Origin of the sequence: Alkalihalobacterium sp. APHAB7 (assembly GCF_048323755.1) — a bacterium.
Classification (GTDB): Bacteria; Bacillota; Bacilli; order Bacillales; family Bacillaceae_F; genus Alkalihalobacterium.
The window spans coordinates 1-49008 of sequence record NZ_JBLWFS010000029.1; the positions used below are offsets into that span (position 1 = coordinate 1).

General features: G+C 38.5%; 48 protein-coding genes, 21 tRNA genes and 3 rRNA genes. 8 read left to right on the forward strand and 64 right to left on the reverse strand.

Translation table 11 applies throughout. The features are described from left to right. The 13 genes from ACNSTQ_RS19635 to ACNSTQ_RS19695 form a co-directional block, all read right to left on the reverse strand. Positions 1 to 222: ribosomal RNA gene (locus ACNSTQ_RS19635) — 16S ribosomal RNA — on the reverse strand; the annotation flags it as partial. A gap of 188 nt (positions 223 to 410) precedes the next feature. Beyond that, a tRNA-Ile gene (locus ACNSTQ_RS19640) sits at positions 411 to 487 on the reverse strand. Between the two features lie 11 nt (positions 488 to 498). Then, a tRNA-Gly gene (locus tag ACNSTQ_RS19645) sits at positions 499 to 572 on the reverse strand. A gap of 6 nt (positions 573 to 578) precedes the next feature. Continuing rightward, positions 579 to 655: transfer RNA gene (locus ACNSTQ_RS19650), tRNA-Pro, on the reverse strand. Positions 656 to 662: 7 nt separating this feature from the next. Next, positions 663 to 739: transfer RNA gene (locus ACNSTQ_RS19655), tRNA-Arg, on the reverse strand. Positions 740 to 766: 27 nt separating this feature from the next. Next, positions 767 to 852 (reverse strand) — tRNA-Leu (locus ACNSTQ_RS19660). 16 nt (positions 853 to 868) lie between these two features. Further along, positions 869 to 952, reverse strand: a tRNA-Leu gene (locus ACNSTQ_RS19665). Between the two features lie 26 nt (positions 953 to 978). After that, a tRNA-Asp gene (locus tag ACNSTQ_RS19670) sits at positions 979 to 1054 on the reverse strand. A 61-nt stretch (positions 1055 to 1115) separates the two neighbouring features. Next, positions 1116 to 1191, reverse strand: a tRNA-Val gene (locus tag ACNSTQ_RS19675). Between the two features lie 31 nt (positions 1192 to 1222). Beyond that, a tRNA-Glu gene (locus ACNSTQ_RS19680) sits at positions 1223 to 1297 on the reverse strand. Positions 1298 to 1305: 8 nt separating this feature from the next. Then, a tRNA-Ser gene (locus tag ACNSTQ_RS19685) sits at positions 1306 to 1396 on the reverse strand. A gap of 2 nt (positions 1397 to 1398) precedes the next feature. Beyond that, a tRNA-Asn gene (locus ACNSTQ_RS19690) sits at positions 1399 to 1474 on the reverse strand. A 124-nt stretch (positions 1475 to 1598) separates the two neighbouring features. Continuing rightward, the gene (locus ACNSTQ_RS19695; RefSeq protein ID WP_418201480.1) at positions 1599 to 2066 is read right to left on the reverse strand and encodes a SprT family protein; all 468 of its coding nucleotides are present in this window, start codon (positions 2064 to 2066) and stop codon (positions 1599 to 1601) included. A gap of 109 nt (positions 2067 to 2175) precedes the next feature. Here ACNSTQ_RS19695 and cmpA point away from each other — a divergent pair, with 109 nt between their 5' ends. Next, a complete protein-coding gene (cmpA, locus tag ACNSTQ_RS19700; RefSeq protein WP_418201481.1) occupies positions 2176 to 2316 on the forward strand; it encodes a cortex morphogenetic protein CmpA in 141 nt (46 codons plus the stop codon). A 36-nt stretch (positions 2317 to 2352) separates the two neighbouring features. On the opposite strand, the gene ACNSTQ_RS19705 is transcribed toward cmpA, so the two are convergent. The 14 genes from ACNSTQ_RS19705 to acpS all read right to left on the reverse strand — a co-directional run bounded on the left by ACNSTQ_RS19705 (position 2353) and on the right by acpS (position 14574). Further along, positions 2353 to 4509 carry a Tex family protein gene (locus ACNSTQ_RS19705; RefSeq protein ID WP_418201520.1) on the reverse strand — a complete coding sequence of 719 codons (2157 nt, stop codon included), beginning with the start codon at positions 4507 to 4509 and terminating at the stop codon, positions 2353 to 2355. A 353-nt stretch (positions 4510 to 4862) separates the two neighbouring features. Beyond that, positions 4863 to 5465, reverse strand: a complete 603-nt coding sequence (locus ACNSTQ_RS19710; RefSeq protein ID WP_418201482.1) for a PP2C family serine/threonine-protein phosphatase — start codon at positions 5463 to 5465, stop codon at positions 4863 to 4865. Beyond that, on the reverse strand, positions 5462 to 6250 hold the full coding sequence (gene sigB, locus ACNSTQ_RS19715) for an RNA polymerase sigma factor SigB (protein ID WP_418201483.1): 789 nt from the start codon (positions 6248 to 6250) through the stop codon (positions 5462 to 5464). Before sigB ends, ACNSTQ_RS19710 begins: the two co-directional genes overlap by 4 nt. After that, a complete protein-coding gene (gene rsbW / locus ACNSTQ_RS19720; protein WP_418201484.1) occupies positions 6219 to 6695 on the reverse strand; it encodes an anti-sigma B factor RsbW in 477 nt (158 codons plus the stop codon). The genes sigB and rsbW overlap by 32 nt, the downstream gene beginning before the upstream one ends. Next, positions 6692 to 7024 (reverse strand): STAS domain-containing protein, encoded by a 333-nt coding sequence (locus tag ACNSTQ_RS19725; protein ID WP_418201485.1) that lies wholly within the window; start codon positions 7022 to 7024, stop codon positions 6692 to 6694. The genes rsbW and ACNSTQ_RS19725 overlap by 4 nt, the downstream gene beginning before the upstream one ends. A gap of 53 nt (positions 7025 to 7077) precedes the next feature. Further along, the gene (locus ACNSTQ_RS19730; RefSeq protein WP_418201486.1) at positions 7078 to 8100 is read right to left on the reverse strand and encodes a PP2C family protein-serine/threonine phosphatase; all 1023 of its coding nucleotides are present in this window, start codon (positions 8098 to 8100) and stop codon (positions 7078 to 7080) included. Between the two features lie 12 nt (positions 8101 to 8112). Beyond that, a complete protein-coding gene (locus ACNSTQ_RS19735) occupies positions 8113 to 8523 on the reverse strand; it encodes an anti-sigma regulatory factor (RefSeq protein ID WP_418201487.1) in 411 nt (136 codons plus the stop codon). Positions 8524 to 8525: 2 nt separating this feature from the next. Beyond that, positions 8526 to 8882, reverse strand: coding sequence for an STAS domain-containing protein (locus ACNSTQ_RS19740; protein ID WP_418201521.1), 357 nt, complete (start codon positions 8880 to 8882; stop codon positions 8526 to 8528). Between the two features lie 24 nt (positions 8883 to 8906). Then, positions 8907 to 9734 carry an STAS domain-containing protein gene (locus ACNSTQ_RS19745; protein WP_418201488.1) on the reverse strand — a complete coding sequence of 276 codons (828 nt, stop codon included), beginning with the start codon at positions 9732 to 9734 and terminating at the stop codon, positions 8907 to 8909. Between the two features lie 778 nt (positions 9735 to 10512). Next, positions 10513 to 10863 (reverse strand): type II toxin-antitoxin system PemK/MazF family toxin, encoded by a 351-nt coding sequence (locus ACNSTQ_RS19750; RefSeq protein WP_075387512.1) that lies wholly within the window; start codon positions 10861 to 10863, stop codon positions 10513 to 10515. A gap of 3 nt (positions 10864 to 10866) precedes the next feature. Then, entirely contained in the window at positions 10867 to 11151 is a 285-nt protein-coding gene (locus ACNSTQ_RS19755) for a CopG family ribbon-helix-helix protein (protein ID WP_075387513.1), read from the reverse strand. A gap of 112 nt (positions 11152 to 11263) precedes the next feature. Then, complete coding sequence (gene alr / locus ACNSTQ_RS19760) at positions 11264 to 12442, reverse strand: alanine racemase (protein WP_418201489.1); 1179 nt, start codon at positions 12440 to 12442, stop codon at positions 11264 to 11266. 373 nt (positions 12443 to 12815) lie between these two features. Continuing rightward, complete coding sequence (locus tag ACNSTQ_RS19765) at positions 12816 to 13832, reverse strand: LolA family protein (RefSeq protein ID WP_275120674.1); 1017 nt, start codon at positions 13830 to 13832, stop codon at positions 12816 to 12818. Between the two features lie 379 nt (positions 13833 to 14211). Then, a complete protein-coding gene (gene acpS, locus ACNSTQ_RS19770; RefSeq protein ID WP_418201490.1) occupies positions 14212 to 14574 on the reverse strand; it encodes a holo-ACP synthase in 363 nt (120 codons plus the stop codon). A 179-nt stretch (positions 14575 to 14753) separates the two neighbouring features. On the opposite strand from acpS, the gene ACNSTQ_RS19775 reads away from it, so the two are divergent. Then, positions 14754 to 15500, forward strand: coding sequence for a rhomboid family intramembrane serine protease (locus ACNSTQ_RS19775; RefSeq protein WP_418201491.1), 747 nt, complete (start codon positions 14754 to 14756; stop codon positions 15498 to 15500). Between the two features lie 313 nt (positions 15501 to 15813). Here the strand turns inward: ACNSTQ_RS19775 and ACNSTQ_RS19780 are convergent, their stop codons facing one another. From ACNSTQ_RS19780 to ACNSTQ_RS19825, 10 genes are all read right to left on the reverse strand, one after another. Continuing rightward, positions 15814 to 16308, reverse strand: a complete 495-nt coding sequence (locus ACNSTQ_RS19780) for a hypothetical protein (protein ID WP_418201492.1) — start codon at positions 16306 to 16308, stop codon at positions 15814 to 15816. 16 nt (positions 16309 to 16324) lie between these two features. After that, positions 16325 to 16648, reverse strand: coding sequence for a DUF2325 domain-containing protein (locus tag ACNSTQ_RS19785; protein WP_275120678.1), 324 nt, complete (start codon positions 16646 to 16648; stop codon positions 16325 to 16327). A gap of 186 nt (positions 16649 to 16834) precedes the next feature. Continuing rightward, a complete protein-coding gene (gene ltrA, locus ACNSTQ_RS19790) occupies positions 16835 to 18109 on the reverse strand; it encodes a group II intron reverse transcriptase/maturase (RefSeq protein WP_418201493.1) in 1275 nt (424 codons plus the stop codon). 728 nt (positions 18110 to 18837) lie between these two features. Then, positions 18838 to 20523 carry an ABC transporter permease gene (locus tag ACNSTQ_RS19795; protein WP_418201494.1) on the reverse strand — a complete coding sequence of 562 codons (1686 nt, stop codon included), beginning with the start codon at positions 20521 to 20523 and terminating at the stop codon, positions 18838 to 18840. A 35-nt stretch (positions 20524 to 20558) separates the two neighbouring features. Further along, on the reverse strand, positions 20559 to 21668 hold the full coding sequence (locus tag ACNSTQ_RS19800) for an extracellular solute-binding protein (RefSeq protein WP_418201495.1): 1110 nt from the start codon (positions 21666 to 21668) through the stop codon (positions 20559 to 20561). A 276-nt stretch (positions 21669 to 21944) separates the two neighbouring features. Beyond that, on the reverse strand, positions 21945 to 23000 hold the full coding sequence (locus ACNSTQ_RS19805) for an ABC transporter ATP-binding protein (RefSeq protein ID WP_418201496.1): 1056 nt from the start codon (positions 22998 to 23000) through the stop codon (positions 21945 to 21947). 112 nt (positions 23001 to 23112) lie between these two features. Further along, entirely contained in the window at positions 23113 to 24267 is a 1155-nt protein-coding gene (locus ACNSTQ_RS19810; RefSeq protein WP_418201497.1) for a Ger(x)C family spore germination protein, read from the reverse strand. After that, the gene (locus tag ACNSTQ_RS19815) at positions 24257 to 25357 is read right to left on the reverse strand and encodes a GerAB/ArcD/ProY family transporter (protein WP_418201498.1); all 1101 of its coding nucleotides are present in this window, start codon (positions 25355 to 25357) and stop codon (positions 24257 to 24259) included. The genes ACNSTQ_RS19810 and ACNSTQ_RS19815 overlap by 11 nt, the downstream gene beginning before the upstream one ends. Then, entirely contained in the window at positions 25347 to 26867 is a 1521-nt protein-coding gene (locus ACNSTQ_RS19820; RefSeq protein ID WP_418201499.1) for a spore germination protein, read from the reverse strand. The genes ACNSTQ_RS19815 and ACNSTQ_RS19820 overlap by 11 nt, the downstream gene beginning before the upstream one ends. A 190-nt stretch (positions 26868 to 27057) precedes the next feature. Continuing rightward, positions 27058 to 27318 carry a metal-sensitive transcriptional regulator gene (locus ACNSTQ_RS19825; RefSeq protein ID WP_209125174.1) on the reverse strand — a complete coding sequence of 87 codons (261 nt, stop codon included), beginning with the start codon at positions 27316 to 27318 and terminating at the stop codon, positions 27058 to 27060. Between the two features lie 349 nt (positions 27319 to 27667). Here ACNSTQ_RS19825 and ACNSTQ_RS19830 point away from each other — a divergent pair, with 349 nt between their 5' ends. Beyond that, positions 27668 to 28255 carry a YitT family protein gene (locus tag ACNSTQ_RS19830; RefSeq protein WP_418201500.1) on the forward strand — a complete coding sequence of 196 codons (588 nt, stop codon included), beginning with the start codon at positions 27668 to 27670 and terminating at the stop codon, positions 28253 to 28255. A gap of 107 nt (positions 28256 to 28362) precedes the next feature. Here the strand turns inward: ACNSTQ_RS19830 and ACNSTQ_RS19835 are convergent, their stop codons facing one another. From ACNSTQ_RS19835 to ACNSTQ_RS19850, 4 genes are all read right to left on the reverse strand, one after another. After that, on the reverse strand, positions 28363 to 29478 hold the full coding sequence (locus ACNSTQ_RS19835) for a hypothetical protein (protein ID WP_418201501.1): 1116 nt from the start codon (positions 29476 to 29478) through the stop codon (positions 28363 to 28365). 1 nt (position 29479) lies between these two features. Then, the gene (locus ACNSTQ_RS19840; protein WP_418201502.1) at positions 29480 to 30013 is read right to left on the reverse strand and encodes an RNA polymerase sigma factor SigX; all 534 of its coding nucleotides are present in this window, start codon (positions 30011 to 30013) and stop codon (positions 29480 to 29482) included. Positions 30014 to 30466: 453 nt separating this feature from the next. Continuing rightward, positions 30467 to 30661 (reverse strand): transposase, encoded by a 195-nt coding sequence (locus ACNSTQ_RS19845; RefSeq protein ID WP_418201503.1) that lies wholly within the window; start codon positions 30659 to 30661, stop codon positions 30467 to 30469. A 200-nt stretch (positions 30662 to 30861) separates the two neighbouring features. After that, a complete protein-coding gene (locus tag ACNSTQ_RS19850) occupies positions 30862 to 31281 on the reverse strand; it encodes a universal stress protein (protein WP_418201504.1) in 420 nt (139 codons plus the stop codon). A 245-nt stretch (positions 31282 to 31526) separates the two neighbouring features. Here ACNSTQ_RS19850 and ACNSTQ_RS19855 point away from each other — a divergent pair, with 245 nt between their 5' ends. Beyond that, positions 31527 to 32117: a DedA family protein gene (locus tag ACNSTQ_RS19855; protein WP_418201505.1), complete on the forward strand. Its 591-nt coding sequence runs from the start codon at positions 31527 to 31529 to the stop codon at positions 32115 to 32117. A gap of 104 nt (positions 32118 to 32221) precedes the next feature. Here ACNSTQ_RS19855 and ACNSTQ_RS19860 read toward each other — a convergent pair whose 3' ends face one another. Next, a complete protein-coding gene (locus tag ACNSTQ_RS19860; RefSeq protein ID WP_418201506.1) occupies positions 32222 to 32641 on the reverse strand; it encodes a hypothetical protein in 420 nt (139 codons plus the stop codon). Positions 32642 to 32945: 304 nt separating this feature from the next. Here ACNSTQ_RS19860 and ACNSTQ_RS19865 point away from each other — a divergent pair, with 304 nt between their 5' ends. Together ACNSTQ_RS19865 and ACNSTQ_RS19870 are read left to right on the forward strand one after the other, a co-directional pair. Further along, positions 32946 to 33137, forward strand: coding sequence for a hypothetical protein (locus tag ACNSTQ_RS19865; RefSeq protein ID WP_418201507.1), 192 nt, complete (start codon positions 32946 to 32948; stop codon positions 33135 to 33137). A gap of 243 nt (positions 33138 to 33380) precedes the next feature. Continuing rightward, a complete protein-coding gene (locus ACNSTQ_RS19870; protein WP_418201508.1) occupies positions 33381 to 34184 on the forward strand; it encodes an alpha/beta hydrolase family protein in 804 nt (267 codons plus the stop codon). Between the two features lie 86 nt (positions 34185 to 34270). Here the strand turns inward: ACNSTQ_RS19870 and ACNSTQ_RS19875 are convergent, their stop codons facing one another. The 3 genes from ACNSTQ_RS19875 to ACNSTQ_RS19885 form a co-directional block, all read right to left on the reverse strand. Further along, on the reverse strand, positions 34271 to 35818 hold the full coding sequence (locus ACNSTQ_RS19875; protein WP_418201509.1) for a peptide chain release factor 3: 1548 nt from the start codon (positions 35816 to 35818) through the stop codon (positions 34271 to 34273). A gap of 83 nt (positions 35819 to 35901) precedes the next feature. Further along, the gene (locus tag ACNSTQ_RS19880) at positions 35902 to 36897 is read right to left on the reverse strand and encodes a Gfo/Idh/MocA family protein (protein WP_418201510.1); all 996 of its coding nucleotides are present in this window, start codon (positions 36895 to 36897) and stop codon (positions 35902 to 35904) included. A gap of 96 nt (positions 36898 to 36993) precedes the next feature. Further along, positions 36994 to 37911, reverse strand: coding sequence for a beta-propeller fold lactonase family protein (locus ACNSTQ_RS19885; RefSeq protein WP_418201511.1), 918 nt, complete (start codon positions 37909 to 37911; stop codon positions 36994 to 36996). A gap of 149 nt (positions 37912 to 38060) precedes the next feature. Here ACNSTQ_RS19885 and ACNSTQ_RS19890 point away from each other — a divergent pair, with 149 nt between their 5' ends. After that, on the forward strand, positions 38061 to 38894 hold the full coding sequence (locus ACNSTQ_RS19890; protein ID WP_418201512.1) for an MBL fold metallo-hydrolase: 834 nt from the start codon (positions 38061 to 38063) through the stop codon (positions 38892 to 38894). A 126-nt stretch (positions 38895 to 39020) separates the two neighbouring features. Then, positions 39021 to 39476, forward strand: a complete 456-nt coding sequence (locus ACNSTQ_RS19895; RefSeq protein WP_418201513.1) for a DinB family protein — start codon at positions 39021 to 39023, stop codon at positions 39474 to 39476. Between the two features lie 58 nt (positions 39477 to 39534). Here ACNSTQ_RS19895 and ACNSTQ_RS19900 read toward each other — a convergent pair whose 3' ends face one another. The 19 genes from ACNSTQ_RS19900 to ACNSTQ_RS19990 all read right to left on the reverse strand — a co-directional run. Beyond that, positions 39535 to 39738 (reverse strand): alpha/beta-type small acid-soluble spore protein, encoded by a 204-nt coding sequence (locus ACNSTQ_RS19900; RefSeq protein WP_275120699.1) that lies wholly within the window; start codon positions 39736 to 39738, stop codon positions 39535 to 39537. Positions 39739 to 39986: 248 nt separating this feature from the next. Next, on the reverse strand, positions 39987 to 41789 hold the full coding sequence (glmS, locus tag ACNSTQ_RS19905; RefSeq protein ID WP_418201514.1) for a glutamine--fructose-6-phosphate transaminase (isomerizing): 1803 nt from the start codon (positions 41787 to 41789) through the stop codon (positions 39987 to 39989). A 454-nt stretch (positions 41790 to 42243) separates the two neighbouring features. Beyond that, positions 42244 to 43590 carry a phosphoglucosamine mutase gene (gene glmM / locus ACNSTQ_RS19910; protein WP_418201515.1) on the reverse strand — a complete coding sequence of 449 codons (1347 nt, stop codon included), beginning with the start codon at positions 43588 to 43590 and terminating at the stop codon, positions 42244 to 42246. 26 nt (positions 43591 to 43616) lie between these two features. After that, the gene (locus tag ACNSTQ_RS19915) at positions 43617 to 44867 is read right to left on the reverse strand and encodes a YbbR-like domain-containing protein (RefSeq protein WP_418201516.1); all 1251 of its coding nucleotides are present in this window, start codon (positions 44865 to 44867) and stop codon (positions 43617 to 43619) included. Further along, the gene (gene cdaA / locus ACNSTQ_RS19920; protein ID WP_418201517.1) at positions 44860 to 45684 is read right to left on the reverse strand and encodes a diadenylate cyclase CdaA; all 825 of its coding nucleotides are present in this window, start codon (positions 45682 to 45684) and stop codon (positions 44860 to 44862) included. The genes ACNSTQ_RS19915 and cdaA overlap by 8 nt, the downstream gene beginning before the upstream one ends. 127 nt (positions 45685 to 45811) lie before the next feature. Then, entirely contained in the window at positions 45812 to 46453 is a 642-nt protein-coding gene (locus tag ACNSTQ_RS19925; protein ID WP_418201518.1) for an anti-sigma factor family protein, read from the reverse strand. Between the two features lie 13 nt (positions 46454 to 46466). Beyond that, entirely contained in the window at positions 46467 to 47030 is a 564-nt protein-coding gene (gene sigW / locus ACNSTQ_RS19930) for an RNA polymerase sigma factor SigW (protein ID WP_418201519.1), read from the reverse strand. A 197-nt stretch (positions 47031 to 47227) separates the two neighbouring features. Next, positions 47228 to 47303 (reverse strand) — tRNA-Ala (locus tag ACNSTQ_RS19935). Between the two features lie 4 nt (positions 47304 to 47307). Continuing rightward, positions 47308 to 47381 (reverse strand) — tRNA-Gly (locus tag ACNSTQ_RS19940). 26 nt (positions 47382 to 47407) lie between these two features. Beyond that, positions 47408 to 47483 (reverse strand) — tRNA-Lys (locus ACNSTQ_RS19945). A 3-nt stretch (positions 47484 to 47486) separates the two neighbouring features. Continuing rightward, positions 47487 to 47561 (reverse strand) — tRNA-Gln (locus ACNSTQ_RS19950). Between the two features lie 11 nt (positions 47562 to 47572). Further along, positions 47573 to 47657, reverse strand: a tRNA-Tyr gene (locus tag ACNSTQ_RS19955). A 23-nt stretch (positions 47658 to 47680) separates the two neighbouring features. Then, positions 47681 to 47756 (reverse strand) — tRNA-Thr (locus tag ACNSTQ_RS19960). A 4-nt stretch (positions 47757 to 47760) separates the two neighbouring features. Next, positions 47761 to 47836 (reverse strand) — tRNA-Val (locus ACNSTQ_RS19965). Between the two features lie 129 nt (positions 47837 to 47965). Beyond that, positions 47966 to 48040, reverse strand: a tRNA-Glu gene (locus ACNSTQ_RS19970). Positions 48041 to 48288: 248 nt separating this feature from the next. Further along, positions 48289 to 48365: transfer RNA gene (locus ACNSTQ_RS19975), tRNA-Thr, on the reverse strand. 4 nt (positions 48366 to 48369) lie between these two features. Continuing rightward, a tRNA-Asn gene (locus ACNSTQ_RS19980) sits at positions 48370 to 48445 on the reverse strand. A gap of 18 nt (positions 48446 to 48463) precedes the next feature. Beyond that, positions 48464 to 48579 (reverse strand): 5S ribosomal RNA (gene rrf / locus ACNSTQ_RS19985). Between the two features lie 305 nt (positions 48580 to 48884). Next, a 23S ribosomal RNA gene (locus ACNSTQ_RS19990) occupies positions 48885 to 49008 on the reverse strand; the annotation flags it as partial.

A 49008-nucleotide genomic window follows, 5' to 3' on the forward strand; every position in this document is an offset into this window, starting at 1 on the left:
GTAAACCCAACTTTTACAATGACACCATGTGGTGTCATTGATTATCCGGTATTAGCTCCGGTTTCCCGAAGTTATCCCAGTCTACAGGGCAGGTTGCCCACGTGTTACTCACCCGTCCGCCGCTAACATCATAAGAGCAAGCTCTTATGATGTCCGCTCGACTTGCATGTATTAGGCACGCCGCCAGCGTTCGTCCTGAGCCAGGATCAAACTCTCCATAAAAGTGTTTGATATAGCTCATTGTCACAAACGTGACGTTTTTTAAAACATTGACGAGACATCATGTATCTCATTTATTTCGCTTGGCTTTTTGTTCAGTTTTCAAAGAACTTTTATTGATGTCTTAAAAGCGACTCCCTTATATTATAATAATATTCAAATGAAGTCAACACTTTTTAAAAACTTTTTTCTGGTGGGCCTAAGTGGACTCGAACCACCGACCTCACGCTTATCAGGCGTGCGCTCTAACCAGCTGAGCTATAGGCCCAAAAAATAAAATGGAGCGGGTGATGGGAATCGAACCCACGACATCAGCTTGGAAGGCTGAGGTTTTACCATTAAACTACACCCGCATATGATGGTCGGGAAGACAGGATTTGAACCTGCGACCCCCTGGTCCCAAACCAGGTGCTCTACCAAGCTGAGCCACTTCCCGTATATCATGGCGCGCCCTGAGAGATTCGAACTCCCGACCTTTTGATTCGTAGTCAAACACTCTATCCAGCTGAGCTAAGGGCGCTTCTATTTTAATATATGTTATATATGTTGGTGCGGCCGAGAGGACTCGAACCTCCACGGGGTTGCCCCCACTAGCCCCTCAAGCTAGCGCGTCTGCCATTCCGCCACGACCGCTTTATAATTCGCACATTGGTGCGGGTGAAGGGACTCGAACCCCCACGTCAAAGACACTAGATCCTAAGTCTAGCGCGTCTGCCAATTCCGCCACACCCGCTTAGTTTATCTTTTAAAATTAAAAAATGGCGGTCCCGACGGGAATCGAACCCGCGATCTCCTGCGTGACAGGCAGGCATGTTAACCGCTACACCACGGGACCACAAACCGCTACAAATTTATTAAATGCTCAACAACACAAAATTGTTACAGCTAATTAAATATGGTGGAGGATGACGGGCTCGAACCGCCGACCCCCTGCTTGTAAGGCAGGTGCTCTCCCAGCTGAGCTAATCCTCCATGCAGAACTTCTAAACTTCTAATATAATATTGGTGACCCGTACGGGATTCGAACCCGTGTTACCGCCGTGAAAGGGCGGTGTCTTAACCGCTTGACCAACGGGCCAATATGACTGGCGGAGAAGGAGGGATTTGAACCCTCGCGCCGGTTACCCGACCTATACCCTTAGCAGGGGCACCTCTTCAGCCACTTGAGTACTTCTCCACTGGCTCCACAGGCAGGACTCGAACCTGCGACCGATCGGTTAACAGCCGATTGCTCTACCAACTGAGCTACTGTGGAATGATTATTGGACTTGAACTATTTTACATGATTTCATTCATGATGTCAAGTTCATCTAGAAAATTATCGCAACTACTTAGACAAGCTGTCTTGCAGCGACCTCTATAATATATCACAGAATAATTTAGTGGTCAACATCCATTTTTATCATCCTTAATTTCCCGCCACACTTACCACAAGCATATCGCGAAAGGTCAAACTTTCTTTTTCTAGTGTACTTTAAAAAACAACTTGTACATTGAATAATATACCGTTTCTTAGAGTAAGTTTTTTCATTAGAGAGTGCTTTACAGTATCTAGCTCCACCTACTTGCTTTAATAAATCTTTAAAGTCTTTATCTTTATGTTGATAGCCTTTCTTTTGTATGTGAAGGTGATAATGACATAATTCATGTTTAATAATGGAGATGAGCTCTTCTTGGCCAAAGGCTTCATACTGTTTAGGATTGATTTCAATGTCATGGGTATGCAGCAAGTATCGTCCGCCTGTTGTTCTCAGGCGATGATTAAATCGTGCTTGATGGACAAAGGGACGCTTAAAATACGCTAAGGATACTTCCTCAACGATGGATTGCAACTCTTCTTGCTTCACGATCTTTTTTCTCCTTTAAATAAATTACTTTCAAATTTCTATCAACTTTGACAAACTGTTATACATATACTAATCATAGTAACATAAATGATTAAGGAGCTGCTAGCTTATGCCCTACTGGCTAAGAAAGCAACTAAAAGTCGCTTTCTTTCAAAAAAATCGATACCAAATTAAATTACTCAACCAGTGTTGGTTCTATTATCAAAGGACAAATTACAAAAGAAATACTGCAATTGAAAAAAGCAATTAATTAAGAGAGAGGCTGACAAAGTCAGCCTCTGTTCTTTTATTCATTTATTTGCTTTTCAGGTTCAAGCATCGTCAAAGCAACTCTTTGCTTTTTAAAGTCAACATCATCAACCCAGACGGTAACAACCTCTCCAACTGCTACAACTTCTAGTGGATGCTTTACAAATCGATTACTTAATTTAGAAATATGGACAAGGCCATCTTGTTTTACACCCACGTCTATAAATGCACCGAAATCAACTACGTTTCTTACTGTCCCCTGTAATTCCATTCCTTTTTGCAAATCTTCAAGTGCTAATACACCTTTTTTCAATAATGGCTTGGCTAAATCATCACGCGGGTCACGTCCCGGACGAATAAGTGCATCAATGATATCTTTTAAGGTCGGTTCCCCAATTTCTAACGTATGCGCCATTTCCGATAATGAAATTTGTTGAAGTTTTTCTTTTAAGGCGTCTGTACCTAGCTCTTCCATACTGGCTCCAACCGCTTCAAGTAACCTTTTTGTTTCCGTATATGACTCCGGGTGAATTGCTGTATTATCTAATGGGTTCTTCCCTTCTGGAATTCTTAAGAACCCGATACACTGTTCATACGTTTTATCACCAAGTCTAGGTACTTTCTTTAATTGTTGACGAGAAGTAAATTTCCCTTCTTCATTTCGCTTCTTGACCACATTATTAGCAACCACCTTTGATAAACCTGCTACATATTGAAGCAATGAGGATGATGCTGTATTTACATTGACACCTACACGGTTTACTGCCGTCTCCACAACAAACCCTAAGGATTCCGCCAACCTTTTCTGAGAAACGTCATGCTGATATTGACCAACACCTACAGATTTAGGGTCTATTTTAACTAGCTCAGCTAACGGATCTTGTAACCGCCGTGCAATTGATACTGCACTCCGTTCTTCGACTTGTAAATCCGGGAACTCTTCGCGCCCAAGCTCAGAAGCCGAATACACACTCGCTCCAGCCTCATTAACGATTAAATAAGAAATCGGTAATTTGTTTTCTTTGATTATATCCGCAATAAATTGTTCCGTTTCTCTTGATGCTGTTCCGTTTCCAATCGCAATAACATCAATATTGTGCTGCTCAATTAAACGATTCACGACTTTCTTAGCTTCTTCTACCTTATTATGAGGCGGAGTTGGGTAAATCACTGTAATATCTAGAACTTTACCTGTATCATCTACTACACCTAACTTACAACCCGTTCGGTAAGCTGGATCGACACCTAGTACCGTGTGATCTTTAATGGGTGCTTGAAGTAATAGATTTTTTAAGTTCTCTGAAAAAATATGTATCGCCTGTTCTTCCGCTTTAGTTGTTAGTTCATTACGTATCTCGCGCTCTATTGAAGGTTCAATTAACCGCTTATACCCGTCTTCAATTGCCTCAGTTACATAAGGCACAGCACTTGAATTATTGTTTTTTATGTAGTTTCTATGCATATACGTTTCAATTTTTGGCACAGGGAATGTAACTCCAACACGTAAAATTTCTTCTTTTTCCCCACGATTTATAGCGAGAATACGGTGTGGTACGACTCGCCTCAGGGGCTCCTCATACTCATAGTACATCTCATAAATGCCTTTTTCATCTTTTTCAGCATCTTTTACTTTCGTAGAGATAATACCTTCTCTAAAAGCTAACTCTCTAATGTGCTTACGTACGTCAGCATCATCAGAAACCCACTCAGCGATAATATCTTTAGCCCCTTGAAGTGCGTCTTCAATTGAAAGTACTTCATGTTCTTCGGAAATATACTTTTGGGCTTCTACCTCAACAGCCGCCGATTTTGGCAAGGAGAATAACCAACCCGCTAACGGTTCAAGACCTTTCTCTTTCGCTACCGTTGCTTTTGTACGGCGCTTTTGTTTATATGGCCGATACAAATCTTCTACTTCTTGGAGCTTTTCTGCTTTTTCGATCGCTGTCTTTAATTCATCTGTTAGTTTTCCTTGCTCATCAATAAGACGAATGACCTCGCCTTTTCTTTCACTTAAGTTCACTGCATACTGCCATGTTTCAGTGATCGATCGTATTTGAACCTCATCAATTCCGCCTGTAAGTTCTTTTCGGTATCGCGCAATGAAAGGAACGGTATTCCCTTCTTCTATTAATTGGATTACTTGCTGAACAGTTTTAGTTGGTAAATTTAATTCTTTACCTATTTTCATCATCATTTGTTGACGTTGTTCCGGATTACTCAAGTTCATCTCTCCTCTATACACAACTTGCCATGTTAGCATTTCTTCTATTATATTAAATTATGCTTAAAAGTCGACTCTCCATAATAACCTTCGACAAACCACTCCCCAATCCTCTTATTGAATAACCTGTTTTAAAACAAAGCTGATTTCGTATACTTTGTTGCTTTTGGACCTTTTCCTTCACGCTGTTCAAGAAGAGCCTAAAACAAAGACCACCAAAGCCCACCTTCCCTCCTTATCATAGTCCCTTGTAAAATAGTCAAACGTTCTAACAGTTCAAAAAGGAGCCTGACCATATGAATGTAGTCAGACTCCTAAAGCCATTAATGTAATTGTCCAACGAGAAGCGTCAGGTCATCATCAACTGCACTCACATGTTTTTCAATAAACCGATCCGCCTCTTCCTGCGAACGCATATCTGTTAAGTTCTCACGCTTTAAACCACTCAACTTAACTCCATCTGAAAAAATAACAAATACACTACCAGGGTCGTAAGGAAAACTCTCAGTTTTAACGTTGATTTTTCGTCCCGATAAAAAGCCGCGATAAGGCATCGGTCTGATCATTTGTCCTTTGGAAGAATAAAACAAAAAGCCAACATTCCCAATGTTACTATAGTGGACCTTCCTATCTTTCCGATCAAACTTGACAACAGTTAATACAACTCCTCGCTTTGAGACTAGACTTTTATTACATAGCTCAACTATTTTCTTTACATCTTCATGATGGTTCTGTCTAATGACATTCATTACAGTAACAGATGAAGCATAGGCTTGTTCACCGCTGCCTAATCCGTCAGAAACAGCACAGACTACATAATTTTCTTTTTCTACAACGACATAGGAATCCCCGCAAAGTACATTTCCATTTTTCGGTCTCTGATAAGCTGAAATACTCACATGTTGTTTTTTTTCAAATTCGATCATTTTAAGCACTCAGTCGGTTTAACATCAATCGTTTCACGAAGCTTTTGCAGCGCCCGCCGTTGTAGTCTAGATACATGCATTTGAGAAATCCCTAATTGCTCTCCAGTCTCTTTTTGACTTAGGTTTTCATAATAGGTGAGCTGTAAGATCTGCCTCTCACGTTCACTTAAAACAAGAAACGCTTTTTCTAAAAGAATTTGTTGATCGGTTTGCTCGTACCCTTTTTCCGGGCGACCAACGAGATCTAATAGCGTGGCTTCTCCACCTTCTTGATCAGCTTCAATCGGCCGGTCAACAGATAGCGCCTGATAACTTCTGCCCATTTCCATTGCTTCTAAAACCTCTTCCACAGAAACATTAATGAGTTCAGCGATTTCCTCAACTTTTGGAGAACGTTGTAATTCATTTGTTAATTGATCAACAGCCTTTTTAATTTTAGGACCTAATTCTTTAATTCTCCTGGGAACATGAACACTCCACGTTTTATCGCGAATATACCTTTTTATTTCACCAATGACAGTAGGAACAGCAAAGGATTCAAAACTCTTTCCGACACTAGGATCAAATCGTCTAATTGCCCCAAGCAGACCTAACATACCGACCTGATAGAGGTCTTCTGCATGTTCTGGACCCTTCGCAAACTTTCGAGACAAGGTTTGAACTAGCGGCTTATAATGGTCAACTAGTTTTGTCTGCGCCTCTTTCGATTCACCTTCTTGATACTGCTTAATCCATGAAATTACATCATCTTTACTATTGGGTCGTTGCTGAGGTTTCGTCGACATATCGTTCCACCCCATCTCTTCCTAAGTACTTCGTCATCATTAAAATAACACCATCTTTTTCACTCATCTCCACCTTATCCATTAAAGTGTTAATGAGAAAGAGACCCAGCCCTCCTTCTTTTAACTCATTGATAGGCTGGCTTGCATCAATCGGTCCTAACTTATCTCTTATGCCTTCTATATCAAAACTTTCTCCACTATCTGCCACAACTACTTCTAATCGATCACTATATACATGAAAGGTCACTGATATACACCCATCCCCTTCATAAGCGTGCTCTACAACGTTCGTACATGCTTCTGCAACAGCAATTTTTATATCTTCAATATCATCGTAGGTGTAACCAATTCGATTTGCAATTCCAGAAACAGTCAAACGGATGACTCCTACATACTCTGGTTTTGCAGGAACTTTCATCTCGATGCGATCACTTTGACGGGTCATTGCATTCCCTCCTTTTCTTGATCTTCAATATCTATCACTTCATCCAAACCTGTAATTTTAAATAGTCTTTGCAAACGGCTAGATAAACCTTGAAGTTGGATGTGGCTGTTATAATTATGCGTGGATTTTAATGCACCAATAAAAATTCCAAGCCCTGTACTATCGATATACTCTACATCAGATAAGTCCACAATAACTTTCATACCACTTTGCTCAGTTAGCGGTAGCAATACCTCTCTTAATTTCGGTGCTGTAAAAGCATCAACCTCTCCTGATAAGTGTAATAAGTGCAAGTTTCCCTTAGTTTCTTGACGTATTTCTAAATTCATAATACCCCTCCTGAGAAAATCCTTCTCCATTTATTTACCACTCATTAGATTTTTTAAACCTTTCTTCGTATCACCATCATCGTAAAATCATCATTCAGTGAGAAATCTTGTAACTGAGCTAAATCATCGTAGATTTTCTCGACAATCTCTTGTGATGGCAAATGAATATAACGACGTAGAAGTTTCGTAATTTCTTCACGTTCAATAAAATGGTCCCCTATTCTACATTCTGTAACTCCATCAGAAAGTAAAACAATGACATCACCAACATTAACTTCTAGCTTATACTCACGAAAATTGGCGTTGTTGGACACTCCGAGTACAAGACCTTTTGCATATAGGTCTGTAAACCGCCCTTGTTCTGAACTGTAGTAAAACCCTGGTTCATGCCCTGCTCCTGAATAAACAAAGGTGTGATCCTGAGCATCATACGAGCCGTACATCATTGTGATGAACATACTAGGATCTACATTTTGTTCGACCACGCGGTTTAAATTATTAAGTAAAGCACTAGGTTCCAAACTATTAGTTGGCATACTATCGATAGCATATTTGATCATCGACATACACATCGCTGCAGGTATACCCTTGCCAATAATATCAGCAATGGCAACCCCTAACTGTCCACTTTCATTTTTTACACAATAATAATAATCGCCACTCATTTTCCCAGCAGGGACACTAATAACACCAATCTCAATTTCTTGCATTTGTGGTATTTCCTTAGGCAAGAGGGTTTGTTGCATATTGGCAGCAACATCAATTTGCATTTCTAACTCTCGTTGCTTGTCCCTTAAGCTCTGATGTTCTCTATAGGCTAAACCATAGCCTACCATGATCTCCAGTAAAAATGAAAAAGATTCCTTAATTTCACTCGTTAGATCTTCAAACATCTCTTCTAGTACGGCACAGTGCAAACTCACCATTTCTTCTGGGGAAATTTGATTTTCCAGTAAACGTTTACTATACTGCTGTGCATCATACAAGTCTTGTTCACTTTTATTTTCTAAAAATGCACGAAGTAAACCTTTATATTCGGATTGCAAAGTTAGATCGAGACTTTCAGCTTCAATCATCGCTTCCCCTCCTTATCTAAGCCATTTCGTAACCGTTATAACCGTTCCTTCGCCTACATTCGTTTCAATCTGAAAATCATCCATTAACCTTTTTACACCAGGGAGACCAGCGCCTAAACCGCCAGAAGTGGTAAAACCATCTTCCATCACTTGTCGAATATCATTTATTCCTGGCCCCTGATCAGATGCAATTATTTTAATTCCTTGTTGGAATGGATTATCGCTTATCCCTATAACTCGTTCAATGCATATGGTTCCTTGCTGTGCATATAAATAAATATTTCGAGCAAGTTCAGATATCGCTGTTGCAATTCTTGCTTGATCCACCGTACCAAAACCAATTTCCTTTGCTAAGTTCCTACCAGCTTGTCTAGCTGCAACAATCTCCCACTCACTTTTGACTTCTACACAAGATTGGGTCATCCTTACCCCTCCAGTACTTGCTGCAACTTTTCCAACCCTTGCTCTAAATCGAGCGCCGTTTGGACACCACCTAACTCAATTCCCATATCCACTAGCGTGATGGCTACAGCAGGCTGTATTCCAGTTAGCACTACTTTTGTTCCCATTAAATTAGACATATCAACGACGTCACCAAGTACTTTAGCAATAAATGAGTCAATCATTTCTACACTAGTTAGGTCAATAACAACACCCATTGAACCTACTTTATGAATTTTATTAAGTAAGTCTTCTTGAAATTGAAGTGCCGTTTGATCATCTAATTCAATTTGAACACTGACGAGTAAATAGTCTTTCAACTTTAAAATTGGTATTCGCATACTCATTCTTAGGCCACCTACTCTCTATAAATCTACTAATTGTTTATTCGTCAATTCAAACGCAGTCTCAACGCCTTTTCGAAGTGTACTCTTCGTCGGAAATTGACTTAGATCTATCCCTAAATTTACAATCGTTTGGGCAATTTCTGGTCTAATTCCAACGAGAATACATCTAGATCCAACTAAACGAACCGCTTCAGCTGCTTGAATGATGTGGTGTGCCACCATGGTATCGACGACCGGAACTCCCGTTATATCAATTAAGACCACTTCAGCTCGATGCTTAATGACGCCATTTAATAAATTTTCCATAATAAGTTTCGCCCTGGCTGTATCGATCGTCCCAATGAGAGGCATAATTGAAATGTTTTCAAATATAGGTATGAGTGGCGCAGAAAGTTCTAGTAACGATAACTTTTGTAATTCAAACGTATTTTGCCATGAACCGGAATAGTTATGGATCACTTTATTAATAATTCCATCTATCCAAGTTTCAATTTCATAAAATAAAGAAACGATTTTCTTACTATCATTTTCTCTTTCCGTTAACATCTCTAAAATTACACGACGAAACGCTTGTAAGCCCTGAGTAATATATTCCAACTGCATTCCCGCACGAACTAAACGCTCTGAGTACTGCCCAATTCGCTCAGTCGCTTCTACTTGACTCCAATGCAATGTATCAAGAATTAATTCAACAAATTCTTGGTTGGTACTCTCAAACACATGCTCAGTTACATTTTTCATGTACGTTTCCTTACGTACGGCTTCAATTTCCTTAAGCCAGCGTGCTTTTATATCTGCTTTATTTTGCAAAATAATTTCAATAATATCTGGTTGCAATGACAACACCTCCATATTATTCTATTATTTCACGTTCACAAAAAAGTTGCAAAAGATGTACTTGGTAGAAAAGCGGAAGTGCCCTGCCTATCGGCGACAAGCGCTGGAGGGTCAACACGAAGTGTCCTGCTTTTTGGACACGCCGGTTGGACCGAAGCGACCTCGATCCGATGGTACCTGCAACTAGACAGTAGAGAAAAGCGGAAGTGCACGGTTAGCAGCGTAGGGACTGAACCACTTAACCGAGGTAACTCCAGATTTGGTATTGTTACCAAGGAATGACCTTGTTCCATTGTAGTGGAACTGAGAGGCCTCTATTTGAACAAAAGAGGCCTAGTTAAAGTATTTGGGGAACTGATTGGCCCTTATTTACGCTGAATTATAGTAAATCACCATTAAAATTGGTAAATAAGGTCTTCTGAGTGCTCTAAGATTAAAAAAGAGCGGATATCAGCTGAAATAAGGGCCTGTGGTGTCCGCTAATTTTATTCCATGTTAATCTCAAGAGAACCAAATTCCTTATATGTTAAAAACGTGAAAGTTAGACGAGGAAAACAACTATACAGCTAATACTACAGGTTATCCGCTAGATACTACTAAGAAAAACTCTCAAACGCCCACCAACAGTTGCCCATGAATTGAGCGTGTGAAATTCACAATTCACACGCTCAATTACTATTCATACATATCCACAACTAATTCATTCTCAGAAAAAAATAAAAAAAGCTACCTCATCTTGTTAGGAGAAGTAACTTTTTCATCATTTACATTTAAATAATTTTAAAAATTAAAAATTAATAAGACCTAAACTAATTTGAAGCGCATCATCCACGCGACTCATCATGTCGTCGTCCAAATGTGTGATTTTGTCAGTTAGTCGTTGTTTATCAATCGTCCTAATTTGTTCTAACAAGATCACCGAATCTCGATCAAACCCATAACGCTTAGCGTTAATCTCTACATGAGTCGGTAACTTTGCTTTTTGAATTTGGGCTGTTATCGCCGCGACGATGACAGTTGGACTAAACCGATTCCCGATATCGTTTTGAATGATGAGAACAGGCCTAACTCCACCTTGCTCTGAACCAACAACAGGAGATAGGTCAGCAAAGTAAACATCGCCACGTTTTACAATCAACAGCTACACCCCACTAACTAAGCGATCTAGGGTGTGCTCTGCTTCCTCCTCAGCAAGAAAGGCTTCTGATGCAATGTTTAAATTGATCTTTGCCATTTCCATATAACCCTGCTGCATCGACTCACGAATTTGACGTCTTTTTCGTTCTCGAAGATACATCTTTGTAGCTTGGGAGATAAATTCACTCCGGTTAACATTTTCCTGTTTTACTACCCCATCTACTTCGTTTAAAAGGTTCTGTGGCAAACTAATCATAATTCGCTTTGTGGCTTGTTCAGACACAAACATACACCCCCAACGTACGGTACGACCTATTTACATTCCGTTATAATAATAGCACTCTCTAGACTGAATTGCAAAGTCGTTCTTCAATATTTTTTTAAGTTTAATTAATTTTTGTTTATGGTACTAATTTGTTTTTTACAGCATATACCGCGCCATGCTTGATATAAACTCTTGGAATTCTGGGACCAATCATACATGGGATTTCATAATTGATTGTTGATAATCGCTTAGCAATATCGTCTACTGAAATCATTTGATCTCCTTGTGCACCAATTAATGTTACCTTTGAACCTACCGGAATTTCATAAGGTAATTTTACCATACATTGATCCATACATATCCTGCCAACAAATGGAACATATTGTTCGCCTACTAATACGGAACCATTTTGTGAAGAATGATAGCGGAACCAACCATCTGCATAACCAATTGGGATCGTTCCAATCCATTCCCACTCTTTTGTTTTATATGTTACACCATAACTGATTCCTTCTTCAGGGGGAACATGTTTAACTTGTATGAGCTTAGAATGTAGAGAAAATGCTTCTTTGAGTTGAACAGGTAGTTTATCTTTTATTTCCATTGAAGGAGTAAGGCCGTACATCGAAATTCCTAGGCGAAACATATTGAATGCCTTCTCAGGGTGCATTAAACCTGTTGCACTATTTCCACAATGAATAATCGAAATGTCTACTTTCCACTCTTCCAACAAGCTTATCAGTTGTGTAAATCGTTCATGCTGTTTATTAAAATAAACATCACACAGTTCATCAGCAGTCGCAAAATGAGTATATATTCCTTCTAATTCAAAACGTGGATCTTCTTGAATAAGCTCAATTACAGCTTTTCCCTCTTTTTCATCTCTTATACCAATTCTCCCCATGCCTGTATCAAATTTCACATGGATTTTTATGCGCTTATCCCCACGATAGACTGTTTTGGCTCTTTCTAACCATTCAGCTGAGAAGACCGTGATAGTAATATCGTACTCAGCTGCAACTTCTAAATCCTCAGGACGAATAGCACCTAGAACTAATATAGGTGCTTTAATATCGGCATGGCGTAATTGAATCGCTTCATCTAGGATCGCTACCGCTAAGTAAGCAGCACCAGCTTCAAGTGCAGCTTCCGCTACAGGAACTGCACCATGACCATACCCATCGGCCTTTACAACTGCCATTATATCCATTTTATGTTGAAAGCTTGCTTTAATATTCCGAACATTTTCCTTTATACAATCAAGGTTGACCTCAACCCATGTATCACGATAAAAAGAATCATTCCAACGTTGCAAAGCGCTCTCCACCTTCCAAAATGCAGCTATTTCTCTTTATGTGAGTGTTCAAAAAGGAGGACAAAAAGATCCAAGTAGTTCGAGGCGGTGCAGTTGCGAGTACCACAGCGTATGTTATTAATACGTGAGGAACACAGCAACAAACCAACGAAGAAATTCGACAGAGATTTTTCCCGGACTTTTTGAACGTCCTCTTTATTGTGATTATCGTTTTCTTTGTACTAACTGTCAACAATTCTAAAGTCGTATTCAAAAAAAGAAAGAGGCTGACTATTCGTGTCTAAGCCTCATCTGTACAGTATAATTTTTTTCATTATATCAAGTACAAGTGTTGGCAAAGTTACTTAGATCAGCCTCCAACCTATTTATTCAATTATTTTTCCAATGTCCCGTAAACCGAACGAGCGATAGACATCATTTCTTCAGCCTCTAGGTCGTTCGATGCCAGATAGAAATCAACTCCTTGATATGTCCACATAAGTGAACCATTGGACATGACACCAACAGTAAATCCTAGGTCTACTGGATCACCAGAACTTACATTCATCGGTGTACTCGCTGGAACAACACGGCTCTTCTCTTGGATTAAAGTAAAGTTATTCTCTCCAGAATACGTAAGAACGACTTTTTCACCGTCTTCTGTTCGAACTGTTTCTGAATTTGTTAATGCAGTGCCTTGTGGCTCATACATCGGATAAAGTACAGTTAAAGGTGATGCTTCTTCCGCTAACGTCGGAACTTCCTGACCCATTTGTGCAGCTGTCATGTTACGTTCCATATCAAAATCATCTTCATTGAAGCTAGGATTCATTGAAAACGAACTGAACGTCACTTGTACAAGCGGCTGTAGGTCGGTATTCATGATCTTTACAGATGCAGGTGTAAGGTCTTTCTTGTTCAGCATAATTTCTTGACTGTTTAAGTTCTTGTTTTGATAATTTGTCTTCGTTTGAAACACATAGTGATCTTCAGTTGCTTGGAATGTACGATCTGGGTCATTTAAAATATCAGCAATTAAAGATTCGTATAAGTAGACTTGGCTGTTGTTTTTTGGCCAGTCACTTTGAAAACGGAAGCTCTTATTTAAAGCTGGTGTTAAAACGAACACCCCGTCATCGTTACGAAGAATGATTTGACTTTGGTTCTTCTCATCATTCTTTAAAGCTACACGATAATGATTTTCTACCTGATGCCATACTTCAACATCATACTGTTGTGGTTCTTTTCCTGTTTGTAATACCATCGTAGCATCTGTCTTATAGCCGGTCATTTCGCTAAGCTTTTGATCTAACCCTTCAATAATGTCCTCCTGCGTTTTTTCACCGCAACCCGCTAATACAAGAGTGAGAATGACGCTGACGAACAATGCAACTAGTCCTTTCCTTCTCACTACAGTTCACCCCTTCGTCTCATATTTCACGACAAAAGAAAGACATCAGTTATACGTTTTCAAGTAATTGTCTTTCGAGCAAAGGAAGAAATGCGTGCCTATCATTTAAATTGTAATGTCACGGGTCTGAGTCAAAGCAATAGCCGATAGAAGATATCCCTCAGAAACTCCTAGCTAAGAAGTTTATCAATGATGACAATGTAAAAGAAGTCCGAGTTCTTTTCATTTCTATCGCTTATCACAAACCCCGTGTTAGACATTCATAATTAATAGCGCACGTCCTATCACTCAAAGACTATGAGTCAATTACTCTTGTTGTAAACTGGCTTTCTCCTAACCGCACTATCACTATATGAGACGAACTCACACAATATGCAGACTAGCTTGACAAGCTTTCAATAATTACTTGTGCAACCGCAAATTCTTTCGAGTGAGAGATCGATAAATGTACTGTTTCCTCGCCTTTCCAAGCTATCTTCGGTTTCCCGGTATGGACATCATTAACGACCTCAACATCCTGCCAGCCAACTTCTTTGGAAATTCCAGTACCTAGCGCTTTAACGAATGCTTCCTTAGCTGCAAAACGACCTGCCACAAACTCAACTTGCCGTTGTTTTGAGAGCGTGTTCAACTTTTTTCTTTCATTTACTGTTAAAATTCTCAGTACAAATTTATCTGTTCGCTCCATCGCCTTTTGAATTCTTCCAATCTCTACAATATCAATTCCTGTTCCTTTAATCATTGATTTGTTCTCCTTCGTTTAGTACCCATTATTCCCCAACCTTCTAAAAGTTCAACCTCTTCTATAATTAACATACTAAGTTGTAGTAGTGATATTCTCAACTTGCAATCATAAACTTATCATAACCTGCTCATTTCATGGTAGTATGGAAGAGAAATGAAGTAAAAAGGTGGTTTTCTATGTTTATACGAAATGAAAGCTTTTACTCTTTCCGACGTAATTATCCTGTCATTACAGCTATTGTAGCTATTCACCTTATTCTCTTTGTTTGGATGAACTTTCTCCCTTTTGGCTATCTCGTTCGAAATATTGGGATCGGATTTAATCCAGCCGTTGCTCAAGGTGAATACTGGCGTCTCATTACACCTATTTTTATGCATCTTGGCGTAGGTCACGTCCTATTTAATTCATTTTCCCTCGTTTTATTTGGCCCAGCACTAGAAAAGATGCTTGGAAAAGTTAAATTTATTTCTATTTATTTATTAGCTGGTATTATTGCAAACATCGCTACGTTCTATTTAGGTGGCCTTTCATATCCGCCACATTTAGGGGCTTCTGGTGCGATCTTCGGTTTATTCGGAGTTTATCTCTACATGGTTTTAAACAGAAAAGATTTAATTGATCAAGCCAATTCACAAGTCGTAATGACGATTTTAATTATTGGTCTCGTTATGACCTTCGTAAACACCAATATTAATATTCTCGCACATTTATTCGGTTTAATAGGTGGCGCAGCACTTGCACCTATTTTCTTAGCCAACGCACGACCTTTTTACGCGTATCGCCACGTTCATGATCCAGACGAAGTTTCTTTCAATCCAAATCGTTGGCGTAAACGCCGTCTTAACGGTGCAACCTTCCAAAAGGCACTTTGGATTGGGTTTGGTATACTAGTAGTCATCGGTATTTTAATTCGCTTTTTTTAAGCATATATGACGAAATAACAGAACTATAAGGAAAAAGGGCTAACTTAAAAAAGTCAGCCCTTTTTCCTTATTGAGTTAAAATATCGATCCATTCTTCTTCCATATAAACATCACTCTTACATTTCTTCTTTGGTTTGTCCTTCATCGGCTTTATGAAGGACACTTCCCTGCAGTTCTACCGTGTTTTGTCCTTCATCGTCCTTATGAAGGACACTCCCCTTGCAGTTCTACCATGTTATGTCCTTCATCAATTCAACCATTATGTAAATATTTAAAACAAAAAAAATAAAAATGGGCACCTTAGCACTCATTTTTATTTCCGGTCATATAACTTATATACGTTTCCATCTACCAAAGAGTAAATGCTGATGTAGAGTAAACCTGTTGTCCCTTTTTTTACTAAATATTTCTTGATCTGGTTACAGATAACCCCTGACTCTTGTTGATTCGTTTCCATAAGGAATACAGTAGCTCGCATACCATTATCATTCGCTAATTGGTTCATAATAACGAGTTGATCATTTATTAAATGAGAGCTTCCACCTTCATTATAGGATAGCCCTTTTAATAATGTGTCTGTTGTTTTAGCCAAGACCGTGTAATAATCTGTTGATCTTGAAAAATGATCGACATTTACTTTTTTCCAGTGTTCTGCAATTAGCAATAGGACATGATAGGCATTTCTATCCTGTTCATTAATGTTGAAATAACCCTCTATTACGTTGTTAACAATAGATTGTAGTTCACTGCATAAATTCTTTTGAATGAAGAGATGTGCCTTTTGAAAACCGATATGACTTCTAGACATTTGTTGCACCTTCGTTTCAGTTTGAAATTTGACAGTTCGTCTTATTCGGACAGCCTTCATACTGACAGCTACCGATGGCTTGATAAATTGAACACCAGGACCGCTTAGCGTAGCAAATAGGCACTCCTTGTTCATTTGCTTTCTTTTTTAAAACAGAAGATAAATTATGATTTATGTAATCCGTTAGAACGAGTACTAAATCAACGTGAGCTGGAATTTCCCTTTTCACTTGTTGAACTTTCCTTCCACTGACGTGAATAACTTCATTAAACCCTACCGTAGCTAATTTACTTGGAATTTTACCTAAATGATCGGCACCGACAATAAGAAGAGCAGACACACTTAATTCCTCCTTCATATTTTCAATTGATAATAATTTTCATTTTCACTACCCTTATTTTAATTGATAATGATTATCGGTGTCAACGTATTTACAAAAAAGTAATCGAGTAGAGGGAAAATAATATGATTATTTTCGCCCCTCTCACAACACCGTACGTACGGTTCTCGTATACGGCGTTTCAATTTATATTACAGTGTGTACTTTTAGGTAACGTTCCAAGGCAGAGGGAATTCCCCTCTGCTTTAGTCTTTTGTTTGAAAGTGCTCTCTGAACTACTTTCGATAATCCTATATATCGGTAGCCTTTTCGGCAAAAGGTTAATCCTTTCGCCTCTTCTTTTGGAATTCCTAGTTTAATTAGCGATTTAATTTGCTTTCTCGGTACCTTCCATTGTTTCCATATGATTACCCTAATTCTTGAGCGTAACTTCTCATCAATACGAGTCATTACCTTTTTCATATTTGATATTCTAAAGTAATTTACCCATCCGAATATGACTTGTTTCAATTTCAATATTCGGTAGTCTAACGGAATACTCCAGTTTCGCTTTGTCAATAGTCGAAGTTTCCTTTGAAATTTCTGTACAGAAGTTTGGTGTGGTTTCACTTGATATCTACTATTTTTAAAATCGTAATAATATCCAAAACCTAAGAGTTTTAAATCTTTTGGACGAGATACCTTACTCTTTTCGGCATTAACTATCAACCCTAGTTTCTCTTCTATAAATCTCACGATTGATTTCATGACTCTGATCGCTGCTTTTTCGCTCTTCACAAAGATAATTGCGTCATCAGCGTATCTCACGAATCGAAGTCCTCTATTCTCTAGTTCCTTATCGAGTTCGTTCAACATGATATTACTTAGTAGTGGGCTTAGGTTGCCACCCTGTGGTGTTCCTACTGGTGTTTCTTCATATCTTCCCTTCACCATTACTCCACTGACTAAGTATTTTCTGATTAGCGAGATGACATCTCCATCGTCGATTGTGTTGGAGATGATTCGTATGAGTTTATCGTGATGGACTGTATCGAAGAATCTTTCTAGGTCAATGTCTACCACCCAATCGTGTCCGTCATTTAGAAATTCCAAACTTTTTATAATCGCCATCTCACAGCTTCTTTTTGGTCTAAAGCCATAACTGAATTCACTGAACTGCTTCTCAAATATCGGACTGAGTATTTGATGAATGGCTTGTTGAACTACCCTATCCACTACTGTTGGTATTCCCAATTTGCGCATCTTGCCATTATCTTTTGGGATTTCCACTCTTAAGGCAGCTTGTGGTTGGTATTTTCTTGTTCTGATGCGCTGGCGTAGTTCATCTTTGTTCTCTTTCAGATATTGCTTTAGTTCGTCAACTGTTACTCCATCGACCCCACTTGCACCTTTATTTTTATAAACACGTAAGTAGGCTTCATTCATATTTTGATTACTTAGAATCTGTTCTAAAAGTTCCACACTCGTTTCTCCTTCCCTCTCACGTAGTAAGTGATAGCTCCATTTTGGTTATCCTTTGAGATACGCTCATACTTTCACCATTAACACATTCGGAGTTCGTCGCTTACGCATTCGTGGCGTTGAAACACTATAAATTGTTCAGCCCTTCATGATATAAAATCATTACTATGGCTTCTGCTGACTTCTTGCGACTAACCTTTTCCGACTGTACTTCTGTACATTCGCAAGACCTCCCAGGGTAAGACAACTATCTTTCCTCTTTTACTCGCCTGATTTACACTAGAAAGTTACGCACATCATTGGACTTTGACTTGTTGTGGAGCCTTATCCCTTTATAGTGCCTTAGTATCAGATTTCTGTTCGTCGAGCCAAGATTTTATTCCACGCTTCCTCCAGCCCTTACCTCACGATAAGTACCTTGCGCTTCCTTAGTGGTTGGTGATGTGTACCCCCACAGTGGACTTTCACCACCTAGATAGTTGCCATGCCTGGCACACACAAAAAAAAACTCGCCGGTTGGCGAGCCTTTATGCGAATACAGTGGTGTAGTTGCAGCAACTATACTTAATTCTTAAAGTTGTTTACTACGTCGAATGTACTCCTTTGTTGGCAATTTATTTTTCTGAATATGCAAAAAGGCTGACTCCTAAAGCTTGTCTTTACTATCTCAACAACGAGACAGACAAACACTATAGAGTCAGCCTTTCTTTTATTAAACAAACGTTTATTTAATATTTTTTCAACAAGTATCGTAATGGAATAATCGATACGAGAATGATAATTAGAGCGGATGGCGCAGCCAAGTAATAAAACGCCTCTTTTGCTTCAACATAGACCCGTACTGCTAACGTATCAAATCCTGGCGGGCGAAGCATAAGTGTTGCTGGCAGCTCCTTTATTGAACTAACAAATACAAGTGCCCCTCCAGCTAAAACGCCTGGCAGTATCGAAGGTAAAATAACTTTAAACATGACTTTCCAAGGTGGTTGTCCTAAACTTCGTGCTGCTTCATCGATCCTTGGCGAAACTAGACTTAATGATGCTTCCCCTGCTTGCATCGCTTGTGGCAAGAAACGGACAACAAAAGCGAGAGCTACCATATAGAATGTATTGTATAGAGCTGGGATGTGATTATTAAAGATAAAGATCATCCCTAAAGCAACAATTACACCAGGCAATGCATATCCTGCGTAACTCAACTTATCAATGGTACTTGATATCACCGACGGATAGCGAGACTTCAAATAGATAATCGGCAATGCTAAAATCATACACAATAAGGCCGCAAACCCTGAAACTCGCAAACTGTTCCAAGCAAATCCAAAAAATCGTTCATCAAGTGCACCCATGCCAATTCCAATAATGGACCAATACACGAGTACAGTAATCGGTAATAATACCGAAACAAAAAACACAGTACTTACAAAAAACAATGTCGGAACTTTCCACTTTCCTAACGATAAGATATCCGGCTCTTTAAATGTATTGGATGTTTGATAATATTTGCTCTTCTTCCTTGTTTTCGCCTCAATCCATAATATTACGACTGTCAGTAATATAAGTACTAAACTTAAAACCGAAGCTGAAGCGGTATCGAAGCTGGCTCGTTGAAAATAAATGGCAGCTGTAAATGTAACATAACGCATCATCGCGATGGCACCAAAGTCAGATAAAACGTACAAGGATATAAGGATCGCACCCGCTCCAATTGCCGGCCGTAAAAACGGCAAATTAACTTTCCAAAAGATTTGTCGTGTGTTCATCCCTTGTGATCGAGCCACTTCTTCAAAATTACGATTCATCTTTCGAAGTGACGCACTTGCAATTAAAAAGACATACGGGTACGTAAACATCGTTAAGACGAAGAAAACACCCCAAAATGAATAGATATTTATCGGGTAATCACCAAGTAAATTCACTAACCATGGTGTATCGCGCCAAAAATCGCGGACCCACCCCGTCGGCCCAAAGACGATTATATAGGTCATTGCTCCAACGTATGGAGGAATAACGAGCGGAAGTGCCAGTAACCACATCCACATTTTACGTCCAGGTACATCTGTTCGAACTACAATCCATGCTAGGGATACTCCAATTATAACCGCACAAACCGTAACTGCTACTGTAAGTGAGAGGGTGTTCCACAATAATTGCGGAATTCTTCCGTCTAAAAGTCTCACCCAGCTGTCTACTCCAGCAAACATCGAACGCCATACAACATACAAAATCGGAATCGACATTAAAAGAGCTGTTATAAGTCCAAACATCAGCAAAACAGGCCCTGGTGGGTTACCTCGCCAAATATCCATCCATTTTCTATTAAAAAAACGGAGAATGGTTGGAGAGCTTTGCTCTCCAACCTTAGCATTCTGATCGTTATTTAGTTCTTGTTTCTTACTAGATTTACTGCCCATTATGCTCTCTCCCAATTGTTGAAAAAATTAAGTTATTATCTAAGCTCTAGATCTAAACCTGCAGCTTCAATAAGACCTTTCGTATCTTCAAAATATTGACCTAACTCTTTTAACGGCATAGCGTGTAAATTTAACTCAGATACCTTTACAGCATTTGCATATGGAGGCTCTAGATCAGGGTTAATTGGTACTTCTAGAGATTCGCCAACAAACGCTAATTGATTTTCTTCTTGTAATAACCACTCGATAAATACTAGTGCGTTATCAGCATTAGGACCACCTTTTACAAGGCCAACTCCACCTGCATTAGTAATCGTACCCATTTGACCTTCTCCTTGGTCATTGTAGATGAACCCTACATTGTTATCAGTTGGTTCTTCTAATTGTTGGTGGTAGTAGTAGTTGTTAACTAAACCAAATGCAAGCTCACCAGCACCTACAGCTTGACGAATGTCACCGTGACCGCTATAAATTCCACCAGCGTTTTCTTTGATAGCTTCAATCCACTCAGATGTTTTCTCGTCGCCCCACTCATAACGTAATGCTGATACGTTACCAATCATACCACCATTTCCTCCACGAGTAATAGCAAATTGTCCTTTATATTTATCGTCCATTAACTCTTCCATTGTCTTAGGCATTTCTTCTTCTGTAATCATATCTTTGTTATAAATGAAACCACGTGCTCTTGTAGATAATGCAATCCAAGAGTTGTCATCCGCACGGAATTGTGCGTCAATTGAGTCATAACCTGGCACATTGTGCCCTTCTAATAAATCTTCCATACGTAAGTACTCTAAGTTACCGATATCATTTGTAATGAAAACGTCAGCTTGAACATTTCCAGCTTCTTCTTTAATTTGAAGAGCATCTGCTTCATGTAAAGGTAAAACTTCAATTCCTGTTTCTTCAGCAAACTTATCTAGTAAAGGTTGCACGAATTTCTCATTACGTGCTGAGTATACTACAAGTTGCCCACCTAATTCTACTACTTCTTCTTGATCTTCTTGTTGCTCTTCTTGTGGTTGTTCCCCACCTGTTTCTGGTTCTGTTTGAGTTTCTTCTTGACTACCGCAAGCGGCTGCTACAAACACTAATGCAAGTGCCATCATAGTAAGCATTAAAAGTTTTAATGATTTCTTCATTGCGTATGTTTCCCCCCATAAATATGTAACTTTTTATTTTGTAGTTGGAATGAAATTCATTCTCAATCTCAGCTACAATTCGTAGTATAGTGCAATTGATAATCATTGTCAACAGACTTTTCAAAAAAAGATTTTAGTTCTGTAGAAAGTTACAACTATGTGGCGAAAAAATCGCGAAGCGCAGAAGAAAAGCCCGCTAATCCGCAAGATAGATACCGATACCTATCGTTTGCGAAAAAGCGGGCACTTTATGAGTCAGTCCAGCATATTATTTAATTAATCTACTAAAGCTACTAATTCTGGAGTTATATCAAATGTCACTACACTCCCGATTTCAATGTCTTGTTCGATCGGTGCATAGATAACCATCGGCTCATTAGATGGGTGATCTGATTGTAAACGGACATGTACTTCTTGGTATTCACCGCTGTATGTAACTCGCTCTACCATACCAGCATAACGTCCTTCCTCGGCAAGACGGCAGCCTTCAGGGCGAATCGATACCATAACATTATCCATTGTTTTATCGGATTGCTGCGGTAAACAAACACGGCCAATATGCGTTTCAACATGTTTTAAATCCGGACATAAAGTCCCAGAAATTAAATTGGTTTTACCGACAAATTGAGCTACAAAGCAGTTTTTTGGACAACGATACATTTCCCTAGGAGCAGCAATTTGCTGGATAACTCCTTCATTCATAACAACAACTCGGTCAGACACCGCAAAAGCATCTTTTTGGTCATGGGTTACAATGATCGCCGTTGCTTTTGCTTTTCTTAGAATATTCGTTACATCATAGCGCATTTTCTCTCTTAGACCAGCATCTAAGTTACTAAATGGCTCATCCATTAAAATCACTTTAGGTTTTGGTGCTAATGCACGTGCTAATGCAACACGTTGTTGTTGCCCTCCCGATAATTCGCTTGGTAAGCGGTGGCCAAAATCACCTAAGCCAACTAATTCCAGTACTTCTTGAGCACGTTTTTTCTTATCTCGGGTTTTCCATTTATTTAGACCAAATGTAACATTCTTTTCAATTGTAAGATGCGGAAACAAGGCATAGTCTTGAAACACCATCCCTATCCCTCTTTTTTCTGGAGGTAAAGAGCGGCGGTCATCATAAACAATCTCATCCCCAATACGAATTTCCCCTTTTGTCGGCTGTTCAAACCCTGCTAACATCCTTAAAGTAGTCGTTTTACCACAGCCACTCGGCCCTAATAGAGTAATGATTTCACCCTCTAAAATCTCAAGATATAATTGGTCGACGGCAGGAGTAGCCGCTCTATTATAATATTTGGTAACGTTGTCAAACTGAATGAAGCTCATAGCTAACCTCCGATGCTCCTCAACTAAAAGCGATGAGAATGATATTCATTGTTAAAATTTTAGCATAGGAAAAGCCCAAGCGTCAATGAAAAGACGTATAACTTACTAGGATTTATCGGCCAATCTTCCTCTTATCATACTTACCACGCTGACCTGTATTGGAAATATTAAAGGTGACATCAATGTTAAATTGAGCATTACGCCACCCTGTCTTGTTCCAGTTTAACGTTTCAAAATACGTCGGGGCCGTCGCCCAAACCCGATGCCCTAACAACCACGGTTCAACATTAATTTCTTGCATCTTAGCAGTCGTTCGCTCTATCTCTCCCTTTAATTCTTTTTCCATTTTTGTTTCTAACTTTGATATGAATTCTAAATCAGTAAGTTCCTTTACCGTCGCAACATCAATAATCTCAGCATCACCTTTGACATCTATTTGAAAGTTGACGGGTTTTGATTTTTTATAATCAATATTTGCTCTTAAATTCATTCGGGTCAATGACACCGTTGTCTTAATTCCATTATGATCCAACACCGTAGTGTAATTCATCGAACTAATTTCATTGTCATGTAATAACTCACTAATCCCAACCTCACGTTCGAGAAGTTTCCCAGCCATTTTATAATCTTCAAAGACTGCCATCCCGTCGATTTCCATTTGATCTCCTTTCGATCTCGCTAATGGTAATGATGCGGCTCCAGAAATCATATTACTATCACGCAGGAACTCAAATAGTTTCACACCTTGAGCTCTTGCAACTTTTTGATCGGCATCAAAAAAACGACTTAAATATAGGGCAGGTAATTGAACGAGTGGCGATTCTCTTTTTATAAAGTCTGTGGCTAATTCTTCTTCAACGACCAATAGGTACACTTGGTTGGCCACTGTTGTTTCCCGGTCCAAAAAATTAATTACTTTCTCGAGGTCCTCTCTTGCAATGGCTTCAGAGATGGCTACGGCTTTTAAGTGACCAAAAAAGAGAACAGTCGGGGTCAGTGACTCAATTTTTACAATTGCATCCCAAATCGTATCTGCTTCTTCATGAAAGGCTTCAAATTCTTGACCGCCTGGTGCCGCCTCTACCCCTTGTCCAATTCCTTCCGTGAGAATGGGTAATTGAACGGTGACCGCATAACTCTTTTCTTCTCCTTTATCAATCGCCATGCCAACAATCATCGAGCGTTGGTCTAACTCCCTCGAGTCCGGAACACATCCATTACAAATGACAAGTAATATAATTATTAATAGAAGGCGTTTAACTTTCATGAGCAGCCCCTCCTCTCTTTTTTCTAAATAAGAAATAACAGAGAAGAATTATTGGTAGGATAAACGAATAAATGAACGTGTTTACATGGTAAGGGCGCCATGGTTCATTTGTAAAATCAGCTGTTGCTACGACACCTATAAAAAGGATTAATATATAAGTTATGACCCATTTCGTAGGGTGAATTTTAGGCCAAGTAATCCTTGCTAAGTAGACCATAAACCAAACGTGGATGATGACCATTTTGTAAAAAGCAATGATCCAAAAGCTTACAAAAAATAAGTCAATTCGCTCTAGCCCACCGGCTTCTCCACCAAACGTTTGAACGAGGGCAATAAAGGGTGATAGCAATGCTAAAGTTTGTTCAAAGCCAAATGTACCAACTGCGACCAGACTTAAAACCACATACGTGACCATAACAAAAATAAGACCGTAGTTCATCGCGTGCAACACTTTTTCTTTCTTTTTTACATGACTTACAAATGCTATAAGGACAAAGACACCGGCATAGCGAATCGTATCCGATAATGTACTGAGTGAAAATGTAATCGGATCGACCGCTATCAATGGTGGAATATAAATCCACCTGAAATGATCCCCGAAGAATAAGGCTATTAAAAAAAGCAGAATGACAACATCAAACATAACGAAGAACACCACAAATCTTGTAATTGCAGCCACTCCATAATAAGCTGCCGCACCAACTACCAGTAAGAAGCTTCCTATAATTATCGATCTAGGAGTTTCAGGAAGTAAATACGTTTGTACAATCGTATCCATTCCTTTAGTTACAACTATTCCACTATATAAAGTGCTTAAAATGAAATAAATGATAATGCCATAATAGATTAATTTAGGAAGGTGGTTTTTGGTTTCTAACATCAAATTTTGACTATCGTATTTCTGAACAAATCGATGAATTAAGTACACGAGAATGAAGTAAGGTATAACACCAACAATAAGTTTTAACCAAGCACTTCGAATTTCTTCCCCTGAGACAAACGGAAGAAACACTAATCCAACACCAAATGTTGAACAAACAGTAAGTGCAAATATGTCAAAAGAACGAAAAATTTGTTCATCATTTTTCATTTGCTTCACCTTCTTCTTGTCTAGCCTGAGGATTCAGTCTAAAAAACGTATTCACTGCTTCTTTCACATTAAGAGGTGCAAAAGGTGATAGATACGGTTTTGAAACCGAATGTAAGGCACACAGATGAATAAACAATAAACATATGATGAGCGTAAGACCGTATAATCCTAAAAGTAGTGTAATAATGAGTAACACATAGCGAACAACTCTCCACGATGACGCAATCTCCCAAGACGGTGCAGTAAAAGAGGCAATCGCAGTGAACGCTATAACGATAACCATCGTGCTGCTCACAATTCCTGCCTCAACCGCTGCCTGTCCTATAACTAAACCTCCAACGATACCAATCGTCTGTCCAATAAAACTCGGTAAGCGAATACTCGATTCAACTAGTACATCAAGCGCAAACATCATAAGTAGTGCTTCTAACCCTGCTGGAAGCGGAATGTTATTTCGTGATGCGGCCAATGTCATAGCTAATGTAGTTGGAATTAATTCGGGATGAAACGCTACTAAAGCAACATATACCGCTGGGAACATCGCTGCAACTACAACACAGGCGATACGCAGGAACATAATAAAACTATGACTCCATGTTGAAGACTCATCATTGTCATCACCTGTTTCATAAAAGTTAATTAAAGAAATAGGCAATATTAATGAAAAGGTTGAATTGTTTATAAGAATTGCCACCTTCCCTTGTGTTAAGGAAAAAGCAACTCGATCCGGTCGCTCTGATTTCATTGCGAGCGGAAATGGTGTTTTTGGAAAATCAACTAAATACTGACTTAACATTTTAGAGGTCAAAATTTGGTCAGTCTTTATTTTCGTAAGACGATCTTGAAGCTTACGGACGACAGCTGGGTCCGCATATTCTTCAAGGTACACCAATGCCAATTGGGTATGAGTAACTGACCCAGCCTGATACTTTTGTATTTTCAATCTCGGGTCAGGAAAGTACTTTCTCATCAGTGCCATATTTTTATGAACATCTTCAATAAAACCAATCTTTGGTCCGTACACCTGCTGTTCCGTCGATGGATTTTGAAGACTTCGTGTTTCCACATCTCCAAGTGCGATCGTCACAGGTTTATTTCCAGAAAAATGACATATTACTTCTCCACGCATGCAACGCTCTAACAATTCCTGCCAATCTTTTGGTTCAACATATTGAACCATATTCATTAGGTCCCCTAATGAATCAACATTGATGTTATGATCACTTTTGCTTCGATCTGTAATCGGCTTAATAATACTTTCTTGAAACAGACTCGTGTTAATGAGTCCAATAAAAAAATAGAAATTCACTACGTGATCTTCCGTAATATGAATTTCCCGAATGAAGAAATCATCCATATTCTCAAAAACCGTAGTTACTGTATCTTTCACACTACTCATGTCAGATGTAATATGATTTATATCTTCTAAGCCAATTTTTCTTGTAAGGAACTCATTATAATCATACGTATTAAAATTAGGCTGTTTTTTCAACTTATTTAAGAAGAACATACTAAACGCTCCATTTCTTACTTGTTCTCCCTTTATTATGTGAGTTTTACAACTTCGTATACTTCTTTCATTTTCTCGTTAATTACACAAGGCTGTTTTCGGTTTTATTTTCAACACCTTCACGCTATGCGTGAAAAGCCAAACAAAAAGACTGACTTATAAGAAGTCAGCCTCGCCTTACCATTTTTTATTATCTACTTTTCACCAATAAATTTACTGCTTCTTTAATCGTTTCTTCTGTATTTTCCCCGTTCTCAATTTGTTCGCGTATACAAGCTTCTAAATTCGTACTTACGACAACTCCAATTGCCCGGTCGAGTGCATTACGTACCGCAGCCATTTGTCCAACGATATCTTGACATTCTTTTTCTTCTTCCATCATTTTAAGGATGCCTCGGACTTGACCTTCAATACGTTTTAGCCTATTCTTCACTTTATCATCGTATTTCATGCCCATCTCTTACGCCCCCAATTAACATTTTTTTCATTATACACTATTCCTATTTGTTTAACATCTAATTCAAGATTCTCTAATAAAAAGTCTCCATATACTTATCATTTTTGTTTACCATAATTATTTACTAGCTTATGATTAGTCGTGTGGTTTCCGTACCTGTAGATGCAGACAAAATAAAATCAATGAAACCTGATGGTACTTTACCGTCTGTAACAGACTATCATTAACAAGCCTGGCCCTTATTAGAGTCAAGCTTAATTGTTGTTCTATCCTTACAAGACATGCATATAACTAACTTATTAGAGGACCAAGCTCCTAAACTCTAAAGCGAAAGGTGCTTCTCATGATTAAAAGTATAGTTGCAGTTCTAATCGGTAGTCTTTTGATCAGTTACGGGATTAACCAGTTCTTCATTCCTCACCATATTCTTGATGGTGGAATGATTGGTGTTGGATTAATCATTCATTATGTATGGCAACTGGACGTTGGGATGTCCATTATTTTACTAAGCATTCCAATCTATTTGTTAGCTTGGAAATACTATCGTACCTTTTTTTTCTACAGCATTCCAGGGTTTCTCGTTTCCTCCTTATTTATTGATTGGTTTCACTTCCTCACCTTACCCTATGAAATCGATCCACTCCTCAGCGCAGTCTTAGGTGGACTTATATTAGGGGCCGGCGTTGGCATCATGTTTCGAGTCGATATTAGTACAGGCGGACTCGATTTACTCGCACAAATGATTGCTGATTATACAAAAGTAAACATTGGAATTATGATTTTCATTATTGATTTCCTTGTCGTTATAGGTGGAATATTTGTTATTACTCCTACTGAATTACTTTTATCAGTAATTGCTGTTACGGCAACTGGTTTTTCTACGATGTTGCTTACTCTAGATACTCACGGTTCCCCACATTCCCTTATTTAATTCGACAACTCATTTCCCGGGAAAGCAATCTTCGACTTTCTATATTTCCGTAATGTCGAAATAACAGAGAGGACAGTCCTCTAGAAGACTGTCCTCTCTTGAATTCCTTAACGAAATGCTATTCCGTTTGGGGATATTTCTGTTGAAATTCTATCATTGAACTTATACGGGCCAAGCTCATCAACCCCAGCATTATGGAACTCCACCTCTTCAACCTTGAAGTGCTTAGCAGTTAGTAATATGGCTTCTAATAACATTAATGAATCTTCATGTATCACTAGATCAGTCTCTTGACCAAATGAAATCGTTACAGCTTGGTTTGACAGTTCTTCTACCGCTTCAATAACAATTCCTGGAGTTGTAGAAGCCATCAAACGAACAATATCTTCAAAGGTAAGTCCTGTAACTTCTCCAAGTCCTCCAGCAACTAAGAACGTCCTTCCTGTAGAATTCTCATATGCTGTGTATCCAGAAGGTGAACTCGTGATTGGCCATCCTTCCATCGGACCATATTCCCCGATATCCACTCCCCCTTGACCACCAACTAAAATGTTGAAAGCTTCATACCCTAAAGGCGCTAATACCATATTCAATGCTTCTTCTAACATTTTTTGGTTACTTGAACCTGCTAGTACCTCAGGAATATCAACCGAAACCGTTGTCTCAGAAACTTCTTTCATTGCTACCCCTTTAAGTGGAGAAGCCAGTAACCCTACAGCTGAAGGATCATACTCTTCTAAGATCACGGAGATTTGATTTAGAATTATATCATCATCTCTCACAATAAAACTTAGAGGAACGATAAACATGGCTTGCTCATCAAGATATGGAATAGTTACCACTCGTTGGTCATCTTGAAGGTTGCCCTCAACGATTGCAGGTATATAGTTGTTATATTCCATTGTGGTTTCTGTTGCTTTCTCTAAGGCTTCGTCCATGTCCACCATGAACATTTCACCCGCTTCTGCTTCTTCTGCATATGGTAAGGCTTCTTCACTTCCATTACTTAGTATCATAGGGATTAGTGCCAATAAAAGACCTGCGGCTGTTGCACTGGCAAGAGCAGGCATCATCCATGACCTTCTTTTCTTCTGAGGTTCAGTATCCAACTGTTTCTTTATATTTTGAAATATTTCATTTTTTGAACGATGATCTTCTACCTTAGGGAGTTGTTTCATTTTTTTCTCAAACTCTTCTAAGTCAAAGTTATCTTTATTGTCCACATTATCCCTCCTTTACAGCTCCAAAGTTAGGCTGTCCAACGTATTCCTTTAAAGCTTTAATTGCTCGGTGTGTTGTTGTTTTGACTTTACTTTCAGTCCACCCGAGAACTTGGGCTGTTTCAGTAATTGTTAGTGACTGAACATACCTTAGTATTACTACTTGCTGTTGATCTGATGAGCATTCTGCTAGCCCTTTATAAATTAGACGTAATTCGTCCGATTGCGTTACAATATCTTCAGGCAATGGTGCAGGATCACGGACTTCTACTTTTTCAATCGGTCCGAGCAAGCCTAACCACTTTCTTTTTTGGCGGTTTTGTTTACGAATCCAATCAATCGTAATATTCCTTGCAATAGAATATAGCCAAGTCTTTTCACTACTTTTGCCTTCGAAAGATACGTAAGACTGGAGAACTTTAATATATACTTCTTGTACTAACTCTTCTGCTGTTTCACGGCTTCGAACCATATAAAATATAAATTGAAATAATGGCTGATGATACGTTTCATATAAGCGATCGAATGTGCTCTCCAAAAAGGACACCCCCTTTAATTAAGACGACAAACAACTGTGTAAGTTACAAAAATTAACACAAAAAAAGCCCAGAAGGGAGAATCCTTATGAGCATGTTACACATTTTTTGTTTATCTCCTTAGAGATAACAATATGTGAAAGTTTGGAAATTGACAACTTAAATTATTCGACAATCCTACTTCCAATAATCCAATATAAAAATCCGTAAAGGAGTGCAATTCCTGCGATTAATAGAAATAGTGCTTTATTGGATAATTTCAAAGCTCCATCCACCACCCTAATTATGATTACTAAAATTATAGCATAGGAAGTGGACAAAAAAAATGAACGCTTAAAGAACTGATTAAGCGCTCAAACAGTGAAAACTATATAAGAAAGACCTATTGAAAGTAGAAATGTAGGAGGATTAGTAGAAGATGTTTAGGTAGATAAAAATGAATGTACACTCATTCATTACCTTTCCTCAAAAGCAACGTTACCTCTTATGCGCCGTTTTTGGAACTTTCCTGATTGATATTCAACCACCCAGCGATGCACCAAACCTACACTTAATACATACCTTCTAGCAATCAACGATTTATTTCCTGTTTCAATCGCTTCTTTCACCACCTTCACTTTAAATTCCTTAGAGTAGCTCGCTCGCTTCAACACTCATCCCCCATTCCAATCTCTTTTCTGTAAACGCTTTCATTAACTGGTTATAAAAAAACAACCACTAGCTTAGGGTTGTTTTCTTGTTATTATCTCTTACTAATGTATATGTCTGAATTTTAAAAAAATATCGATAATTTGTCAAGGTTTCTAACATTACAATTTCATTAAATTCGTTTACATCTAGGTGAAATTTATTATTTCACAATCATCACTGGGCAATTGGCACGCTTTGCTACTTTATGGCTTACACTGCCTAACACCATTTCTTGAAGTGCATTTAAACCTCTACTACCAATAACGATCAAATCAAATTGTTTCTCGTTGGCGTACTTTACAATGGCAGGCCCAGGCTCGCCGCGGACAATCTTTACTTCAAAATTAATGTTTTCATTTTTTGCGTGGTTCTCAATGGCACTCAACTTCTGTTTTCTTTGGGAGGCAATTCCTAAAGCATCCCAATTTTTTAATACGTCTGCTTTCGATGTACTGCCATCGACCACATACAATACCGTAACACAAGAATCGTCACTTTCTTTAGCAATCGCTATAGCTTTTTCCGCTGCCCTAATCGAGTGCTCGGACCCATCAGCTGGAAGTAATATACGTCTAAACATACCTAATCCCCTCTCATAAGTAAACTGGATGAATGTTTTGTTTATGTTGGATTAGTCTAAGCTAGTAATAGTAAAGCTCACCACTATTTTCTTATTTAATTATATCTTATTTCCACAAGAAGTTCATTAAACGAATTACTGTCCATCTAGGTGGAGGCAATTTCTCATTTACGTACATGAAATATTAAGTTTATAATGAATTAACATTGTAGGCGAAAACCTGAAATAATTGATTGAGGGACATTATGGAGTTATTTGAATTTTTAATCATGAAGTATGGCTATATTGCCATTGTTATTATTCTTATAGGGGGAATCGTTGGTCTTCCTATACCAGATGAAGTACTACTTACTTTGATTGGATATTATACCTATGCCGGTAAAATGTCTTATACATTAGCTTTATTGTCCGCCTTTGCCGGGTCAGCAATCGGCATATCCATCAGTTATTTCTTAGGTGCAAAACTCGGATTGCCTTTCTTACTGAAGTACGGACCAAGGTTTCACATCTCACATAAAAAAGTAGCTTATACTCAACAACTGTTTTATAAGTATGGACCTATCCTTCTTTTTATCGGGTATTTTATACCCGGGCTCCGTCATATTACGGGCTATTTATCTGGAATATCAAAATATAATTTTGCAAAATTTTCTTTATTTGCTTACACTGGTGCTTTTACATGGGTCTTCCTCTTTATCACACTAGGACAAGAGCTCGGAAATAAGTGGTACATTGTGGAACGATACTTTCTAAAGGTTGGATTACTATTATTTATCCTACTCGCACTCATCAGCATATTTCTTATTCTTAAATATAATTATGCTAAAAAAAAGTAAATTTGACATGATAAACTTGGATCTTCACACACAGTGTGAAGCTTTTGACGATATAATAACAAACAAAAAGTGAGGGGGTAATTGTCCCTCACTTTTTATCACTATTATTCAGCTGATTTTAATTCAATTTCCTCTTTAATCTCATCTACTGAATCAAATAACCATGAACCAGTTAACTCTTCACCATCAAAAGCAATGGCAACAAAACCATCTTCTACTTGGATGATATCTACTTTATAAGCACCATATTCTTCTTTCTCAGTATCAATTGTATCAATATAACGAATTTCTTGTGCAGAACCCCATAGTAATAACTCTGCTGCATAAGAGCTATACGTTTTTCCTTCATGTGCTCTTTCTTGGAATTCCTCAGCTGTTAAGTAACCTGTCTCTACAACTTCAACTACTTCTTCAGTTTCAGTTGCTCCACCTGCTTGCTCTGTTTCCTCTGCAGGCTCATTATCTGCTGTTCCACAGCCTACTAATAACATACCAGCTGCCATAACCATAAAAAACTTTTTCATATCTTCTCAACCCCTATATCTATTTTTCTCTCATGGGCTATTATATAACAAAAAGAATTTTAAGATAAAGTAGAAAGTTTTTACTTTTATAAAGTTTAAATATTCACTGAAATTTAACTTTTCTGAAAGATAATTTACTATTCTTTATTTCTACTAGGCCCCTGCAAAATTTTGACGATTATAATTTAATAATCGATATTTATTTATTCTAGATAATCATGTATTATATAAAATTGTATGGTTATTACTTCATCATTTTTTATTATATATTTTACATAAAAGAAATTCTTAGGAGTCGATAGTTATGAAAAAAGATAAAGTGCGTGGTGTAAGTATTCACACGACGGGAGAGGGATTAGCTTACTATATTCATTATGACCAAAATGGAACAAAACATGTAGACAAACAAATGTATGATGAAGCAATCGCTTCCCTTCAAAAATGGGATCACCAGATTGACCAAAACAAAACCGAAGTTAGAGCTTTAAAGCTCTAATCTCGGTTTTTTTCTTTAATGAAATACCATTCTATATAGTCAATTTTACCGTTTTTACCTAGAAAATGTAAATTCTTCGACGACCTCTCCAGTGTCATCCTCCAGTAAATAAATCGTACCAAGTACAACAACGTACGAACCCGTTCTGTGCTGATCAAATTACTTCTTGAAAAAATTGCTAAGTCAATATATACTTAATACCAAGTAAACAAATATGTTTTATTGTAATTGGAGGAGTTACTATTGATTAAGCCTGTCTATTTTCCAGCAGGAGATGTTCTTTTGTCTGCTATGATTCACTATCCAAAACATACATTAAGCGAACAGGTCCCTGCGGTCATCTTTGTCCACGGTTTTGTAGGAAGCAAAGTTGGTGAACACCGCCTGTTTGTAAAAGCTGCTAACTACTTTTCTGAACGTGGATTTTTAGTTTTTCGCTTTGATTTTGGCGGGTGTGGAGAAAGTGAAGGCGATTATAGTCACGTAACCTTAACCAAACAAGTGAAAGAGCTCCAAACAGCCATTGATTATGTATTATCTATAGATCGAGTTGATCCTAATTTGTTAACGGTTGTCGGTCATAGCTTAGGCGGAGCCGTTTCTTCATTAACAGCTAGCAGGGATGAGCGAATTAAGCGACTTATATTATGGTCACCTGTCGCAAGACCGTACAAAGATATTGTTCGGATTACGACTGAAGAGGCCGTTACTCAGGCTCACATAGAAGGTGTCTTTGATTACCAAGGGTTTAATTTAAGTCATCTCTTCTTTCAAGATTTGAAGCTTCACCACCCTTTAAAGACTTTACGCAATTATAAAGGTCCAGCATACATCATTCACGCTGCAAAAGATCAAGATGTTCCTCCTGGTAATACGATAGATTACTACAAAGCACTGAAAGAAAATCAAGCAGCGAAAACTCATTATTCTTTCATTCAAAATGCTGACCACACCTTTTCTAGTTACCTTTTTGAAAAACAGTTATTTAATGCTACGTTTGAATGGGTATCCATTATTGACAATAAAAGCAAAGTTAACATTATATAAAAGCAAAAAAGCTAGACATGCTATATAACAGCAATGTCTAGCTTTCTTAGTCAAGAAGTAAAATGAGTTAGCTCTAATTCCAAACCTTAAAATAACATATCCCAACCCGAAGATAACTTAATCTCAGGGTACTTATCTTTAAACCAATTGTACGTAAAATCATTTTCAAATAAGATCACTGTACGTTCGTGAAGATCCTTAACCAGAAGCTTGCGGCTGTCTGTCATTCGATCTGTCACTTCCCCTTCAACGACCCATCTTGCGAGAGAATGCGGAAGATACGATAATTCAATATCAACGTTATATTCATTTTTCATTCGATATTCAAACACTTGATACTGTAATTCACCGACTGCGCCTAAGATATAATCATCAAAATAAGGAGTGCGGTATAGTTGGATCGTTCCTTCTTGAACAAGCTGGTGAAGGCCTTTATGGAAATGCTTATGTTTTAAAGCATTTTTAGCTATTACTTTTGCAAATCGCTCAGGTGGAAACTGTGGCAGTTCTTCATATTGAAAAACGTCATTTCCCGTTAGTAATGTATCCCCAACTTGATAAACGCCAGAATCGTAAATTCCAATGATATCCCCAGCATAAGCTGTATCAACTGTTTCACGTTCTGACGCAAAAAATTGATGAGATTGTGCCAGCTTTATCCTTTTTCCTGTTCGGGCAAGGGTCACATCCATCCCTCTCTCAAAAGCCCCTGAACAAATCCGTAAAAATGCAATTCTATCACGATGCTTCGGATTCATGTTCGCTTGAATTTTAAAAATAAATCCAGAAAACTGAGAAGCTTCAGGTTGAACTTCCCCTTTCGATGATTGTCTAGGTTGCGGGGGTGCAGCTAATCGAACAAATTGCTCAAGGAATCCTTGAACACCAAAGTTGCTCAAGGCACTACCAAAGAAAACAGGCGTCATCTTTCCTTCTCTTACTTTTTCCATTGAAAAGGAGTTTCCTGCTTCATCAAGAAGCATAATGTCTTCATCTAATTTTTCCGTTTCATAATCACGAAGTCCCGCTTCTTCAAGACTTACGACTTGATGTTCTTGACCTTCAATGAAAACTTCAACTGATTGATCGGTCCGGTTATAAATTCCTTTTAAAGTTTTTCCCATACCGATTGGCCAATTCATCGCATACGTTTCCATTTCTAACACTTCTTCTATTTCAGCTAATAAATCTAGTGGCTCTTTTCCTTCACGGTCTAGCTTATTAATAAAGGTTAGAATAGGAATTCCTCTCATTTTACAAACCTTAAACAGCTTAAGCGTCTGTGCCTCTATCCCTTTTGTCCCATCAATGACCATAACTGCTGTATCAACGGCTGTTAATGTACGATACGTATCCTCACTGAAGTCTTGGTGACCTGGAGTATCGAGAATGTTAATTTGGACTCCTTCGTATTCAAGTTGCATAACACTTGAAGTAACAGAAATCCCACGTTGCTTTTCAATTTCCATCCAGTCAGATGTTGCATATACACCTGATTTTTTCCCTTTTACGGTTCCTGCTTTTCTTATTCCCCCACCGAGCAGTAACACTTTTTCTGTCAATGTCGTTTTCCCTGCATCGGGGTGAGATATAATAGCAAATGTTTTTCTTGGTAATGTTTCTTGTTTACTCATACGATTGCTTCCTTCCTGTCTTGCTCTTATCCCAATAGTATAATGAAAGTTTACTCGACATACAAATTAATTTTTTCTGTCGTTTAAAGAACTTGGACACTCTTTTTCTCGGACATGGATCTAAGACATGCATCCATGACACGCATATTCTTTAACGTATGCTCATTATTATCGTTTAGGTCTTCCCCTTTTAAAATCGCATTCGAAATATATTCAATTTGACTGCGGTATTGATCGGCCACTACAGACTCTTCGCGAGTTCCATGCTCAGTGGTAACGGTTAACCTTCCTGCCCCACCTTGCTTATCGGGACGAAATGCCTGAGGAACGACTATTCTTCCTTTTGTTCCGATAACCTCGTATTGATTCACTGGAAATTGCTCAAAACTACTTGTAAACGTTGCAATCACCTGATCTGGAAAAGTCATCGTCCCTTGTACGGTTATATCGACATGGCTCTCCTCATCTACCTTTCCTTTACAATACACTGAAACAGGCTCTGCCTCTAAAATAGTAAGAATAGCGTGAGTACAGTAACAGCCGACATCGTATAGACTACCGCCACCCAGTTGGGCGTTTAATCGGATATTATTTGCTGTTAAGTCTAATATATAGGTAAACGCTGCATTCATCTGTTTTACTTTACCAATCTCTCCTGATTTTATGATTTCTTTTACTCTTTTGTGTTGTGGGTGAAATTGGTACATGAACGCTTCCATAAATCTCACTTCTTGCTGTTTGCATATTGACAGCATTTCTTCTACTTCTTTACTTGTTAATGCTGCGGGTTTCTCACAAAGAATGTGCTTGCCGTTTAAAGCAGCTTCGACCACCCACTTTTTATGTAGCGCATTAGGTAACGGAATATACACCGCATCAATTTCAGGGTCTGTTAATAATTGTTCATATGAGGAATAGGCTTTCGGTATAGCAAACTCTTTGGCTGTTTGCTCAGGTACTCTTTCTTGGCTGCTGATTGCTAGTATTTTGACATTGTTTGCTCGTTCTATCGCAGGAATGACTGCTTTTTTCGCAATTCCAGCATCACCTAGAACACCCCAATTTATTGTTTGTTTCATTTTATACGACCTCCAATTTGTCCATAAAAAGATCCTACCATGTTTTATATTTACACAATAGGATCTTCTTATAAATTGTACTTTTGTTTTCTTCTATTATTTTTTTAAATAGGCAATTCCATCTGGGTGAATGCCGACTTCAATTCTTTGGTCCTCTTTTAACGTCTCCATGTTAATCACAGAAATATCGTTTGTTTTATTATTCGCTACGAATGCTAACGTACCTTCTTCATTAAATACCGTTCCTCCAGGCCAAACACCGACACGGATCCGTTTCACTTCCCAAGGTCTAACATTTTCTTTTAATTTGTGTGCGGTTTCAATAATCGATAAATCGCCTGACTCTCGGTTTGGAATTAATGCATATTTACCATCTGGTGAAAAGACGATTCGAATAGGAACGCTCCCTACACGACGTTTGTGCTCTACTTCAAATGTCTTCGTATTAATAACATATAAATTATTGTCTCCTTGGTTAGCCACATACAAATGCTCACCATTTGGATGTACTGCCACTCCTTCTGGTGCTTTTCCAACCGGAAAATGATTGACAATTTCCTCTTTTGCGGTGTCAATTACCGTCATATTATCTGAACCAATGTTGGGTACATATACGGTTTTTCCGTCTGGTGAGAACGAAATCATATGCGATAATTTCTGATATGTAGGAAAGACTTTTTCAATTTCATCGGTTTCACTATTAATGATAAATACTTTTTCACTATATGTCGATGCCATGTAAATCTTTTTCCCGTCATTCGTTACTCCTAGCCCATGTGGGAAGTTGAAGTCTGGATGTTCCAATGTTGTTTCAATTTCAAATGTTTCATTGTTAATGATATTAATTTTATTGCCTAACGAGCAAGTAACATACGTTTTCTTACCATCTGGTGTTACTACAACTTCATGTGGATTGTAGTCTGTTTCAATCGTCTTTTCAATCTCATTCGTTTGTAGATTAACAATTGAAACCGTATCCTCATCTTTATTCAAAACAATTAAATACTCTTGCATTTGAAACTCCCCCTTATAAAATTTCGTTACCCTAAATATATCATTGACATCTAATTCACACAAACCATATAAACTACATAAATGGTTTTTAAAATATTGTGGTAAGATAGTAACTGAATCTTTATTCATACTATAACTAGGTGGTCAATATGAAACTCACACAGACAATCTCAACACACGACGAAGTCGTTTGTCTACATGGCACAATAAAAAAATTGGGAAGATCATTTACATTTAATGTTTATTATGTAGACGGTTTACTCATTGACACAGGTCCAGTGTGCGCCCAAGAAATCGTTATTGATTTCGCAAAAAAAGTAAACCCAAAACAGATCATACTTACTCATCATCATGAAGATCATGCTGGTAACGCAGCAACGTTATCGAAATTATTAGATTTACCCATAAAAATGAGTGCTCATACAGCCAAGATACTTCAGACACCTCCAATTATACCTTTGTATCGGCGGTTAATTTGGGGAAAAGAAACCAAAGGCGTCTGCGGAGAAATTGTTGAAAACTCAATTATGACTAAAAATCATCTTTTTTCCATTGTTCAAACACCAGGTCATTCAATTGATCATATTTGTTTAGTAAATGAAGAAAACGGCTGGTTATTTGCTGGCGATCTTTTCTTGGGTAAGAGGCTTTTATATGGAATGAAAGGTGAATCGATTCCGCAATTATTAAAATCGATTAGTCTTATATTAGATCATCGATTCGATACCGTATTTTGTGGACATGCAGGTATTGTAGGACATGGACATGAAGCACTTAAAGCCAAGAAAGAGTTTCTTCAAACGCTCATATCTGAAACGGCTTCTCTTTACAATCGAGGCTGGAGCGAAGAAAGGATAACGAGAAAACTCCTTTCCCGGCAAGCCGCTATACAACTGTTTTCTGGTGGTGAAATGGCACCTAAACACTTAATCCATTCGATTATTGAAACGATTTCTCCTCAAAATAATATAAAAACCAATTAATTTTTTACTAGGGTGACTTAATGTCGCCCTCTTTTTTTATTTCTAAATGCAAAACAGTTTCCTTTTATTGCTTTTTCGTATACAATTATTATCGGAATTATCAAAAAATATTAGGGGGGGTAAATTATGGCTGTTACTGCATTTACATTTGCTCGATCTGCCAACATTCAAGTTTTAAATGCTGCAAAAGAACATCAACTCGACGCAGTTCCAGAAGGTTTTAACAATTCGGTACGCTGGAATGTTGGACACGTTCTAGTCATCGCTGAAACGGTATTAAGACATTCTGAGCATTACGAACCTGTGTTACCAAGCTTATATAAGAGATTGTTTGATATGGAGACAAGGCCTTCTGAATGGACAGAAGAACCACCATCTGTAGCTGAAGTCATGGAAATGTCTCAGAAACAACTAAAAGCAGTACAGAAGTTAAATAGTGAGCATGGTGATACTACCTTTGCCAAGCCATTTGTTTTATTTGGTACTACTTTTGATAATGTTTCAGACGCTCTTGCGTTCATATCCTTTCATGAAGGACTCCACTACTCAACCTGTAAATACCTATTAAAGAAAACGAAATAACCCATTAACACAACCAAAAAGGAGGAAGAGTGTCTACTCTTCCTCCAATCCATACATATTATCTTTGATAACCGCCAAGTTGCTGCTCAGCCATTTGTACTAGACGCTTTGTGATTTCTCCACCTACAGAACCGTTTGAGCGAGCAGTAGTGTCAGCTCCGAGTTGTACACCGAATTCTTGTGCAATTTCCATTTTCATTTGATCAATTGCTTGTTGTGCGTTTGGTGCTACTAGTTGGTTTGAAGAATTATTGTTTGCCACTAGAAATCAACTCCTTAATAAGATTTAATTATATTATTTTCTAGAGTTGCGTTTCTAAACGTGGTAATTTATTCCTGTAATTTTAGTAATGTTTTATGTAAAAATTAAAAATCCCCGATCAACGGCGCTTAAACTCGTGTTAGACAAATTATAAAAATTTAGCTCTAACAAAAAACGAGACCTTTTGAGCCTCGTTTTTTGAAGATATTTCAACTTGTATATTGGTAATTACAAGTATGTTAAATTTATTATTCAACAGTTACAGATTTTGCTAGGTTACGTGGCTTATCAACGTCACAACCACGGTGTAAAGCGGCATAGTACGAAATAAGTTGTAATGGGATCACACTTACGATCGGTGTTAAATACTCATGGACACTTGGAATAACAAATGCATCATCTACATCCTCTAAACCTTCCATACTAAAAATGCACGGATTAGCTCCACGTGCTGCAACTTCTTTCACGTTTCCTCGAATACTTAAATTAACATGTTCTTGAGTCGCTAACGCTATTACTGGTGTTCCTTCTTCAATTAATGCAATCGTTCCGTGCTTTAATTCACCACCAGCAAAGCCCTCAGCTTGAATATAAGAAATCTCTTTTAATTTAAGAGCTCCCTCTAATCCTACAAAATAATCAAGGCCACGACCGATAAAGAAACAATTACGAGTTGTTGATAAGAAATCTCGAGCTAACTTTTCAATCGTTTCCTTTTGATCACATAGAGCTTCAATAGAGGTCGCAACAAGACTCAATTCATAAATTGGATCGAAGTCGATATCAAAGCCTTGAGCATTTGCTGTATCTACAGCAAGAATTGCTAGAACCGCCATTTGTGCTGTATATGCTTTTGTTGAGGCTACTGCAATTTCTGGTCCTGCATACGTATGAAGCGTGTAATTAGCCTCGCGCGATAATGTAGAGCCAGGTACATTCGTAATCGTTAACGCACGGTAGCCAAGTTTTCTAACGTTTACTAATACGCCTCGACTATCCGCTGTCTCACCACTTTGTGAGATAAAAATAAAGAGTGGGTTTTCTGATAACAACGGCATGTTATATAAAAATTCACTAGCAATATGAACTTCTACCGGTTTATTTGCAAGTCGTTCAATGAGCTGTTTTCCAACTAATCCTGCATGATAACTCGTTCCAGCAGCAATAATATAAATACGATCTGCTTCTTTCATCGCTTCTCGAATATTACCATCTAATTGGATTTTGTCTTCACTATCTTTATATTTAGAGATAATGTTGCGAATAACTACAGGCTGCTCATCGATTTCTTTTAACATGAAATGAGGATATGTTCCTTTTTCAATGTCACTTGCATCTAATTCTGCTTTAAATGGTTCTCTCGAAATCGTTACTCCTGCTAAATTTTTAATTTCAACTTCATCACGAGTAACAATTACAATTTCTTGATCCATTAATTCAACAAACGTATCTGTCACTTGTAACATCGCCATTGCATCACTGGCAACAACATTTACATCTTCACCAATACCTACTAGAAGTGGACTTTTATTTTTACCGACATAGATTTTTTCCGGATCCTTCTCGTCGATTAACGCCGCCGCATATGAACCTTTTAGTAATGATAATGTTTGACGAAATGCTTTTTCAACAGTTTGACCTTCGTTAAGAGATTTTTCAACGAGTTGAACGATAACTTCCGTATCCGTATCACTTTCAAATGTTACATCTTCTAAGAAGTCACGTTTAAGCTGTGAATAGTTTTCAATAACTCCATTATGAACAATGGTAAAGCGATGTGATGTGCTTTGATGAGGGTGAGCATTTACTTTACTTGGTTCCCCGTGTGTCGCCCAACGCGTATGACCAATTCCAACCGTTCCAGTCACATTCTCATCAACAGCCTCACGTAGTGTTGCAATACGTCCCTTTTCTTTAAAAAGGTGAACACCCTCATCGTTTACAATTGCAATTCCGGCAGAGTCATAGCCACGATACTCTAGCTTTTCTAACCCTTTTAATAAAATCTCTTTGGCATCCTGCGTTCCAATATATCCAACAATTCCACACATGGTTTATTTCCTCCAATCGGGAGGCAAGAAACACCCATGTTTATTTTACTTATCCAAGGGCCTTTTCTTGCCCCCACTCTTCTGATAGTCATTATTAACATCAATGCTTTTGATTTTGTACAGAAAGTCACCTCTCTGCTTTTTACAAAAACTTCCGGCTGTGATGTTCAACCGAGGGGCATCCGCCGATCATCGATAAACCCCTTCCTCGTCAACTATTCTTCATCTCTAGAATAGTTCAGGCGCTTTAAGATAAAATTAGTTGTCTGACCTCCTGTCTTTTTCAAAGTCAAAGATAATAATACAATATGACATTGAAAGTGGTCAATCTATTTCCTAAATCAAATGTAAAGATGTTAAATATTTACACAAGAATTCCACCGATTCTTTATCCATTTTCAAGTCATGTAGTATTAAAAATATGCAAAAGCGGCACGTCTTGTGCCGCTTTCTCTTATTCTGATAATCCCATTTCTGCTCGAACTACATCCGCAATTTCATTTACAAAATGTTCACAAAGCTCCTCGGTTTTAGCTTCAACCATTACTCGCACTAACGGCTCTGTTCCTGATGGACGAACCAGTACTCGCCCATGACCAGCCATTTCTTCTTCAACTTTCGCAATCACTTGAGAAACTTTTTCATTTTGTTGAACAGCATCTTTATCTGTTACTCGAATATTAACAAGTACTTGTGGGTATTTTTTCATTTCTCCTGCAAGCTGAGATAACGGTTTACCCGTTGCTTTAACGATATTAACTAATTGCAGGGCAGATAGCATACCATCTCCAGTTGTAATATGGTCAAGGAATATAATATGACCGGACTGTTCGCCCCCAAGGTTATAACCGCCTTTTCTCATCTCTTCCATAACATAGCGGTCACCTACACCGGTTTGTTTTGTTTCAACACCAATTTCCTCAATACCTTTATAGAACCCTAAGTTACTCATAACTGTTGATACGACTGTATTATGTTTCAACCAGCCTTGCTCTTTCATATACTTTGCACATATAAACATAATTTGATCGCCATCTACAATATTTCCTTTTTCATCAACAGCAATTAAACGATCTGCATCCCCATCAAATGCTAAACCAAGATGCGCACCCTTATCAACAACTAAAGACGCGAGTGCTTCTGGATGTGTTGAGCCTACGCCAGCATTAATATTAATACCGTTTGGGGAAGTACCCATGGTGTAAATGTCAGCTTCTAAATCAGCAAATAGATGCGGTGCTAGAGATGATGCAGCGCCGTGGGCACAATCCAAAGCTACTCTTAAACCTGCGAAATCCTCTTGCACTGTTTGCTTTAAAAACTGAAGATATTTTTGGCCGCCTTCAAAGTAATCATTGACCTGGCCTAATTCTGAACCTACTGGTCGAGGTAACGTATCTTCTTGATCTAGGAGTGTTTCGATTTCCTGTTCTTGAGTATCTAATAATTTAAATCCATCTGGTCCAAAAAACTTAATCCCATTATCTGCGACTGGATTATGAGAGGCTGAAATCATAATTCCCGCTTGGGCACTCAAAGCTTTTGTTAAAAATGCAACCCCTGGCGTTGAAATAACGCCTAGACGCATAACCTCTGCACCGATAGAAAGTAATCCAGCCACGAGTGCACCTTCCAGCATTTCACCGGAAATTCGCGTGTCGCGCCCAATTAGTACTTTCGGTTTCTGTGTATTTTTAGTTAATATATACCCACCAATACGACCTAATTTGAATGCTAACTCTGGTGTTAATTCCGTATTGGCTACACCACGCACTCCATCAGTTCCAAAATATTTACCCATCAATAATCTCTCCTTCAATAAATCCCTTATTGATCTTCTTGTTCATTTTCCTCGACTATGATTAACGCTTTTTCAGTTGCTGTTAAAAATAACAAGTTTTGTGGTCCGACTACTTGTAAATCGACTTCATGTTCTCCTGGAGAAAGTTGATTTATATCAACAAATACTTGTATATCTCCTCTACTTACTTTATCTAAAAGGACACGCGAGCCTTTTAGAATCACATCAGTAACTTGATTTTCAGGAGTAATAACTTCAGCTGTATATCCTTCAGCCATCCCAGTAATCTCGATTGGTATTTCTTCTAAGATTAATGTTTCTTCTATGCTTAATTCAATGGTTACATTAATGATCTCAGGATCTACCTTCTCTACTCCTCGGGGCTTTGGCACATTTAATTGAATAGTTTGGCTTTGTGTAATCTCACTTAAGTCTAAATTAATCCCTTCAATTAAGGAAATGTTGTTTAGAACATCTTGTGGTCCGAAAATTGTAACGACTTTTGGATCTACAGTCAACGAATTTATACTTAAACCTTCAGGAAGTTCCCCTTGTTTAGATACCTTTATCGGAACTTCTTTAAAGGGACTTGTAATCGGAATGCGAACATCAACAACAGAAGGTTCAACATCAAGATGTAGTTCATTCCCAAAGTGATCATAAAGCTTTACAGGGCCACTTTTTTCAAACGTTTCATCTGCCCCTTTTACATCAATATATACTTTAGCAATAGCAACTTGGTCAATAAACTCTTCAGCTGCAGTAACTTCAACGTTAACTGGTGTTACAATTGGTGTGCCAATGGAGTACCCTTCTTCCACTTCGTCTCTATTCACTAATTCGACTTCTACTGGTAAGGAGACGGTTTTCTTTTCTTGTAGTACAACCCGTACAAACTTCGGAACGATTGAAACCGTAACATCATTTGGAAAACCTCGATGTTCAACGCTAACATTATGCACACCGGCCTCTAAGTCGGTTAAATCAACAAACACCTCATACGAAGGTCGAGTAAACTGAAAAAGTGTAATTGAACTTTGTGGTCCTTTTAAATTGACTTGAACACTTTCTGCCATCTCAGTCACCGCAAATCGTTCTGTATCATAAATAGCTGTAACGTCAACTTCCTCAAGTGTGTATGTACCAGGACTAACAGGAGGCAAGACCCCTGCTGGTTGATTGTAAATATTATCGTAATTGACCATCATAAAAAGCATTAGGGCGATGAAGAATGATATTATTTTTACAAACCAAGGACTATTTATAAACTTATCCATTTTTCTTACCTCCCCATTGCCAGCGAGAGGCCGAAGTTGATTTCGTTTCAATAATTAATTCTTTTTCTAATAGGTGTCGTAACTGTTCTTCATTTAAATCTCGGTGCAATTCTCCATTTTTCGTTAGAGACACATTCCCCGTTTCTTCTGATACCACAATCGTGATACTATCTGTAACTTCACTAATTCCAAGTGCCGCGCGATGTCGTGTACCTAATTCCTTTGATATAAATGGATTTTCAGATAAAGGTAGATAACACCCTGCAGCTAAAATCGCATTTTCTTTAATAATTACTGCGCCATCATGTAAAGGAGTGTTAGGGATGAATACATTAATTAATAACTCTGAAGTCAATTTAGCATGCATGCCAATTCCAGTTTCCACATAGTCGTTCATTCCCGTTTCTCTTTCGACTGAGATCAGAGCACCGATACGACGCTTAGCCATATAACTTGCAGCTTTTAAAATAGCTTCAATTGACTTTGTGGCTAACTCTTCTTGTGGAGCATTCGTTCTTGAAAAAAATCGTCCTCTCCCTAACTGCTCTAGTGCTCTTCTCAATTCCGGCTGGAATATAATAATAATGGCTAGCAAACCGTAAGTCACCGTTTGTGTCATCAGCCAATGAAGCGTATGTAAGCCGAGAATATTACTTAGGAACCAAACAGCCAAGATCACTGTGATTCCCTTTAATAACTGAACAGCTCTCGTCCCTCGAATAACCATAATAAGCTTATAAATAACATAGGTGACCAATAATATATCAACGATACTGCCTAAATGTCTAAGAAATTGAATTTCACCGTCAGGAAACATGCTTGTATCCTCCAAACATTAGTAAAACGTAACTATGCTATATAAGTAGCCTTTTCATTATATCACAAAGAAATACCTTTCAAATTTATAGTTTTATATTAAAACTATAACACTTTCTATAAATTCCTTAGTTCTCTGTTTCTCCATCAAAAACATTAATTACTTCTAACAAAAACTCTTTTATATGATACCAAGTCCAATCTAACACTTGATTAATTTCCTTGATTTCCCCACTTACAGAACCAGCAGACGCTAAATATTGTTCACTATTAATAAGCAATATACTGCCATTTACCTCACCTGCTACTTCAAGCTTTCCATTACGAATCGTTAAGTCGCCTTCAACCACTTCACCTTCTGGTACAACGACTGTCCCGGTTTCTTTGTCAATTTGAAAATTCCCGGCACCAGAAACCATGAGTTGTCCTTCTTGAAGATTCCAAATAGAAACAATACTCGACGACATAAAGACTAAGAATAGAGCAGCCGCCACTAAAAAAGGGTGCCGTCTGATCCATCTCTTCCAAACCCGTGATGTCGCCTTTTTATTTTCTGGTAAATGCTTTAAAACATTAGCTGTAAAATCATTCGGTGCAGAAATATGTGAAGAACTCTGGACAAATGCAATGGTACGTTTTAGTTCATTATAATGTTCATTACAAACTTCACACTTGTTTATATGTTCATATAGTTCAGCTCGTTCTTTTTCAGAAGCTTCACCATCGAAGTACTTATGCATTAAAAGTACATATTGGCGCTCACAAGCCATCCTAAATCCCCCTTTATTTATTTCGCATTCTCTTTCTTAATGCTTCTCTCCCTCTATGTATACGTGTCTTTACCGTTGAAACAGGTAAATCTAAGATGTCACTAATTTCTTTTAGGGAAAGGTCTTCGATGTATTTGAGTATGATCGCCGAACGATACTTCGGAGGAAGGTGATTAATCTCATCCTGAATCCACTCTTGCATTTCTATCGTTACCACTTGCTCCTCTGGTAGATCTTGATCTGCAGCAATTTGTGATTGGACCGTTAATCCCTCACTACCAGAAATAGGATCACTTAAAAAATAGTCTGGTTTTTTCTTTCGTAAACGGTCAATTGAAAGATTGGTCGTAATTCTAAAGAGCCATGTCGAGAATTTTCGCGATGAGTCATAGCTTTCAATATTCGTGTATGCACGTAGAAAAGCTTCTTGTGCGATATCTTGTGCTTCATGCACGTTCCCTACCATTCGATAGGAAAGTTGATATACTCTATCTTTAAATAATTCTACTAATTCTCCAAATGCCTGTTGATCCCCTTTTTTAACTTCTTTGATTAGTTGTTGTATAATTCTATCCATTTCTATTCCCTCCGCTTAGAGTGCGGTTAGTTTATTTACGAACCACATAAGAAAAAGTTTCACGTTATTAAAACTTTTTCTTAAAATATACTACCTATTTTACCATTTTTATTTGGGAATAGAAGGAAATATAGAATAATAGTTTATTAAAAACAAAAAATCCTTAGATATGATATCTAAGGTTACAGTTATAGCTTTGGTGGAGCCTAGCGGGATCGAACCGCTGACCTCCTGCGTGCAAGGCAGGCGCTCTCCCAGCTGAGCTAAGGCCCCATATTGGAGCGGGTGATGAGAATCGAACTCACGACATCAGCTTGGAAGGCTGAGGTTTTACCATTAAACTACACCCGCAGGTTATTCACTTTACTTCTGCAAAATGGTGAGCCATGAAGGACTCGAACCTTCGACCCTCTGATTAAAAGTCAGATGCTCTACCAACTGAGCTAATGGCTCGAATGGCTGGGCTAGCAGGATTCGAACCTGCGCATGGCGGAGTCAAAGTCCGGTGCCTTACCGCTTGGCTATAGCCCATCCTAATCAAATGGTGGAGGGGGACGGATTCGAACCGCCGAACCCTCAGGGAGCGGATTTACAGTCCGCCGCGTTTAGCCACTTCGCTACCCCTCCAGCTAAACTTATAAGGTTGTAAATGGTGCCGGCGAGAGGACTTGAACCCCCAACCTACTGATTACAAGTCAGTTGCTCTACCAATTGAGCTACACCGGCATAATGGTGGAGGATGACGGGCTCGAACCGCCGACCCCCTGCTTGTAAGGCAGGTGCTCTCCCAGCTGAGCTAATCCTCCATTAAGATTTTGATAAGCTACGAATTTCTTCGTCAGTTTTGCCCTTCCGGTACTCACGTATTTAGATACGATCCGTTCCCTCAGGACTTCACTTCCTCGACCTTCTTGCTTCTAAAAACCTTTTAAAATTGGTGACCCGTACGGGATTCGAACCCGTGTTACCGCCGTGAAAGGGCGGTGTCTTAACCGCTTGACCAACGGGCCATAAATGACTCATTCATACTGACAAAAAGTATTATAACAAAATCATTCTATTATATGCAACCCTTTTTTTATACTTTTTCATATTTGCCACAAGTAATTTTTCCCGTAATAAAACCAAGGTCTAACCAAAGAAGTGCATTCATACTTGGAACTAAATAAATCTCTCGAATTCCATACTACATTGCAAACTGTTACATAACAAAAAACTTTCCATTTCGGAAAGTTACCATCTTACTAGATATGTACGCTGGAGCTTCCAAGCGGACTCGAACCGCTGACCCCTTCCTTACCATGGAAGTGCTCTACCGAACTGAGCTATGGAAGCAAAGTGGCTCCACAGGCAGGACTCGAACCTGCGACCGATCGGTTAACAGCCGATTGCTCTACCAACTGAGCTACTGTGGAACGAGGAATAAAAAAAAGGCCTAGCGACGTCCTACTCTCACAGGGGGAAGCCCCCAACTACCATCGGCGCTGAAGAGCTTAACTTCCGTGTTCGGCATGGGAACGGGTGTGACCTCTTCGCTATCGCCACTAGACTTTACGAATTTTGATAAGCTTAGAATTTCTTCGTCAGTTTTGCCCTTCCGGTACTCACGTATTTAGATACGATCCGTTCCTCAGGACTTCACTTCCTTGAACTTCTTGCTTCTGAAAATCCTTATTTAGTTGAGAGTGGTTCTCTCAAAACTGGATAATGGCTAGATGAATTCAACGCTTTATTATTGTCTAGCTTCAATGCCTAGATTTTTGGGTCGTTTCACTTCTTCAGTTGAAGTTACCACTTCGCCTTCTGAAGCGCAAGCGCCTGCAAATCTGAACAAGGCATTTCCGCCTTTCATATTTGGATAAGTCCTCGACCGATTAGTATCTCTCAGCTCCACGTGTCGCCACGCTTCCACCCGAGACCTATCAACCTCATCATCTCTAAGGGGTCTTACTTACTTAACGTAATGGGAAATCTCATC

Bases quoted from the DNA above. Each gene is read 5' to 3' on its own strand.
- ACNSTQ_RS19815 (WP_418201498.1), bottom strand. From the start codon at position 25,357: ATGAAAAATGATGAACAAATTTTTCGTTCTTTTGACATATTTGCACTT.
- ACNSTQ_RS19725 (WP_418201485.1), bottom strand. From the start codon at position 7,024: ATGAATTTAGAAATACGTCAAGAAACTAAGGGAAACTTGCACTTATTA.
- ACNSTQ_RS19915 (WP_418201516.1), bottom strand. From the start codon at position 44,867: ATGGATAAGTTTATAAATAGTCCTTGGTTTGTAAAAATAATATCATTC.
- rsbW (WP_418201484.1), bottom strand. From the start codon at position 6,695: ATGACCCGTCAAAGTGATCGCATCGAGATGAAAGTTCCTGCAAAACCA.
- ACNSTQ_RS19710 (WP_418201482.1), bottom strand. From the start codon at position 5,465: ATGATCGAATTTGAAAAAAAACAACATGTGAGTATTTCAGCTTATCAG.
- ACNSTQ_RS19800 (WP_418201495.1), bottom strand. From the start codon at position 21,668: ATGAAGAAATCATTAAAACTTTTAATGCTTACTATGATGGCACTTGCA.
- ACNSTQ_RS19880 (WP_418201510.1), bottom strand. From the start codon at position 36,897: ATGAAACAAACAATAAATTGGGGTGTTCTAGGTGATGCTGGAATTGCG.
- ACNSTQ_RS19755 (WP_075387513.1), bottom strand. From the start codon at position 11,151: ATGTTTGTGTCTGAACAAGCCACAAAGCGAATTATGATTAGTTTGCCA.
- ACNSTQ_RS19885 (WP_418201511.1), bottom strand. From the start codon at position 37,911: ATGCAAGAGTATTTAATTGTTTTGAATAAAGATGAGGATACGGTTTCA.
- cmpA (WP_418201481.1), top strand. From the start codon at position 2,176: ATGCCCTACTGGCTAAGAAAGCAACTAAAAGTCGCTTTCTTTCAAAAA.
- ACNSTQ_RS19860 (WP_418201506.1), bottom strand. From the start codon at position 32,641: ATGAAAAAGTTTTTTATGGTTATGGCAGCTGGTATGTTATTAGTAGGC.
- ACNSTQ_RS19780 (WP_418201492.1), bottom strand. From the start codon at position 16,308: ATGTCTAGAAGTCATATCGGTTTTCAAAAGGCACATCTCTTCATTCAA.
- sigW (WP_418201519.1), bottom strand. From the start codon at position 47,030: ATGGATAGAATTATACAACAACTAATCAAAGAAGTTAAAAAAGGGGAT.
- ACNSTQ_RS19825 (WP_209125174.1), bottom strand. From the start codon at position 27,318: ATGAAATACGATGATAAAGTGAAGAATAGGCTAAAACGTATTGAAGGT.
- ACNSTQ_RS19740 (WP_418201521.1), bottom strand. From the start codon at position 8,882: ATGCGAATACCAATTTTAAAGTTGAAAGACTATTTACTCGTCAGTGTT.
- ACNSTQ_RS19805 (WP_418201496.1), bottom strand. From the start codon at position 23,000: ATGAGCTTCATTCAGTTTGACAACGTTACCAAATATTATAATAGAGCG.
- ACNSTQ_RS19830 (WP_418201500.1), top strand. From the start codon at position 27,668: ATGATTAAAAGTATAGTTGCAGTTCTAATCGGTAGTCTTTTGATCAGT.
- ACNSTQ_RS19895 (WP_418201513.1), top strand. From the start codon at position 39,021: ATGGCTGTTACTGCATTTACATTTGCTCGATCTGCCAACATTCAAGTT.
- ACNSTQ_RS19820 (WP_418201499.1), bottom strand. From the start codon at position 26,867: ATGTTCTTCTTAAATAAGTTGAAAAAACAGCCTAATTTTAATACGTAT.
- ACNSTQ_RS19865 (WP_418201507.1), top strand. From the start codon at position 32,946: ATGAAAAAAGATAAAGTGCGTGGTGTAAGTATTCACACGACGGGAGAG.
- glmM (WP_418201515.1), bottom strand. From the start codon at position 43,590: ATGGGTAAATATTTTGGAACTGATGGAGTGCGTGGTGTAGCCAATACG.
- acpS (WP_418201490.1), bottom strand. From the start codon at position 14,574: ATGATTAAAGGAACAGGAATTGATATTGTAGAGATTGGAAGAATTCAA.
- glmS (WP_418201514.1), bottom strand. From the start codon at position 41,789: ATGTGTGGAATTGTTGGATATATTGGAACGCAGGATGCCAAAGAGATT.
- ACNSTQ_RS19795 (WP_418201494.1), bottom strand. From the start codon at position 20,523: ATGGGCAGTAAATCTAGTAAGAAACAAGAACTAAATAACGATCAGAAT.
- ACNSTQ_RS19775 (WP_418201491.1), top strand. From the start codon at position 14,754: ATGTTTATACGAAATGAAAGCTTTTACTCTTTCCGACGTAATTATCCT.
- ACNSTQ_RS19850 (WP_418201504.1), bottom strand. From the start codon at position 31,281: ATGTTTAGACGTATATTACTTCCAGCTGATGGGTCCGAGCACTCGATT.
- ACNSTQ_RS19810 (WP_418201497.1), bottom strand. From the start codon at position 24,267: ATGAAAGTTAAACGCCTTCTATTAATAATTATATTACTTGTCATTTGT.
- ACNSTQ_RS19855 (WP_418201505.1), top strand. From the start codon at position 31,527: ATGGAGTTATTTGAATTTTTAATCATGAAGTATGGCTATATTGCCATT.
- ACNSTQ_RS19730 (WP_418201486.1), bottom strand. From the start codon at position 8,100: ATGATTGAAGCTGAAAGTCTCGATCTAACTTTGCAATCCGAATATAAA.
- ACNSTQ_RS19875 (WP_418201509.1), bottom strand. From the start codon at position 35,818: ATGAGTAAACAAGAAACATTACCAAGAAAAACATTTGCTATTATATCT.
- sigB (WP_418201483.1), bottom strand. From the start codon at position 6,250: ATGTCGACGAAACCTCAGCAACGACCCAATAGTAAAGATGATGTAATT.
- ACNSTQ_RS19925 (WP_418201518.1), bottom strand. From the start codon at position 46,453: ATGGCTTGTGAGCGCCAATATGTACTTTTAATGCATAAGTACTTCGAT.
- ACNSTQ_RS19705 (WP_418201520.1), bottom strand. From the start codon at position 4,509: ATGATGAAAATAGGTAAAGAATTAAATTTACCAACTAAAACTGTTCAG.
- ACNSTQ_RS19735 (WP_418201487.1), bottom strand. From the start codon at position 8,523: ATGACCCAATCTTGTGTAGAAGTCAAAAGTGAGTGGGAGATTGTTGCA.
- cdaA (WP_418201517.1), bottom strand. From the start codon at position 45,684: ATGTTTCCTGACGGTGAAATTCAATTTCTTAGACATTTAGGCAGTATC.
- ACNSTQ_RS19890 (WP_418201512.1), top strand. From the start codon at position 38,061: ATGAAACTCACACAGACAATCTCAACACACGACGAAGTCGTTTGTCTA.